This is a genomic window from Tsukamurella serpentis (assembly GCF_054780975.1).
The window spans coordinates 1-57,341 of the sequence record NZ_BAAGVH010000007.1 but is presented as its reverse complement, the minus strand read 5'-3'; the positions used below and the strand labels follow the sequence as shown (position 1 = coordinate 57,341).

At 69.8% G+C, this 57,341-nt stretch carries 51 protein-coding genes (1 of these 51 running past the window's edge); 28 read left to right on the top strand and 23 right to left on the bottom strand.

The features are described 5' to 3' along the window. A protein-coding gene (locus tag ACYVHG_RS14220) for a DUF1990 family protein (protein WP_461168128.1) crosses the window boundary here: on the bottom strand, positions 1–270 show its 5' portion. It extends 258 nt beyond the left edge of the window; 270 of the gene's 528 nt are visible here — the first part of the coding sequence; its start codon is at positions 268–270; the stop codon falls past the left edge of the window. 99 nt (positions 271–369) lie between these two features. Here ACYVHG_RS14220 and ACYVHG_RS14215 point away from each other — a divergent pair, with 99 nt between their 5' ends. Genes ACYVHG_RS14215 through recD form a run of 5 tightly spaced genes read left to right on the top strand, consistent with a single transcriptional unit; the run spans position 370 to position 10,095 of the window. Further along, a complete protein-coding gene (locus ACYVHG_RS14215; RefSeq protein WP_461168127.1) occupies positions 370–801 on the top strand; it encodes a type II toxin-antitoxin system Rv0910 family toxin in 432 nt (143 codons plus the stop codon). A 25-nt stretch (positions 802–826) separates the two neighbouring features. Then, positions 827–1,630, top strand: coding sequence for an HAD family hydrolase (locus ACYVHG_RS14210; protein ID WP_461168126.1), 804 nt, complete (start codon positions 827–829; stop codon positions 1,628–1,630). A 31-nt stretch (positions 1,631–1,661) separates the two neighbouring features. Next, on the top strand, positions 1,662–4,952 hold the full coding sequence (gene recC / locus ACYVHG_RS14205) for an exodeoxyribonuclease V subunit gamma (RefSeq protein ID WP_461168125.1): 3,291 nt from the start codon (positions 1,662–1,664) through the stop codon (positions 4,950–4,952). Then, positions 4,952–8,293: a UvrD-helicase domain-containing protein gene (locus tag ACYVHG_RS14200; protein ID WP_461168124.1), complete on the top strand. Its 3,342-nt coding sequence runs from the start codon at positions 4,952–4,954 to the stop codon at positions 8,291–8,293. The genes recC and ACYVHG_RS14200 overlap by 1 nt, the downstream gene beginning before the upstream one ends. Next, positions 8,290–10,095 carry an exodeoxyribonuclease V subunit alpha gene (gene recD, locus ACYVHG_RS14195; RefSeq protein ID WP_461168123.1) on the top strand — a complete coding sequence of 602 codons (1,806 nt, stop codon included), beginning with the start codon at positions 8,290–8,292 and terminating at the stop codon, positions 10,093–10,095. The genes ACYVHG_RS14200 and recD overlap by 4 nt, the downstream gene beginning before the upstream one ends. Positions 10,096–10,098: 3 nt before the next feature. Here recD and ACYVHG_RS14190 read toward each other — a convergent pair whose 3' ends face one another. After that, positions 10,099–10,389, bottom strand: a complete 291-nt coding sequence (locus ACYVHG_RS14190; RefSeq protein WP_461168122.1) for a YiaA/YiaB family inner membrane protein — start codon at positions 10,387–10,389, stop codon at positions 10,099–10,101. A 144-nt stretch (positions 10,390–10,533) separates the two neighbouring features. Here ACYVHG_RS14190 and ACYVHG_RS14185 point away from each other — a divergent pair, with 144 nt between their 5' ends. From ACYVHG_RS14185 to ACYVHG_RS14175, 3 genes are read left to right on the top strand one after another with little or no spacing between them, the layout of a single operon-like run. Continuing rightward, positions 10,534–11,076 (top strand): hypothetical protein, encoded by a 543-nt coding sequence (locus ACYVHG_RS14185; RefSeq protein WP_461168121.1) that lies wholly within the window; start codon positions 10,534–10,536, stop codon positions 11,074–11,076. Between the two features lie 43 nt (positions 11,077–11,119). Next, complete coding sequence (locus ACYVHG_RS14180) at positions 11,120–12,514, top strand: flotillin family protein (RefSeq protein ID WP_461168120.1); 1,395 nt, start codon at positions 11,120–11,122, stop codon at positions 12,512–12,514. Positions 12,515–12,526: 12 nt separating this feature from the next. After that, a complete protein-coding gene (locus ACYVHG_RS14175) occupies positions 12,527–12,946 on the top strand; it encodes a MarR family winged helix-turn-helix transcriptional regulator (RefSeq protein ID WP_461168119.1) in 420 nt (139 codons plus the stop codon). Between the two features lie 16 nt (positions 12,947–12,962). On the opposite strand, the gene ACYVHG_RS14170 is transcribed toward ACYVHG_RS14175, so the two are convergent. Then, a complete protein-coding gene (locus ACYVHG_RS14170; protein WP_461168118.1) occupies positions 12,963–13,406 on the bottom strand; it encodes a flavodoxin domain-containing protein in 444 nt (147 codons plus the stop codon). Between the two features lie 77 nt (positions 13,407–13,483). On the opposite strand from ACYVHG_RS14170, the gene ACYVHG_RS14165 reads away from it, so the two are divergent. Then, a complete protein-coding gene (locus ACYVHG_RS14165) occupies positions 13,484–14,275 on the top strand; it encodes an alpha/beta fold hydrolase (protein WP_461168117.1) in 792 nt (263 codons plus the stop codon). Here ACYVHG_RS14165 and ACYVHG_RS14160 read toward each other — a convergent pair. Together ACYVHG_RS14160 and ACYVHG_RS14155 are read right to left on the bottom strand one after the other, a co-directional pair. Continuing rightward, on the bottom strand, positions 14,228–15,139 hold the full coding sequence (locus tag ACYVHG_RS14160; protein ID WP_461168187.1) for an exodeoxyribonuclease III: 912 nt from the start codon (positions 15,137–15,139) through the stop codon (positions 14,228–14,230). The two genes, ACYVHG_RS14165 and ACYVHG_RS14160, sit on opposite strands and share 48 nt — an antisense overlap. Then, positions 15,136–16,302 (bottom strand): zinc-binding dehydrogenase, encoded by a 1,167-nt coding sequence (locus ACYVHG_RS14155; RefSeq protein ID WP_461168116.1) that lies wholly within the window; start codon positions 16,300–16,302, stop codon positions 15,136–15,138. The genes ACYVHG_RS14160 and ACYVHG_RS14155 overlap by 4 nt, the downstream gene beginning before the upstream one ends. An 89-nt stretch (positions 16,303–16,391) precedes the next feature. Here ACYVHG_RS14155 and ACYVHG_RS14150 point away from each other — a divergent pair, with 89 nt between their 5' ends. Further along, a complete protein-coding gene (locus ACYVHG_RS14150) occupies positions 16,392–16,847 on the top strand; it encodes an SRPBCC family protein (protein ID WP_461168115.1) in 456 nt (151 codons plus the stop codon). Continuing rightward, positions 16,844–18,100, top strand: coding sequence for an APC family permease (locus tag ACYVHG_RS14145; RefSeq protein ID WP_461168114.1), 1,257 nt, complete (start codon positions 16,844–16,846; stop codon positions 18,098–18,100). The genes ACYVHG_RS14150 and ACYVHG_RS14145 overlap by 4 nt, the downstream gene beginning before the upstream one ends. A 60-nt stretch (positions 18,101–18,160) precedes the next feature. Here ACYVHG_RS14145 and ACYVHG_RS14140 read toward each other — a convergent pair whose 3' ends face one another. The 7 genes from ACYVHG_RS14140 to ACYVHG_RS14110 are packed head-to-tail and all read right to left on the bottom strand — an operon-like array spanning position 18,161 to position 25,725. Continuing rightward, complete coding sequence (locus ACYVHG_RS14140) at positions 18,161–18,727, bottom strand: YdcF family protein (RefSeq protein WP_461168113.1); 567 nt, start codon at positions 18,725–18,727, stop codon at positions 18,161–18,163. Further along, a complete protein-coding gene (locus ACYVHG_RS14135; RefSeq protein ID WP_461168112.1) occupies positions 18,712–20,328 on the bottom strand; it encodes an alpha/beta hydrolase in 1,617 nt (538 codons plus the stop codon). The genes ACYVHG_RS14140 and ACYVHG_RS14135 overlap by 16 nt, the downstream gene beginning before the upstream one ends. Next, positions 20,315–21,340 carry a CgeB family protein gene (locus ACYVHG_RS14130; RefSeq protein WP_461168111.1) on the bottom strand — a complete coding sequence of 342 codons (1,026 nt, stop codon included), beginning with the start codon at positions 21,338–21,340 and terminating at the stop codon, positions 20,315–20,317. Before ACYVHG_RS14130 ends, ACYVHG_RS14135 begins: the two co-directional genes overlap by 14 nt. Beyond that, a complete protein-coding gene (locus ACYVHG_RS14125) occupies positions 21,337–22,560 on the bottom strand; it encodes a lipopolysaccharide biosynthesis protein (RefSeq protein ID WP_461168110.1) in 1,224 nt (407 codons plus the stop codon). Before ACYVHG_RS14125 ends, ACYVHG_RS14130 begins: the two co-directional genes overlap by 4 nt. Next, the gene (locus ACYVHG_RS14120) at positions 22,557–23,714 is read right to left on the bottom strand and encodes a glycosyltransferase family 4 protein (protein ID WP_461168109.1); all 1,158 of its coding nucleotides are present in this window, start codon (positions 23,712–23,714) and stop codon (positions 22,557–22,559) included. The genes ACYVHG_RS14125 and ACYVHG_RS14120 overlap by 4 nt, the downstream gene beginning before the upstream one ends. Continuing rightward, positions 23,711–24,754, bottom strand: coding sequence for a glycosyltransferase family 4 protein (locus ACYVHG_RS14115; protein ID WP_461168186.1), 1,044 nt, complete (start codon positions 24,752–24,754; stop codon positions 23,711–23,713). Before ACYVHG_RS14115 ends, ACYVHG_RS14120 begins: the two co-directional genes overlap by 4 nt. Positions 24,755–24,771: 17 nt before the next feature. Then, positions 24,772–25,725: an amino acid--[acyl-carrier-protein] ligase gene (locus ACYVHG_RS14110; RefSeq protein WP_461168108.1), complete on the bottom strand. Its 954-nt coding sequence runs from the start codon at positions 25,723–25,725 to the stop codon at positions 24,772–24,774. 132 nt (positions 25,726–25,857) lie between these two features. Between ACYVHG_RS14110 and ACYVHG_RS14105 the strand changes: the two genes are divergently transcribed. Genes ACYVHG_RS14105 through acpS form a run of 3 tightly spaced genes read left to right on the top strand, consistent with a single transcriptional unit; the run spans position 25,858 to position 27,574 of the window. Continuing rightward, positions 25,858–26,100: an acyl carrier protein gene (locus ACYVHG_RS14105; protein ID WP_461168107.1), complete on the top strand. Its 243-nt coding sequence runs from the start codon at positions 25,858–25,860 to the stop codon at positions 26,098–26,100. Next, positions 26,097–27,212, top strand: a complete 1,116-nt coding sequence (locus ACYVHG_RS14100; protein ID WP_461168106.1) for a glycosyltransferase — start codon at positions 26,097–26,099, stop codon at positions 27,210–27,212. Before ACYVHG_RS14105 ends, ACYVHG_RS14100 begins: the two co-directional genes overlap by 4 nt. Beyond that, positions 27,209–27,574, top strand: a complete 366-nt coding sequence (gene acpS / locus ACYVHG_RS14095; protein ID WP_461168105.1) for a holo-ACP synthase — start codon at positions 27,209–27,211, stop codon at positions 27,572–27,574. Before ACYVHG_RS14100 ends, acpS begins: the two co-directional genes overlap by 4 nt. 22 nt (positions 27,575–27,596) lie before the next feature. Here acpS and ACYVHG_RS14090 read toward each other — a convergent pair whose 3' ends face one another. After that, complete coding sequence (locus ACYVHG_RS14090) at positions 27,597–28,967, bottom strand: sugar transferase (protein ID WP_461168104.1); 1,371 nt, start codon at positions 28,965–28,967, stop codon at positions 27,597–27,599. Between the two features lie 124 nt (positions 28,968–29,091). Between ACYVHG_RS14090 and ACYVHG_RS14085 the strand changes: the two genes are divergently transcribed. Next, entirely contained in the window at positions 29,092–30,525 is a 1,434-nt protein-coding gene (locus tag ACYVHG_RS14085; RefSeq protein WP_461168103.1) for a condensation domain-containing protein, read from the top strand. 48 nt (positions 30,526–30,573) lie between these two features. Then, the gene (locus tag ACYVHG_RS14080) at positions 30,574–31,425 is read left to right on the top strand and encodes a class I SAM-dependent methyltransferase (protein WP_461168102.1); all 852 of its coding nucleotides are present in this window, start codon (positions 30,574–30,576) and stop codon (positions 31,423–31,425) included. A gap of 18 nt (positions 31,426–31,443) precedes the next feature. Here ACYVHG_RS14080 and ACYVHG_RS14075 read toward each other — a convergent pair whose 3' ends face one another. The 4 genes from ACYVHG_RS14075 to ACYVHG_RS14060 all read right to left on the bottom strand — a co-directional run bounded on the left by ACYVHG_RS14075 (position 31,444) and on the right by ACYVHG_RS14060 (position 36,706). Further along, positions 31,444–32,064 (bottom strand): LGFP repeat-containing protein, encoded by a 621-nt coding sequence (locus ACYVHG_RS14075; protein ID WP_461168101.1) that lies wholly within the window; start codon positions 32,062–32,064, stop codon positions 31,444–31,446. Positions 32,065–32,127: 63 nt separating this feature from the next. Then, the gene (locus ACYVHG_RS14070) at positions 32,128–32,895 is read right to left on the bottom strand and encodes a thioesterase family protein (RefSeq protein ID WP_461168100.1); all 768 of its coding nucleotides are present in this window, start codon (positions 32,893–32,895) and stop codon (positions 32,128–32,130) included. Between the two features lie 144 nt (positions 32,896–33,039). Next, positions 33,040–35,250: a catalase/peroxidase HPI gene (katG, locus tag ACYVHG_RS14065; RefSeq protein WP_461168099.1), complete on the bottom strand. Its 2,211-nt coding sequence runs from the start codon at positions 35,248–35,250 to the stop codon at positions 33,040–33,042. A gap of 178 nt (positions 35,251–35,428) precedes the next feature. Continuing rightward, the gene (locus ACYVHG_RS14060) at positions 35,429–36,706 is read right to left on the bottom strand and encodes a serine hydrolase domain-containing protein (RefSeq protein WP_461168098.1); all 1,278 of its coding nucleotides are present in this window, start codon (positions 36,704–36,706) and stop codon (positions 35,429–35,431) included. A 28-nt stretch (positions 36,707–36,734) separates the two neighbouring features. Here ACYVHG_RS14060 and ACYVHG_RS14055 point away from each other — a divergent pair, with 28 nt between their 5' ends. After that, a complete protein-coding gene (locus ACYVHG_RS14055; protein ID WP_461168097.1) occupies positions 36,735–37,433 on the top strand; it encodes a lysoplasmalogenase family protein in 699 nt (232 codons plus the stop codon). A gap of 10 nt (positions 37,434–37,443) precedes the next feature. Here ACYVHG_RS14055 and ACYVHG_RS14050 read toward each other — a convergent pair whose 3' ends face one another. Further along, a complete protein-coding gene (locus tag ACYVHG_RS14050; RefSeq protein WP_461168096.1) occupies positions 37,444–38,397 on the bottom strand; it encodes a DUF808 domain-containing protein in 954 nt (317 codons plus the stop codon). A gap of 202 nt (positions 38,398–38,599) precedes the next feature. Here ACYVHG_RS14050 and ACYVHG_RS14045 point away from each other — a divergent pair, with 202 nt between their 5' ends. Then, on the top strand, positions 38,600–40,837 hold the full coding sequence (locus ACYVHG_RS14045; protein WP_461168095.1) for an NADP-dependent isocitrate dehydrogenase: 2,238 nt from the start codon (positions 38,600–38,602) through the stop codon (positions 40,835–40,837). A gap of 9 nt (positions 40,838–40,846) precedes the next feature. Here ACYVHG_RS14045 and ACYVHG_RS14040 read toward each other — a convergent pair whose 3' ends face one another. Next, positions 40,847–42,307, bottom strand: a complete 1,461-nt coding sequence (locus ACYVHG_RS14040) for an MFS transporter (RefSeq protein WP_461168094.1) — start codon at positions 42,305–42,307, stop codon at positions 40,847–40,849. Positions 42,308–42,406: 99 nt separating this feature from the next. Between ACYVHG_RS14040 and ACYVHG_RS14035 the strand changes: the two genes are divergently transcribed. Continuing rightward, on the top strand, positions 42,407–44,020 hold the full coding sequence (locus ACYVHG_RS14035) for a 5-oxoprolinase subunit B/C family protein (protein WP_461168093.1): 1,614 nt from the start codon (positions 42,407–42,409) through the stop codon (positions 44,018–44,020). On the opposite strand, the gene ACYVHG_RS14030 is transcribed toward ACYVHG_RS14035, so the two are convergent. From ACYVHG_RS14030 to ACYVHG_RS14020, 3 genes are read right to left on the bottom strand one after another with little or no spacing between them, the layout of a single operon-like run. Beyond that, entirely contained in the window at positions 44,010–44,879 is an 870-nt protein-coding gene (locus ACYVHG_RS14030; RefSeq protein WP_461168092.1) for an oxygenase MpaB family protein, read from the bottom strand. The two genes, ACYVHG_RS14035 and ACYVHG_RS14030, sit on opposite strands and share 11 nt — an antisense overlap. A gap of 60 nt (positions 44,880–44,939) precedes the next feature. Next, positions 44,940–45,605: an ABC transporter ATP-binding protein gene (locus tag ACYVHG_RS14025; protein ID WP_461168091.1), complete on the bottom strand. Its 666-nt coding sequence runs from the start codon at positions 45,603–45,605 to the stop codon at positions 44,940–44,942. Then, positions 45,602–46,636, bottom strand: coding sequence for an ABC transporter permease (locus ACYVHG_RS14020; RefSeq protein WP_461168090.1), 1,035 nt, complete (start codon positions 46,634–46,636; stop codon positions 45,602–45,604). Before ACYVHG_RS14020 ends, ACYVHG_RS14025 begins: the two co-directional genes overlap by 4 nt. Positions 46,637–46,857: 221 nt before the next feature. Here ACYVHG_RS14020 and ACYVHG_RS14015 point away from each other — a divergent pair, with 221 nt between their 5' ends. Together ACYVHG_RS14015 and ACYVHG_RS14010 are read left to right on the top strand one after the other, a co-directional pair. Continuing rightward, positions 46,858–48,057: a sensor histidine kinase gene (locus ACYVHG_RS14015; protein WP_461168089.1), complete on the top strand. Its 1,200-nt coding sequence runs from the start codon at positions 46,858–46,860 to the stop codon at positions 48,055–48,057. Then, positions 48,054–48,689, top strand: coding sequence for a response regulator (locus tag ACYVHG_RS14010; RefSeq protein ID WP_461168088.1), 636 nt, complete (start codon positions 48,054–48,056; stop codon positions 48,687–48,689). Before ACYVHG_RS14015 ends, ACYVHG_RS14010 begins: the two co-directional genes overlap by 4 nt. Before the next feature lie 12 nt (positions 48,690–48,701). Here the strand turns inward: ACYVHG_RS14010 and ACYVHG_RS14005 are convergent, their stop codons facing one another. Further along, positions 48,702–50,123 carry a glycosyltransferase family 2 protein gene (locus tag ACYVHG_RS14005; protein ID WP_461168087.1) on the bottom strand — a complete coding sequence of 474 codons (1,422 nt, stop codon included), beginning with the start codon at positions 50,121–50,123 and terminating at the stop codon, positions 48,702–48,704. A 219-nt stretch (positions 50,124–50,342) separates the two neighbouring features. On the opposite strand from ACYVHG_RS14005, the gene ACYVHG_RS14000 reads away from it, so the two are divergent. The 7 genes from ACYVHG_RS14000 (at position 50,343) to ACYVHG_RS13970 (ending at position 57,165) form a co-directional block, all read left to right on the top strand. Continuing rightward, complete coding sequence (locus ACYVHG_RS14000; protein WP_461168086.1) at positions 50,343–50,726, top strand: ArsR/SmtB family transcription factor; 384 nt, start codon at positions 50,343–50,345, stop codon at positions 50,724–50,726. Continuing rightward, on the top strand, positions 50,723–51,841 hold the full coding sequence (gene arsB, locus ACYVHG_RS13995) for an ACR3 family arsenite efflux transporter (RefSeq protein ID WP_461168085.1): 1,119 nt from the start codon (positions 50,723–50,725) through the stop codon (positions 51,839–51,841). Before ACYVHG_RS14000 ends, arsB begins: the two co-directional genes overlap by 4 nt. Next, on the top strand, positions 51,841–52,284 hold the full coding sequence (locus tag ACYVHG_RS13990; protein ID WP_461168084.1) for an arsenate-mycothiol transferase ArsC: 444 nt from the start codon (positions 51,841–51,843) through the stop codon (positions 52,282–52,284). Before arsB ends, ACYVHG_RS13990 begins: the two co-directional genes overlap by 1 nt. Before the next feature lie 412 nt (positions 52,285–52,696). After that, complete coding sequence (locus tag ACYVHG_RS13985; protein ID WP_461168083.1) at positions 52,697–53,149, top strand: hypothetical protein; 453 nt, start codon at positions 52,697–52,699, stop codon at positions 53,147–53,149. A gap of 163 nt (positions 53,150–53,312) precedes the next feature. Next, entirely contained in the window at positions 53,313–54,419 is a 1,107-nt protein-coding gene (locus ACYVHG_RS13980) for a CBASS cGAMP-activated phospholipase (protein ID WP_461168082.1), read from the top strand. Continuing rightward, positions 54,419–55,414: an SMODS domain-containing nucleotidyltransferase gene (locus tag ACYVHG_RS13975; RefSeq protein WP_461168081.1), complete on the top strand. Its 996-nt coding sequence runs from the start codon at positions 54,419–54,421 to the stop codon at positions 55,412–55,414. The genes ACYVHG_RS13980 and ACYVHG_RS13975 overlap by 1 nt, the downstream gene beginning before the upstream one ends. Continuing rightward, a complete protein-coding gene (locus ACYVHG_RS13970) occupies positions 55,411–57,165 on the top strand; it encodes a ThiF family adenylyltransferase (RefSeq protein ID WP_461168080.1) in 1,755 nt (584 codons plus the stop codon). The genes ACYVHG_RS13975 and ACYVHG_RS13970 overlap by 4 nt, the downstream gene beginning before the upstream one ends. Positions 57,166–57,341: the final 176 nt, after the last annotated feature.

Genomic DNA, 57,341 nt, shown 5'->3' with positions numbered 1-57,341 from the left:
GGGCACCCGGATCGGTCCGAGGAACCAGGCCCGGATCAGCAGGATCGTTCCGGGGCGGGCGGTGGCGGTGCTGGACCGTACTCGCAGTCCGGCGCCGCGCTGCATGCCGTACGCCAGGATCCTGCTGCGGGCCTCGGCGAACGCGGCCGGGCCGGTACCGATCACCTTCTCCGCGCGGAAGACGTGCGCGTCGGCGGGTGGGGTGCCGCGGGTGGCACCGACCTCCGAATACGTGAACGGGGTGCCCACCAGCGCCGCGAAGTCAGTCATGACAACCGACGTTACGCGTCCGCCCCGCAGAGCAGCTTCGCACGCTAGGGTTCGAGATGATCATCCGCACATGAAGGTCACCGAGGCGAAGGAGAGAGTGTGGCGAAGGTGGAGAAGACCGTCGAACTGGCGGCCGCCCCCGATGAGGTCTGGTCCAAGGCGGCCGATCTGAATCTCCTGCAGGACTGGGTGACACTGCACGACGGCTACCGCAGCGACGTCCCCGAGGAGCTGGCGGTGGGCACGACCTTCAGCTCGGTGGTCAAGGTCAAGGGCATGCGCAACCGGGTCGATTGGACCGTGGCGAGCTACCAGCCGCCGCGTGATCTGGTGCTCGACGGCAAGGGTGTGGCGGGCACCAAGTACAAGTTGACGGTCTCGATCACCCCGTCCGGTACCGGATCGAAGATCGTGCTGCGCGTGGACCTCGGCGGCCCGCCGCTGTTCGGTCCGGTCGGCGCGACGGTCGCCCGCTCGCTCAAGGGTGAGATCGGCGAATCCCTGGACCGGCTCGCGGGGCTGGTCGGCTGACCCGACTGATGGGAGGGGCGCACAGGTGGAGTTCACCGATCTGGTCGGAACCGCGGTACGCAGCGGGCTGGACTGGGGAACCGGCGCCTTCGCCCGTCTGCGACAGCGATCGGGTGTCGACGGTCCCCGGCCCTGCGAGGGCCTGATCCTCGATGTCGACGACACCCTGATCGACACCGCCTCCGCGATCGCGGTGGCCTCCCGCTCGGCTGCACTCGAGGTGTGGCCGGATTCGACGACCGCAGCCCGCGAGCGGTTCGCCGAGCACTTCCGGGCCGATCCGCAGTCGGTCTTCGCCCAGTACACCGAAGGCCGGCTCCGGTTCCACGAGATGCGCAAGGCGCGGATCGCGGCGGCCGCCGACGATGCCGGACTGATCTGGGAGGCACGGCGCTACCGCCGCTTCTGCAGCGGCTACGACCCCACCTTCGCGGCGGCGCAGCGCCTGTACCCGGATGCACTCACCGCGGTCCAGGCGGCGCAGCGGTGGGGCATCACGGTGGTGCTGCTGACCAACTCGTCCAATCCCGCCACCCGGATGAAACTCCAGGTGCTGGGGGTGGCCGACAAGTTCGAACGGGTGGTCACCACCGACACCCTGGGGATCGGCAAGCCCGATCCGCGGGTGTACCGGCACGCCTGCGAGCTGGCCGGGGCGGCGCCCGCCGCGTGCATCGCCGTCGGCGACGACTACCGCAACGACGTCGCCGCGGCCCGGGAGGCAGGATTGCGGGCGCTGTGGCTCGACCGCTCCGGCTCCGGCAGCGGATCGCCGCCGGCGATCCGCTCGCTGGCGGAGCTGCCTGCGGCCCTGACCCACGCGGTCTGAGTAGTCAGTGGCCTGTGTTAGAACTGCGGCCATGCTCACAGTGCACCGCTCCGAGCGAGCAGAGGCCCTCCTCGAAGGTCTCGCCGAGGTGCTCGCCGTGCCGGCCGGGGATCCGTTCGCCACGGAGGTGATCGCGGTCCCGGCCCGCGGCGTGGAGCGGTGGATCACCCAGGGGCTGGCCTCGCATCTCGGGGTGGCCGCCAACATCTCGTTCCCCAGTCCGGCGGCCCTGATCGCCGATGCCGTCTCCGCGGCCACCGGGATAGCGCCGGAGGACGATCCCTGGCGCGGTGAGTCCCTGGTCTGGCTGGTGTTGACCGCGATCGACGAGCTCGCCTTCGAACCGGCCGGCGCGGTACTGGCCCGGCACCTGGGCGTGGTCCGGCCGGGTGGCTGGGAGCAGCAGCCGGGGCACCGTCCTCGTCGTCGCTACCCGACCGCCGAGTTGCTCGCCGGGCTGCTGCGCTCCTACGGTGCGAACCGCCCCGGGATGCTCGTCGACTGGGCGGCCGGTCGCGACACCGACGGTCTCGGAGGGGCGCTCGACGAGGATCTGGCCTGGCAGGCCGAACTGCTGCGCCGCGTGCGCGCCCTCGCCGGGGTACCCGGTCCCGCCGAGCGGCTCACGGACGCCGTCGCCGCCCTGCGTGCCGATCCGGCGCTCAGCGATCTGCCCGAACGACTCTCCGTGTACGGTCCCACCCGGATCCCCGCCGACCAGGCGATGGTGCTGTCCGCTCTGGCCGCCGGGCGGGAGGTGCACCTGTGGTTGCCGCACCCGAGCCCGGTGCTGTGGACCCGGGACGGGGGCCCCGAACCGATCGCACCGTCCGCACCGAGCCCGCGCCTCGCCGGGTTCGCCGCGGCCAACCCGCTGCTGGCGTCTCTGGGGCGCGAGTCACGGGAACTGCAGGCCCGGGTCGCGCCGATCGCCGACACCGACGTCCATCACCCGCCGCGGCGGCCCGGCGCGACGGTGCTCGGCCGGCTGCAGGCAGCGATCGCCGAGGACGTCCCGCTCTCGGGATCCCTGGAGGTGGACGGTTCCGTCGAGTTCCACGCCTGCCACGGTGCGGCACGCATGGTCGAGGTGCTGCGTGAGCGGCTGGTCCGGTTGTTCGAGGACGATCCCTCCCTCGCCCCGCGCGAGGTCCTCGTCACCTGTCCGGACATCGAGACCTACGCCCCGCTGATCCGGTCGGCCTTCGGCGCAGCCGAAACCGACGACTCCGACGGCCACCCCGCGCGCCGGCTCCGGGTCCGCCTGGCCGACAGATCCCTGCGGTTCACCAATCCGCTGCTCGACGCCCTGGTGACGGTGCTGGAGATCGCCGATGGCCGGGCCACCGTCGCCGAGGTCCTCGACCTCGCCGCGACCGAGCCGGTGCGCCGGCGGTTCCGGTTCTCCGACTCGGACATCGAACGGCTCCGCGAGTGGGCGGGCCCGTCCGGCGCCCGCTGGGGCCTGGACGCCGGTGCCCGCGAACGTTTCGGGCTCAGCGGCTTCCCGCAGAACACACTGGCCACGGCCCTGGACCGGATCGTCCTCGGGGTGGTCGCCGACGAGACCGACGGTGACTGGCTCGGTCTGGGGCTACCCCTCGACGACGTCGATTCCACCGACATCGACCTGGTCGGCAGGTTCGGGGACTTCCTCGACGTCCTCACCACCGCCGCCGCCACCGGACGTGCGCGCCGGCCTGCCGGCGAGTGGGCCCACTGCCTGCAGGAACTCCTCGACCGGATCGGCGCGGTGCCGCCGAGCGAGGCCTGGCAGCTCACTCAGGCCGGGCGCGAACTGGCCGGTGCCCTGCGCGGCGGTGCGGACCGCGATCTCACCCTGTCCGAGGTGCGTTCGATGCTCGGGTCCCGGCTCGCCGCCAAACCCACGCGCGCCAACTTCCGCACCGGAGAACTGACGGTGTGCACCCTGGTACCCATGCGGTCGGTCCCGCATCGCGTGGTGGTGCTGTTGGGGCTCGATGACGAGATCTTCCCCCGCGGCACCCGCTACTCCGGTGACGACGTACTCGGACGCACGCCCTGCGTCGGGGAGCGCGATCCACGCGCCGAGGACCGTCAACTGTTCCTCGACGCCGTCACCAGTGCCTCCGACCGGCTCCTGGTCTTCTACACCGGGGCGGATCCGGTCAAGGGGACCAGGCGGCCGCCGGCGGTCCCGGTCGCCGAACTGCGCGACGCCGCGAAGGCGCTGCTCGCCGATCCGCAGGCTCGCGGACTCGAATTCGAGCACCCCCTCCAGCCCTTCGATCCCCGCAACTTCGATCCGGACCACTTCGGGTTGGGGGTGCCCTTCTCCTACGATCCGGCCGCGCACGCCGGCGCCGAGGCATCCACCAGGGCGCCGAAGCCGGCCCCGCCGCTGCTGGCGGCGCCGCTCGCGGCCGCGGTGGAGGATGTCGATCTCGACGCGCTGATCAGGTTCTGCGAGCATCCGGTTCGTGGTTTCCTGCGGCAACGGCTCGGATTCACCGTGCCCGATCAGGACGACGAGCTCGCCGAAGCCCTGACCATCGCCCCCGACGGGCTGCAGAAGTGGGACATCGGGGAGCGGATGCTCGCGGCCACCCTCGCAGGCGTGTCCCGGGAGAGGTTCGCCGCGGCCGAGGTGCGCCGGGGAACGTTGCCGCCGTTCGCGCTCGGCGGGGCGGTCCTCGACGGCATCGCCGGAGGCGTGGCCGAGCTCGCGCGGGTCGCCGGGCCCCTGATGGTGGGGCCGTCGGACACCGTCGACGTCTCCGTGGACCTGGGCGAGGGCCGCCGGCTGGCCGGATCGGTCCCCGCGGTGCGGCCGGACGGGATTGTGCGGGCCTCGTACAGCAGACTGGCACCGAAACACCGCATGGCGGCGTGGGTGGCCCTGCTCGCGCTGGGCGCCGCCGGTTTCGAGGATCGCACCGCGCTCGCGATCGGGCGCGCCCGGTTCCGCGGTGTGCTCACCTCGAAACTCTCGGTGCCGGCGGATCCGGTGGCGCAGCTGCGGGTCCTGGTCGACCTGCGCGACCGGGGCCTGACCGAACCGCTGCCCCTGTTCCCGTCCGCGTCGGCGGTGTACGCCGAACGCGGATTGGCCGGTGAGACCGCACAGCGGGCGCTGGAGATCGCTCGCACCGAGTTCGACGGCGCCTTCGGCGACGGGAAGGACCGGTCCGTCCGGTACGCGCTGGGGGAGCGCGCCTTCGACGACGCCCTGGGGCCGCCCCACGGCGACGAGACCGGGTTCTCCCGCGCCGGAACCCGGCTGGGTGCGCTCGCGGCCCGGTTGTGGGTTCCCCTGCTCACCCATGAGGAGCTGTCCTGATGCCCCGCGAATCCGTCCTCCCCGTCACAGGTTTCGAGCTCACCGGACCGCTGCCGTCCGGCGGCACCACGGTGCTGGAGGCGAGCGCGGGCACCGGTAAGACGTACGCCATCGTCGGCCTGCTCACCCGGTACGTCGCCGAGGGCGTCGCCGAGCTCGGCGAGATGCTGCTGATCACGTTCTCCCGCGCCGCGACCCAGGAACTGCGCGAACGCGCGCGGTCCCGCCTGATGTCCGCGGAGCAGGCGCTGCGCGATCCGCAGTCCGCCCGCACCGGTGCGGACGAACTGCTGCGGCATCTGGCCACCGGCGACGAACAGGAGGTCGCGGCCCGGCACCGTCGGCTGGTACTGGCGCTGTCGGACTTCGACGCAGCCACCATCACCACCACGCACGGCTTCTGTCAGCGGATGCTCGACGCACTCGGACTGGCGGGCGATCTGGAACCGGGGGTCCAATTCGTCGAGGACGTCTCCGATCTCATCCAGGAGGTCGCCGAGGACGCCTACCTGGCCATGTTCGCGGGCCGGCCCGATCCGCCGTTCCCACTGGCCACCGCCCACCTGTACGCGCGGACCGTGGTCGCCAATCCTCGCGCGCGGATCACCCCGGCCGACGCCGCTGCGGGCTCGGACGTGGCGCTGCGGGTGCAGTTCGCCCACGCCGTCCGCCGTGAGGTGGACCGCCGCAAACGCGCCGGGCGGCTGCGTGACTTCGACGACCTCCAGGGCCTGTTGCGTGAGGCTCTGACCGATCCGGTTCACGGTGCCCGGGCCTGCGCTCGCCTGCAGCAGATGTACTCCGTGGTGCTGGTGGACGAGTTCCAGGACACCGATCCGGTGCAGTGGGACATCCTGCGCGCCGCCTTCCACGGCGCCCGCACCCTGGTACTGGTGGGCGATCCGAAGCAGGCCATCTACGCCTTCCGGGGCGCCGAGGTCTACAGCTACCTGGAAGCGTCGAGGGCCGCCACCACCCACCGGGCCCTGGACGTCAACCGCCGCTCCGACGGACCGCTGGTCAGCGCACTGCAACACCTCTACGGGGATGTCGCGCTGGGCGACACCCGGATCGTGGCCGGCCCGGTCCGCGCGCACCGGGCCACCTCCCGGCTCGACGGCGCACCGCTGCGGCTGCGGTACCTCGGTAGCAACGGCGTCGGCCCGAAGACCCAATCCGGTGTGCCGCGGGTGCCCGGTGTGCGCACCGCAGTGCTCGGTGACGTCGCCGCCGACATCGTGCGGACGCTGGCCGCGGCCGAGGTGCTCGACGCCGACGACGGCCCCCGGACAGTGGAGCCGAAGGACATCGCGGTGCTGGTGCGCAAGAACGAGCACATCGGTCTCCTACAGACCTTGCTACAGGCACACGGCGTCGCCGCGGTCGCGGCCGGTGGTTCGAGCGTGTTCAGCACCTCCGCCGCCACCGACTGGCTGCGGGTCCTGCAGGCACTGGAGAATCCCGGCCGCAGCGACCGCGCCCGGCTCGCGGCGCTGACGCCCTTGATGGAGTACACCGCCGCTGACCTCGACCAGCGCGGGGACGAGCTGGTCTCGGAGATCAGCGGCCGGCTGCGCACTCTCGCCGGGATCTTCGCGCGTTCCGGTTTCGCCGCGATGTTCGACGCGCTCGCCGGCCGATCGCGCTTCGACGAGCGCATGCTCGGCCAGGTGGGCGGCGAGCGCACCCTCACCGATCTGCGGCACGTCGCCGAACTCGTGCAGCACGCGACCGTCACCCTGGGGCTGGGACCGGGCGCAGCCACCCGGTGGCTGGCCGAGCGGATCGCCGATCCGGGACTCGGCGGCACCGCCGACCCGGCGCGCCGACTCGCCACCGATGTCGCGGCCGTCCAACTGATGACGGTACACGCCAGCAAGGGGCTGCAGTTCCCGGTGGTGTACCTGCCCTTCGCGTGGGACTCGTTCGGCGGCTTCGGTGACCGCGACACCTTCACCTTCCACGAGGACGGCGAGCGACTGGTGGACGTCGGCGGCAAGGACGCCCAGGGTTACCCCACGCGGCTCGCGGCGGCCCGCGCCGAGGACGCCGCGGAGGAACTGCGCCTGCTGTACGTGGGGGCGACTCGGGCACAGTCGCGTCTGGTGCTGTGGTGGGCGCCGAGCACCACGACCAAGGGCTCGCCACTGCACCGCCTGCTGTTCTCGGAGGTCGGCGGCGGCCGGGTACCCGCGGAGTCGGCTCCGCTCCCGGCCGACGGTGACGTCGGCGCACGGCTGCGGGAATGGGCGGGCCCGATCGCCGGATCGGTGTCGATCGAACCGGTCGACCTCGACCCGGGGGAGTTGCCGCAGTGGCGCCCCCGCGACGACGACTTCCCGATCCTGGAGCTGGGCCGTGCGCACCGGCGGATCGATCCGACCTGGCGGCGCACCAGCTACTCGGCGCTGGTCGCCGATGCCGCCCACGGCCCCGCCGAACAGACCGCGGACACCGGCAGTGAGCCGGAGGACGCCGGTGTCGCCGACGAGCCGCTCGACGAACCGATCGGCGACCGGACACCCGCCTCGGTCACGACGCAGGCACCGCCGAGCCTGATGAACGGACTCTCCGGTGGTGCGGTCTTCGGCACACTGGTCCACGAGATCCTGGAGAACGTCGACACCGGCGCCCCGGACCTCGACGCCGAGGTCCTCGCCCGGTGCCGTGAGGCCGCCGAGTACGGCGCCACCGCGGACGATCCGGAGGAGGTGGCCACGGCCCTGCTCGCGGTGCTGCGTACCCCGATGGGCGCCGGCACTCTCTCCGGCCTCACCCTCGCCGAGATCGCCCCCGGCGATCACCTCGCGGAACTCGAATTCGAACTGCCCCTTGCTGATGAGCGCTCGGCGACCCTCGCGACGATCGCAGACCTGCTCGCCGCACACCTCCCCGACGACGATCCACTCGCCCCGTACGCACAGCGGCTGCGGGAGATCCCGGGCGCCGCACTGCGCGGGTACCTCACCGGCAGTATCGATTCGGTCCTGCGGATCCGGCGAGACGAGGAACAGACGTACACGGTCGTCGACTACAAGACCAACCGCCTCGCCCGCGGTGACCTCACCACCGCCGACTACACCCCCGAGGCGATGGCGCGGGAGATGATCTCCTCGCACTACGTGCTGCAGGCGCTGCTGTACTCGGTGGCCTTGCACCGCTTCCTCCTGTGGAAGCTCCCCGGGTACTCCCCGCAGGCGAACCTCGGTGTGGTGCAGTACCACTTCGTACGCGCCATGATCGGGCCGCACACGCCGCCGGGGGCGGGCGTCTTCGAATGGCATCCGCCCGCCGACCTGGTGGTCGCGGTGTCCGAGGCACTCGCGGGAGGACGCCCATGACCGCCCCCACCCTGCTGGAGACCTTCACCGGCGCCGGCGTCCTCGCTTCCGCCGACGTGCGGGTGGCCACCACCTTGGGCCGGCTCGGCGGGGAACCGGACGAGTCGGTGCTGTTGGCCGCGGCGCTGGCCACCCGTGCCGTGCGACTCGGATCGGTCTGCCTGGAACTGTCCCGGCTACGTGACGTCGCGGTCGACGGTGACGGCGAGATCGACGTCGACGCGCTGCCCTGGCCCGAGGAGGACGCACTGCGGGGGGCACTGCGGCGAAGTCCGCTGGTGGTGGGTGCACAGACCGGCCCACTGCGGCCGCTGCGGCTGGTCGACGACGAACTGCTGTACCTGGACCGCTATCACCGACAGGAACAGACCGTGCGCTCGGTGCTCGACGCCCGCGCGGGCGCCGTGTCCGGAGTGGACATCGCCCGGTTGCGGGAGGGGCTGCGCACCCGGTTCGGCGAGCCCGGGCCGGATCGTCAGCGGCTCGCGGCCGCGGTCTCGGTGCTCGGGCAGACCACCGTGCTGGCCGGCGGTCCCGGCACCGGGAAGACCTACACCGTGGCGCGGATCCTGGCGCTGCTGTTCGATCAACACGGTCCGGGGCTGCGGGTGGGGCTGGCCGCGCCCACGGGACGGGCAGCGGCGCAGCTCGCAGGTGAGGTCCGCGCCCAGGGAACGGCACTGGGACTTCCCGGTGACCTGCAGGCCCAGACCATTCACCGCATGTTGGGCTTCAAACCGGGGAACGCCAGCCGGTTCCGGCACGACGCAGGCAATCACCTTCCGTACGACGTGGTGGTGGTCGACGAGACCTCGATGGTCTCGCTGACCATCATGTGCCGCTTGCTGGAGGCGTTGCGCCCCGACGCCAGGCTGATCCTGGTGGGCGATCCCGATCAGTTGGCGTCGGTGGACGCCGGTGCCGTCCTCGCCGATCTGGTGGTCCGGGGTGTGACCTGTGAGCCTTCGCCCGAGTTCGAAGCACTGCTCGCCGAGGAGGCGGACCGGACCGGTGGTGAGGAGGAGGTGCTGGTGCCACAGGAGCTCGCCGATGCCCGCCGCGGGGTGATCCGGTTACGCCGGGGCCGCCGGTTCACCGGCGCGCTCGGTGAACTCGCCGATGCGGTGCGCCGGGGTGATGCCGACCGGGTGATCGAGCTCGCCCGCGCCGGAGGTGACGGCGCCATCGAGTGGTGTGATCCGGATGATCTCGACGGGCTGCGAGCGGACGTCGCAGCGGCCGGAGCGGCGACCGCATCGGTGGCTCGGGAGGGGCTGGCGGCGGAGGCTGCGGCCGGCGTGCAGCGGCACCGGGTGCTGTGTGCGCACTCAGAGGGCCCGTCCGGGGTGACCCGGTGGGCGCAACTCGCCGAGGAATGGTCCGGCGTGCGCGGCGGATCCGGTTGGTACGCGGGACAACCACTGCTCGTGACCGCCAACGACTACGACGCGAAGGTGTACAACGGTGACGTCGGGGTGGTGATCGCCCACGACGGCGACCCGACCGACCTGCGCGCGGCCTTCGCCCGCGGCTCCGAGGTGGCGCTGCTGTACCCGAACCAGTTGGTCGCGGTGCGCACGGTGTACGCGATGACGATCCACCGCAGCCAGGGCAGCCAGTACGAGGCGGTGTCGGTGGTGATCCCACCCGCGGATTCGCGGCTGTTGACCCGCGAGCTGCTCTACACCGCGATCACCCGCGCCCGGCACCGGGTCCGGTTGATCGGTGCGGAGGACGCGATCCGAGCCGGCGTCGAGCGACGGGTGCTCCGGGCCAGTGGCCTCCGCGGCGGCGGGGGCTGACGCTCAGCCCACACTCCGCAGCGGATCGTGCTCGGCCATCAGCCGGTCCAGCCGGGCTTCGTCCACCCGGACCCGGATGCTGTTGGCCTCCTGCTGATCCCGGATGACCTTGGCGAGGTTGAAGCAACTGGTGATGAGGAACAGGGTGCCCAGGATCAGGAAGCCGCGCTGCCACGGATCCATCGGTAGGTAGAAGGCACCGATCAGCAGCGCGCTGGACGAGACGCCGAAGGCGATCGCGGACTGGACGAAGAAGGCGGTGGTGGGTTTGGGGGAGGGTGTCGTATCGGTCATGCCGATAACGATGCCCCGGCGGCGGCGGAACCGGATGCGTAGTTCTACCTGTTCGGGGTGAGTACTTCACGCGCGGTCCACCACCGTTCATACGTAATGTTCGCTATACTGCAATCGGGAGATCCGAGCGCATAGGAGGCGCCCGTGGTTACCGTTTTCGCAGTCTGTGCAGTAGTCGGTGTTCTGGTGCTGATCGCCTCACTCGTATTGGGGGACGTGGAGATCGGCGGCGCCGAGATCGGCGGTCCGCACACCGACGTCGGCCTGCCCTGGTTGAGCGCGCCCGCCCTCGCCGCCGGTCTCGGGGTGTTCGGAGTGGTCGGCTGGCCGCTGTCCGCCAGCGGCCTGATGATGCCCGTCGTCGTCGTGATCGCCGCGATCGCCGCCGTCGCGGCGTACGCCCTGCTCATGCTCGTCCTGCGCGCGATGCGCAGGGCACAGACCGGGACCGTCGCCGGATTGCGTGCCGCGGTCGGCACCATCGGTGAGCTGACCATGGGGATACCGGCCGGTGGTTGGGGCCGGGTGAGCTACATCGATTCGGAATCGGTGCGCGCCACCACGACCGCGATCCTGGTCGACCGGGAGGCCACCGCCCGCGACGGCGATCAGGTGCTGATCGTCGACGTCGAGGCGGGCCGGCTGGTGGTGCAGCCGCTCGACACCGGTGAGCGCCCGCGATCCTGACGCCGCACTGAAGCCATCTACAAGAGAATAGGGAGACAACGAGATGACCGTATCGATCCTGATCGCGGCGGGTGCCGCAGTGGTCGTGATCCTTCTCGCGGTGTGGATCTTCTTCCACAACTACATCAAGTCGCCACCGGACCAGGTGGCGATCTTCACCGGCCGCGGAGAGATGAAGGTGGTGCGCGGCGGCGCCCGGTTCAAGGTCCCCGGCCTGGAACGCGTCGATTACATGCCACTGCGCCCGTTCGAGGTGCGGATCGCGCTGAGCAACGCCCGCAGCATCGACGGTGTGCCGGTGGAACTGCAGGCGGTGGGGCTGGTCCGGATCGGCACCACCGACGAGATGACCCGCACCGCCGCACAGCGGTTCCTCACCGCGAACATGGCCGAGCTGGAGAACCAGATCAACGAGATCCTGGCCGGCAGCCTTCGCGGAATCGCGGCCACCATGACCGTCGAACACCTCAACAGCAACCGCGAGGCACTGGCCCGTGGGGTGGTCGAGGAGGCGGGGGGAGACCTCGCGCGGATCGGCATGGAGGTCGACATCCTCAAGATCGCCGGCATCGAGGACCGCAACGGCTACCTCGAATCGCTGGGCCAGAAGCGGATCGCCGAGGTCAAGCGCGACGCCGATATCGGTAAGGCCGAGGCGGAACGCGACTCGCTGATCCGGTCCGCCGACGCCCGCCGGGCCGGTGAGATCGCCCAGACCGAGGCGGAGACCGCCATCGCCGAGGCCCAGCAGGGCCGGGACGTGCGCATCGCACAGCTGCGCGCGCAGACCGAGGCACAGAACGCCGAGGCCGACCAGGCCGGCCCACTCGCCAAGGCGAAGGCGGAGAAGGCCGTCGGCATCGCCCTGGAACAGGCCGAGGCCGCCCGCGTCGAAGCCCGCACCGAGGTGGAGGTCAAGCGCCGGGCGCAGGCCGAGGCCGCACTACAGGCCGATGTGATCGCCCCCGCCGAAGCGGCCCGTCAGGCCTCGGTGGCGCGCGCCGAGGGTGAACGCCAGGCCGCAATCCTCACCGCCGAGGCGCACGCCGAATCGATCCGCCTCGAGGGGGAGTCACAGGCACAGGCCCGCAAGTCCGCGGCCGCGGCGCTGGAAGCCGAACTGCGTGCCGACGCAGCCGGTAAGCAGGCCCAGGCGGAGGCCTTCAACCGCTACAACGGCGAAGCCGTGCGGCTGTTGCTGGTGCCGCAGGTGCTGGCCACCATCGAGGGAGCGGTCCGGGCGCAGTCCGAGGCCACTGCTGCGATCGACAGCATCAACATCATCGGCGGCGGTCACGACGATCCCACCGGCGGGCTACTGGGGATCTCCGGGCAGTCCATCGCCTCGGTGATCGCGGCGCTGCGCGCCCAGGGAGTGGACCTGTCGGCGCTGCTCGACAGTGCTGCGGATAAGCCGACCGTACCCGGTGGCGAGTAAGGCGGGCGACGGATGCGACCCGGCGACGCAGAGGCGCTGCGCCTGGCGGTGGGGCTGCTCTCCGAACGATTGCGGAGACTGCCCGCCGCGGGGCTGCGCGGTGGCGAGTTGTTCGTGCTCGGCACCGTCGAAGCGCTCGGGGCGGAGGCCTTCCCGACGGCGATCGGTGAACGGCTGCAGATGAAGCGGTCGAACGTCTCGGCGGCGCTGGCGGACCTGCGCCGGCTCGGTTACATCGTGGACGACAACGATCTCGTCGACGGCAGGCGCCGACCCGTCGCCCTCACCGAACGCGGCCGGGACGCCCTGCATGCGCGGGACGCGGCGGCTGATCAATGGCTGATCGTCACCGGTGGGCAGCAGCTCACCGGTGACGACACGCAGGTACTACGGGCTGCGATACCGCTGCTCCTGCGCCTGGCCGGCAGCTGAGCGGCACCGGTTCGGCTCAGATCTGGCCGACGATGCCCTTCGCCCATTCCACGGCCTTGGCCTCGACGTCGTCGGTGCCCGAGTTGTCGTGCTCGAAACGCTCACCCACCTGGGTCGCGCCCAGGCCGGTGAGATGACCGACGATGGTCTTGCCCGCGGCGTTGTAGGTGTCGACGTAGATCGAGTCACCGAGGCCGAAGACGGCGAACCGCAGACCGGTGAGGTCGGGGGAGGACGCCAGCAGGTCGTCGAAGAACTCGGTGGACCCGGCGGGCAACTCGCCCTCACCGTAGGTCGCGCAGGAGAAGACGTGGAAGTCGGCGGGATCGAGGGCGTCGATCTCGCCGTCCATCATGTCGTGCACCTCGACCGGGCCGGCCTCGGCGAACACGTCGGACATGACGTTCGCGGCGCCCTCGGCAGTGCCGGTCGAGGAGCCGTAGAAGATGTGAACAGACATGGCGAGCAGTGTAACCAAACGGACATGTGTCCCGTGAGCGGCACCGCCCCCTTCGACCGGGTCCTAGGCTTGCCGTCATGCCGCACGCGACCGCATCCGACGGTGCCCGACTCGCCTACCAGGTGCACCCGGCGGTGCCCGGGGCCGACGGCCCGGCGCTGCTGCTGATCGCCGGCCAGGCTCTGCCCGGCATGTCCTGGGACCCGGTGGTCGAGGCCTTTCGCGGCACCGGACCGGTGATCACCTTCGATCACCGGGGTCTCGGCGACAGCGACGACGTCTTCCCCCGCGGTTGGAGCACCCGTGACTGCGCCGCGGACGCGGTCGCCGTGCACGACGCCGCCCGGGCCGGCGGGCACTGCGGGGACCGGGTGGACGTCTACGGATTCTCCATGGGCGGGCGCGCCGCGCAGTGGCTGGCGGCCGAGCACCCCGACCGGGTGCGCCGGCTGATCCTCGGTGCCACCACCGTCGGTGACGCCCACGGGGTGCCGCGCCCGATGGAGGCGCTGCGGATCCTGGTCCGCTCGGACCGGCGGGCTCTGCTGGAGTTGTTCTTCACCCCGGACTGGCTGCTCGCCAACCCGGACACCGCCGACGCCATCACCGCACGGCCCCGCTCACTCCCTGCTCAGCGTGCGCACTTCGCCGCCAGCACCGACCACGACGGCCACACCGCGCTACCGGCGATCACCGCCCCGACGCTGGTGCTGCACGGCGCTGACGACCGACTGTGCCCGGCGCAGAACGCGCACATCCTGGCCGATCGGATCACCGGCGCGCGGCTGCGGGTGTACCCGGGTATCCGGCACGGCTACCACCTACAGCATCCGCAGGCCACCGTCGACGCGCTCGGCTTCCTGTCCTGAGAGCTCGTCCAGGTCGTACTCCACCACGACCGGAGCGTGATCGGAGAGCCGATGCTCCGGGGACGCCTCCTTGTCCACGGTGACCGATCGTGCGGTCCGGGCCAGCCGGGGGGTCGCCAGGTGATGGTCGATCCGCCAGCCGACGTCCTTGGTGAACGACTCCCCGGCCCAACTCCACCAGGACAGCGGACCGGGCCGGTCGCCGTGCAGCGCGCGGACCACGTCCACCAGGCGCCGAGGACCCAGCTGGGAGTCGAGCCACTGCCGCTCCTCGGGCAGGAAGCCCTCCATCTTCCGGGCGGCCCGCCAGTTCGTCACGTCGTGCGGTAGGTGCGCCAGATTCAGGTCCCCGAGCAGTAGGAACTCGCGTCCGGCGGCGAGGGCAGCGCGCCGGTTGCGGTCCAGTTCCCGGGCGAAGCCGTCCAGGAAACGCATCTTGCGGGCGTGTTTGGCGCCACCGTCGGGCTGCTCACGCATGTTGCCCGGCCGCTGCAGGTCCGCCGGCAGTCCGCCCTTGGGAAGGTAGAGACAGGCCACCGTCAGCGGCACGCCGGCGAGATCGGCCTCGATGTAGCGACCCTCGTGGGCGTACGCACCGAGCCCGCGGGCCCGTGGCGGGTGCGACGACCAGGTGCGCACCGCCGACGGGGCCCGCCGGGTCAGCAGCGCGACGCCGTTGCGTCCGGGGATGCGGCCGTGGTCGGCGGCCACGTGGAAACCGTCGACCACACCGAGCGAGTCCGGGTTGCAGCGCAACTCCTGCAGCGCCAGGACGTCCAGGCCCCGGCCCGCCAGCCAGTCGTCGAAGCCGCGCCGGCGCGCCGCCCGGATCCCGTTGACGTTGAACGACGCGACGGTTGTCAGGGTGCGCTCGCCGTACTCGACGGGTCGATGAGGATCTTCGCGTGCACCTCGGGATCGCCCAGGGCGTCGAACGCGGCGTCCACCCCCGCCAATCCGACGGTGCCGGTGATCAGCGGTTTCACATCGACCTTCCCCCTGGCCATCATGTGCAGGGTGTCGTGGAACTCGCTCGGGTCGTAGCCGAAGACGAACCGCAGGTCGATCTCCTTGTTGCCGGCCATGGCGGGGAGGAAGGAGTCCCGTTCCATGCACACGCCGACCACAACGATCCGGGAACGCAGCGGCGCGGTTGTGGTGAGCTGATCGATCACGCCGGGCACGCCGACGCACTCGAACACCACCGGACCCGCCGGTGTCTGACCGAGTCGCTCGGCCAGTCGCATGATCCGCCACCACGGAACCGGGCCGGGAACCCGGGCCAGCTTCGTCATCGAATCCACGCCGAGGGTGAGCAGATCCGAGACCGAGCGCATCTCGTGGCGGTCGGGCGGATAGGCGTCCCACGGCTGCTGCTGTGCCGGATCGACCACGATGTGCGCACCCATCGTTCGCGCCAGCTCCCGCCGCGCGGCGGAGAAGTCACTGGCCACGATCCGTTTGACCCCGGACGCTTTGAGCATCGCGATGACTGCCAGACCGATCGGGCCGCAGCCGATCACCACCGCGGTGCGGCCCCGGGGGATCTCCGCGCGGCGTACCGCGTGCCAGGCGACCGCCATCGGCTCGGTGAGCGCGGCCTCCTCGTCGGAGAGCGAGTCCGGGACGGGCATCGCCATGGCCTCCTGCACCAGCACCTGTTCGGCGTACGATCCCGGCGCCCGCTCGGACAGGCCCACCAGTTGCGGCTCGTTGCCGACCTTGATGGTGGGCAGTGCCACCACCCGGGTCCCCACGGGCCAGCGCTTGCGACATCCCGGACCGTACTCGGCGACGGTGCCCACGAACTCGTGCCCGAGGACCACCTGCTGATCCATCCGCATGAAGTCGGAGTAACCGGCTTCGACGGCCATATCGGCGACCAGGTCGGCGTGGTGCCGCGCGTGCAGATCGGACCCGCAGATCCCGGTGCGGGTGACGTCGAGCAGGACCTGACCGCGAGCCGGGCTCGGAGCCGGCAACTCGGCGACGGACAGGCGACCCTCGGTACAAACGACTGCCTTCATGCGCTCGACAATAGCCATCGTCGACCCACTCGCGGGACCCGATCGCCGGTGAACCGGCGCGGACGCTCCGGACCTGGTTCGATGAGGTGGTGAGTGCATCGGAGCAGGCCCGCATCGTCGTCGCATCCCGGGAGGTCGCGGCGTCACCGGAGACGATCTTCGAACTGATCGCCGACCCGGCCCGGCAACCCGAGTGGGACGGCAACGACAACCTCGACTCCGCCGCCGGCGGGCAGCGGGTCCGCGCCGCGGGGGACGTCTTTCGTACCCACCTGACCAGCGACAAGGTCCGGGAGAACCAGGTCACCGAGTTCACCGAGGGACGCCTGATCGCCTGGCTGCCGGCGCCGGTCGGCGAACGGCCCCCCGGGCATCTGTGGCGCTGGGAACTCGAACCGCTCCCCGACGGCGGTACCCGGGTCACGCACACCTACGACTGGACGCGGTTGCGCGACGAGAAGCGCCTGCCCCGGGCGCGCGCGACCACCGCGGACCGCCTGGCCGCATCGCTGGAACGGCTCGCGGCGCTGGCCGAGACCCGGTGAGCGCGCCCGAACTGCGCCGCAGTCTGGGACTGGGCGATGCGGTCGCCGTCGGACTCTCGGCGATGATCGGTGCCGGCGTCTTCGCCGCCCTCGGCCCCGCGGCGGCCGCCGCCGGTTCGGCGCTGCTGGCGGGGCTGGCGATCGCGGCGCTGATCGCCTATTGCAATGCCAGCAGTTCCGCACGGCTCGCTGCGGTGTACCCCCAGTCCGGCGGCACCTACGTCTACGGCCGCGAGCGGCTCGGCCCGTTCTGGGGGCACCTGGCCGGGTGGAGTTTCGTGGTCGGCAAGTCCGCCTCGTGCGCGGCGATGGCGCTGACGGTGGGCCACTACGCCTGGCCGCAGTACGCGAACGCCGTCGCGGTGGCCGCGGTGATCGCGCTGACCGCCCTGAACGTGCTGGGTGTGGAGCGTTCGGCCCGAGTCGCGAAGATCGCCGCGGCTCTGGTGGTTGCGGTGCTCGTCGCTCTCGTGGTGGCGGCCCTGACCTCCGCTGCGGCCTCCCACGTGGCCGACGGTGGTGTCTTCGGCGGTGGTGTCGCGGGTGGCAGCGGTGGGGTGTTCGGGGTCCTGCAGGCGGCGGGTCTGCTGTTCTTCGCCTTCGCCGGCTACGCGCGGATCGCCACCCTGGGGGAGGAGGTGCGTGAGCCGCAGCGGACTCTGCCGCGCGCGATCTTCATCGCACTCGCGATCACCCTGGTGGTGTACCTGTTGGTCGCGGTCTCGCTGCTGGCGGTGCTGGGGGTGTCGGGCCTGGCCGGTGCACCGGCGCCGGTGGCCGATGCGGCCCGGGCGATCGGATTCCCGGTGCCGGTGATCACCGTCGCCGCCTGTATCGCCGCTCTGGGGTCCCTGCTCGCGTTGGTGCTGGGCGTCTCGCGCACCACGCTCGCGATGGCCCGCGACGGTCATCTGCCGCGGGCGCTCGCGGTGATCGATGAACGGCGCCGGGTGCCGGTGCGGGCGGAACTCGCGGTCGGCGTGGTGGTCGCGGTCGCGGCGGCGATGGTCGACCTGCGTGCGGCGATCGGTTTCTCGTCGTTCGCGGTGCTGGTGTACTACGCGGTCGCCAATGCCTCGGCGTGGACGCTCAGAGCGTCGTGGTCCGGCCGGGTGGTCCCCGCGGTCGGCCTGGCTGGATGCCTGCTGGTCGCGCTCTCGCTACCGACCGGTTCGGTCGCGGTGGGCGTGATGGTGCTCGCGGTCGGTGCGCTCGCGTACAGCGTGACGAGGGCACCCGACCCGGGCGCCTGACCCGTGCACCCAGACTCGCGGCCGGCATCACCTCCGGCCGGCGGAGGGTGCACGGGTGCGCTAGCAGCCGTTCTGGTACAGGGCCTTGACCCAGCCGGCGCTCTGGTAGCCCCAGCCCAGGACGGTGTCGACGGTGCTGCGCCGTTCCGGGAAGTCCATCATCTGCAGTTCCGCGCCGTAGCAGCGGCGAACGATGAATCTGGCGCGTTGCAGGTGCGCGGTGGTGGTCACCACGATGATGTCCTTCCAGCCGCGCGACTTCGCCAGGCGACGGATCTCCTGCGCCTCACCGCGGGTGCTCCACGGAACGGGCAGGAAGCAACTGACCTCCACCCGGTCGATCGCGCGGGAACACAGCTCGCGCATCCGCTGATCGGTCGGGCCCACCGAGTTCGAGATCACCACCTGAGCGGCCAGACCCTGCTGCGCCAGTTCCAGACCGTATTCGAAACGGTCGTAGGGGTTGCCGCCGAGCACCACGATCGCATCCGCGGGATGTGGATTGGCGATCGGCGGCTGCACGTACATCCGGTCGATGCCCAGGCCGAACAGCGCGACCAGGGCAGTCATCACGGCCGCCGCGATCGACCTGCGCGCAGGAATCAGGGAGATCACGTTGGTGTACACCACTTCAGTATCGCGGATGAGATTGTCGCTCGGACAACCGGGTCGTAGCCGCTGTGGTCACCGGATTGAATCCGGACGGTACGGAAGGCACCGCGAGGGTGCTCGCGCAGCATCCGGAGCAGCCCCTCCGGGCCGCGCTGCGCGTCGAACCAGTTCGCGTCCTCCGGGGCCAGGATCACCGTGGTGTCGGCACCGGCCTCCAGGAGCGGGCGCAGCAGGACCTCCGGAACCTGGGTGATTCCCCGTCGTCCCAGCCGGCGCCACGCCGGATACGGCAGCCGTCGGCGCGCCAGGTCCTTGGCGCGCCCGCGCGCACTGCTGGTGAACGCCGGATCGGTACGAGGGATACCCAGATCGGCGGCGGTGACCAGACGCTGTTTGAGACGCCAGGAGTACAACACCGTGTTCACCAGCACCGCTGAATCGGCGCCCACGTGGTGTGCGGCGTGCGCGGCGTACCACGCCCCGGAGCAGATTCCCGCGGTCAGCAGTGGTCCCGAGCACGTCCGGGCCGCGGCCACCGCGTCCGGAACACCGGTGTCCGGGAACAGGGGCACCACTTCGCCGGCGGCGACCGGGCCGGACTCGCCCGATCCACGCCGGTCGAATCGCAGGGCGCTACCACCGGCGGCGGCGACCTTGCGTGCCAGTTCCACCCAGGCCCGGTTCGGCCCGTGCCGCGAGTCGTTCGCGGTGGCGCACAGCAGTACCGACCGGACGGCGGGCTGCTGATCGCCGGTTTCGGTGCCGTGGGCCGGCAGCGTCCGGATGGCACGCGCACCGTCGATCTCCTCGATCCGCTCCCGGACCGCACCGATCCGCGCCTCGGTGCGGACCACGGGTACCGGTGCCACCGGCTCTCGCCGCGGCACGGCATCGCCGAGCCAGGCGGCGATCGCGGTGATCGCGTCGTCCGGTATCCGCACCAGATGCGACCGTGGCTGGAGGAAGTCGGTCATCCCGGTGATCTCGATCCGTTCCGCCGCCGGAAAGCCGTCCGGCGCGTCCGGTGGAGCGGCCACCAGCATCCGTCGGGCGCTGAGCGTGCCGGCGCGCAACCGCGACAGGGCGATGATCGCCTCCCGGTCGATGTCCAGTCCCACCCAGGCGCGTGGCCCCGGATCCGTGTGCGGGCGTTCGAGGCCCGCCACGCGCGCGAGCGCCTGCTGCGATCGGACGAAGGCGCTACCGCGGAGCACCGGGTCCCACAGCACCAGCGCCGGGGGCGTCAATTCCGCCGCGGCCGCGAGCAGAGCCCCGGCCCGGACCGCGACCACCGCGGGGTCACCGGCCCCGAGTGCGGCGAGGTAGTCGTGGGCGTGTCGTACCGACTCGATCCAGTCGGCCACCGCACCGGGCAGCCCGGAGGGTACCGACGAGTCGCCGGTGCCGTAGTAGTCGAACCGCAGCACGGCCAGCCCGCGTGCCGTCAGCAGATCGGCGAGCCTGCGTAGGCCGCGTTGCGCGTCGTACTGCTTCTTCGCCAGTGGCGGTACCAGCAGTACCGCACCGCGGGCGGTGCCCTCGGACGGTAGGTGCAGCGCCCCGTACACCGGGCGGTCCTCGGGGCCGAAGTAGGTGCGCAGTTCAGTCGAGGGCATCGATGATCTCCCTCGCCCGGTCGGTGTAGGTGTGCCGGCCGCCGGTGATCGCGGCGTGGCCGGCCGCCGCGATCGAAGCCGCCCACCGAGGTTCGGCGACGACCCGCGCGACGATCTCGTCGATCTCGCGCGGATCGTCGTACAGCAGAGCCTGCGTGCCGTCGTCGAGCAGCGCGCGGTGCTCGGCGGTGCGGGGACCGACGAACAGCCCTCCGGCGGCAGGCACCTCGAAGGTGCGACAGGTGTGCGTGTCCCGGTTGTCGGAGTTGAGCAGGACCAGGTTCGCATCGATCGCCGCGATGGAAGCCGAGAGGGCGAGTCCGTACCGGGCGCCGTGCACCGCCGCGCCCGACCTCCAGGCGGCGGGTAGTCGCCGCCAGCCCGGTCCGGCCAGGTAGAAGTCGCGGCCGAGGCGGCGGGCGAGGCCGGTGACCAGCTCGGTGCGGTCCGGGCGCGCGTTGCCGACGAAACCCGCCGCATAGCGTCTGGGCCGTCGCGGCCGGACGGGGCGGTGCCAGGACGGATCGTAAGCGCTGAGCACGAACACCGGGCGGGCGCCGCGGCGCTCGAGTTCGGCGACGTTGTGCGCCTTGGTGGTCACGATCGCGTCCCAGCCCGATTCCGCGGCCAGGTAGGCGGTGGTGGTGTTCACCGGATTGGAGACGTCGTCGGCGCAGTAGTGCACGTGGCGTGCGGCCGGTACTTCGAGCAGTCGCTGCTGGTCGAGGTGCACGGTGGTGAAACAGAGCAGGAGATCGGGCCGTGCGGCGGCCGCCGCCGCGTCGATCCGGCGGTGCACCGCTTCGACGGTGCCGGGCTCCCGCGCTCCGGTGGACTTGGCGTACCACCAGGCACGGGTGCCGCGGCGGGGCAGCGTCACCTCGGTGGTGTCGACCACCGTCACCCGGTGTCCGGCCCGCCGGAAGCCGTCCGCCAGGGAGCGGGCATTGCTGCCGTACCACTGGTCACCGGCGAACAGGACCGTCGATCCGGCGCGATCAGCGGGCTTCACGCGATCGCCTCCAGACGGCGCACCCGGGCCACGGAGAAGATCGCGGCGCAGCTCTGCGCGGCTACGATGCCGATCACCGCGGTCAGTGCGCTGCGGGTGCCCAGCGCCACCACCAGAGCTGTCAGGATCACGGCCGCGCCGGTCGCCGCCGCGAGGAGAACACCCCGGGAGTCGCCGCGCACCGGGAGTACGGCGGTGGCGATGAACGAGGCGACGGCCAGGCCCGGCAGCGCCCAGGCCTGCACCTGCATCAGGCCGATCGCTCCGGTGAAAGACGGACCGAAGATCATCGGGACCAGCCAGGGCGCCAGCGCCGTGGTCGCAGCGGCACAGGCGGATCCGCCGAGTGCAACCAGGACGACGCCCCGCCGGGCGGCTGTCCAGAAACCGTCGTCGGTGCGTCGTGCCAACCGCGGAAGCAGGCTCAGGCCCACGGCGTCGAGCAGTGCGCCGACCGCCTGCACGGTGCGGTCACCGGCACTGAACAGGCCCAGCGACCGGGTGGAGAGAGCGGGGGCGAACAGCGACGCCGCACCGGGGCCGTAGGTCGCCGACAGCAGGCGCGCGGCGAACACCGGGCCGCCGGTGCGGAGCAGGTCGGAGGGTGGACGGGGCGCCGACGGTGGGCCGTAATCGCGCACCGTCCGCACCCACGACCAGATCACCGCGAGGGTGGATCCCGCCAGCAGGCAGAGCATCGCGGTCTCCGGTGCCCGGAATCGGGGCAGTGCCGCGATCAGCAGTAGCAGGTACACCAGTCGCCCGGCCGCCTGCTGCAGGACCACTGCACCGAACCGCTGGGCGCCGAGCAGAACCCAGTCGTCGCCGCACGCACTCGCCGAACCTACGAGCAGGCCGAGGGCGGCGATCTCCACCACCCGGGGCACCGGACCCAGTACCGCCACCGCGAACACCACTGCAGCGAGGGCGAGCGTGGCACCGCGCAGGCCGGCGTAGTCACCGCGCAGCCGGGCCAGCGAGACCGAATCCACCGCGCCCGGCACCCGGGCCGCGACGAACGGCGTGAGTCCCAGGTCCGTGCACAGTGCACCCAGGAAGTACCCGGACATGCCCACCGCCAGCAGGCCCATGCCGGCCGGGCCGAGCAGGCGTGCGCACAGGGGCAGTGTGATCAGGGTGACCGCGTACTGCCCGTACCGTCCGGCCGCCACGAGCGCGACATCGCGGGCCACGCCCGCCGCGCCGTCGAGCCTGTTCACCGGCGCCGCCGAGGCTCGTCCGCCTCCCGGCCGACCCGGGCGAGCAGCGAGTCGGCGATCGCCGCCGAGGTTCGCAGGTCGAGGTCCCGCGCGCGTTCCCGGGCGGCGTCGCCGAGCCGCTCGCGCAGCTCCCAGTCCTCGACCAGGGTGTCCAGGGCGACGGCGAGCCGGTCCGCGCGACGGGGCGGCACCAGCACACCGTCGGCACCGTCGATGATGAGTTCGGTCGGGCCGCCCGCGCCCGCGGCCACCACCACCCGGCCGGCGGCCATCGCCTCGGCGACCACCTGCCCGAAGGGCTCGGTCAACCGCGAGTAGTGCACCACGATGTCGGCGTCGGCGGCCTCGGACAGCGGATCGTCGACGTGACCGGTGAACGCCACCCGATCTCCGAGGCCCAGCCGCACGGCGAGGTCCTCGAGCTGGTCGAGGTACTCATCCTCGCCGAAGTGAGTGCCGCCCACGAATCGCACCGCGGGGGTGGCGCGCATCTGCGCCAGGGCCCGTAGCACCAGGTCCTGCCCCTTCCACGGGGAGATCCGGCCGATCATGGCGATCCGCACGTCCTGCGGGGCGCGCTGCGGTGCGGGCCGGGGAACGGCGGTCAGATCGACCCCGGGCGGGCACACCGCCGACGGTCTGCCGCCGGTGGCGACGGTGCGCAGAGTGCCGTGCGAATTGGCCAGGAATCCGGAGGCGGCGACGCGGCCGAGCAGTCGCAGCGGCCACCGCTTCCCGCCGAAGTACTCGGCGGAGAGCCGGTCGTGCACCTGCCAGACCAGCGGAATACCCGCCCTGCGGGCGGCGATCGTCCCCACCAGCAGCGTCTTGGTCGATTCCGCGACCAGGACGCCCGCGTCGTGGGCACGCAGGACCGCGGCGAGCCGGAGCCCGTCGACCAGCAGTCCGGCGGCAGCGCGCAGCACGGTGATCGGACCGGATCCGCGGCGCACCGAGGCCGCGCCCGACGGGGTCACGGTGACCGGGACCTTTCGCTGGTGCAGGATCTGCACCAGCGGCCCGGGTTCGAGTAGCACCACCGAGACCGGGACGCCGCGCTCGCGCAGTTGAGCGGCGAGCCGGGCGAAGGCCAGTTCGGCGCCCGATGGTGCCGCGGTGTGGCCGAGGAAGATCACCGGCCGCCGCGCGCTCATCGGGCGAGCTCCCGGTACAGGTGGGCGTGCCGGGCCGCCGCGACGTTCCAGGAGAAGGTCTCGGCGTGGGCACGGCAGGCCCGCACGGACGGGCGGTCACCGTCGAGCGCGGTTCCGAGCCGGTGCGCGAGTGCCTGCGCGTCGCCGGCCGGTACGATCAGGTCGCTCGTGAGACCGCGCACCGTTTCCGGGAGGCCACCGCAGTCGGTGACGACCGGGGCGCGCCCGGCGGCCAGGGACTCCAGTGCGACCAGGCCGAACCCTTCCCAGGCCCGGGACGGCACGACGGTCACCGTCGCCGCCGCGTAACGCTGGGCCAGTTCGGCGTCGTCGACGACCCCGAGCAGGCTCACGCTCTCGCTGATACCCAGCCCGGCCGCGCGCTCGGCGAGGTCCCGCGCCTGGGATCCGTCTCCGACGATCTGCAGCCGGGCGTCACGATGACGGGCCAGCACCGCGGGCCAGGCGTCGAGGAGCACGTCGATGCCCATCCGGCGTTCCAGTCTGCGCACACAGAGAACGGTCGGGGGACCGTCGCCGAGCGGGGACGGCGACAGCCGGTGCAGATCCACGCCGGGTGGGATGACGGAGATCGTCGTCCGGTCGGCGCCGTAGCGTTCGGTGAGGAGGCCGGCGAAGGCGTGGGAGAGAGTGACGAACCGGTCGCTGCCGCGGTAGCGGGCGCGCTCGACGAGCGCCTTGACGATGACGGACATCCGGCTCTCACCGGCCGCGGCGCTCTCTCCGGCCCAGGGGCCGTGGAAGTGGGTGACCAGAGAGGCGCTGCGCGGCGCCGGACCGAACAGTGCGAAATGCCGGTCGAGCACCGCGATTCCGGCGGGCACGGTGCGGCGGGAGGCGCGTACCCGGGCCCGGGTGGAGCCGTGGCCGGCGCCCCAGCTGCTCCCGGCCGGTGGGGGGGCGCCGAATGCGCAGGCGCTGACGGCCAGATCGGCCCGTGCCTGCAAGGCCGAGAAAAGTTCAGCGAAGTAACGGTTGAGTCCACCCGGTTCCGTACGCGGCCACTGCGCTCCGGTCAGGTGGACCCGAACCCCGGTCACAGTTGCGCGTTCACCACGTCGGGCCAGCCGTCTCGCTCGAGCCCGTGGGTCGCCAGCAGCGCCAACGCGATCCGCTCCACGCCGAAGCCGGTGCACGCGCTGTGCGCCGGCGTTCCGTCCACGGTGGATACCTCGTACTTCACGCCGAAGTGGTCCCGATGGTAGTTCGCCGAGGCGAGTGCCACTCCGGGGAACCGCTCGCCGTAGAGGTGCACCACCAGCTCGGTCTTCAGGCCCTCCGAGGACTGGCCGGCGGCCAGCATGCGACCGGCCCGGCCGAAGAACGGATCGATCGCCGGCATGCTGGTCACGGCCAGCCCCAGTCCGCTCAGCAATGTGGACGCCCGCGCCGCCCAGCTGTCCCGGTGCGCGACCGCCGCCCGGTCCGAGCCCATCCGCACGATCTCCCGCATCCGGAAGGACTGCATCCGGGCCGGATCCACCGACGGCTCGCGGCGGAAGCAGTAGCCCGCCACGTCCACCCAGGCGCCGTCGCGGGGCAGTCGACCGGTCAGCATGGGGTACACCGAGTGACACGCCGACGGCACCAGGGCGACGTCACTGGTGCGGAAGTGCCCGCCCCAGTCGTGGCCGGCATCGCGACCGGCGAGCATCAGGCGATGCTCTGCGTCACCACCGGCGTAGGTCGACACCGCAGCGCTGAGCTGTGGGAATGAGACCACGTAGTCGGTCCGGTCCAGGTTCTCCCGGGGAGTCACCGGAGGGAAGGCGACGACGGTGGCCGCACCCCCGTGTACCTCGTCGATGGTGGCGCCGATCAGTGCGTCGACGGACCGGACCAGGGATTCGAAATGCGCGCCGCGGCCGTAGACACCGTCGGCCCCGGTGGGGATGAGGTGCCCGGCGTCGAACAACGACTCGCGGAATCGGAGATGCCGGCTGTGCAGGTCGGTGGCGTCGACCGCGGCCGCCGTCACGGACTCGATCATGCCTGCTCGTTTCGCCGGATCGGAACTGCGATTGTCGCGATAGATTACCAGGCTAGGGTGAACTGCGGAGGCGCACAGCACGCGACCGCAAAACCCAGGTGGGGCCGGGCGAGGGAGACCGAGGAGCACGTGATGGAGGAGGCGATCCGGGGGATCGTGGCACGTCAGGGGCGGTTGACGGTGCCGATCGAGGAGCTCGCCGGCGACGACGATCTCTACACCGCGGGACTCACGTCACATGCAGCCGTCAACGTCATGTTGGCTATCGAGGACCGGTTCGCGATCGAATTCCCGGACTCGCTGATATCGAAGGCCACCTTCGCCACGATCGATTCGCTGGTGACAGCGGTGCAGTCTCTGGCCGGCAGCCCGTGACCCGGATCGCGATCGTGCACGAGCGGTGGACCGAGCACGGCGGCTCCGAGAACGTGGTGAGCGCTCTCGCCGAGACCTGGCCCGACGCCCGGCTGCACCTGGCCTTCGCCGACCCGCGCTGCGTGCCGCCCGCACTCCGGGAACGGTTCACCGTGACCGGGCTGGACCGGCTGCACCGAATCACCGGACGCCGTTCGCACGTCCCGCTGCTGGCGCTGGCTCCGGGGGCCTGGCGCCGGCATCGCCCTGAGCCGGGCCCGCGCGCAGTGGTCATCAGCCACCACGCCGGGGCCGTCGCCGCGGCCCGGGGGTGGGCGGGCGCCGGTGTCGCGCCGATCGCCTACGTGCATTCACCGGCCCGCTGGGCCTGGGATCCGGCGTTCCGAAGCGGGGAGAGTGGGACCGCCGTCGGGCGGCTCGCACTGCGCGCCCTCGCCGCGCAGGCACGGGCGGTCGAGACCGAGGCGGTCCCGCATCTGCGGGCGGTGGTGGCCAACTCCACCGCCGTCGCGGAACGGATCGCGCGCTGGTGGGGGGTGTCGGCGCGGGTGGTGGCACCGCCGGTGGACGTCGACAGGTTCACGCCGGGTGCGGCTGGCGCACCGGGCGACTACTTCCTGGCGGCGGGCCGGCTCGTGCCCTATCGGCGCATCGATCTCGCGGTCCGGGCCGCGCAGCGCGCCGGGGTGCGGCTGGTGATCGCGGGGGAGGGGCGGCACCGCGCCGCTCTGGAACGGATCGCCGGGCCGGAGACCGTCTTCCTGGGGCGGGTCAGCGATGCGCGGATGGTGCAGCTGCAACGCGCGGCCCGGGCGACGCTGATGCCCGGCGAGGAGGACTTCGGCATCGTTCCGGTCGAGGCGATGGCGGCGGGGACCGCGGTGATCGCGCGCGCCGCCGGGGGTGCTCTCGATACGGTGGTCCCAGGAGTGTCCGGACAGTTGCTGCCCGACGACGCCGACGATGCCTTCATCGGCGCCCTGGCAGAGGCGATGCGGGCGTTCCGGCCGGAGGACTTCGATCCACGCGCCTTGCGGGCGCACGCCTCGTCGTTCTCCGTGGAGGCCTTTCGGAGTCGGATGCGCGCAGTCGTCGAGGAGGTGATCCGATGAACCGGATCGGTATCGACATGGTCGATATCCGGGACGTGGAGGACTCACTGGACCGCTTCGGGGAGCGATTCGTCTCCCGCGTGTTCACCGACGCCGAGGTGCGTGACTGCGCCGGTGACGTGCGCCGGCTGGCGGGCCGGGTGGCGGCCAAGGAGGCGGCGGTCAAGGCGCTGCGCCCGGGCCCCGAGGACGGTCACCCGCCGCGGCAGATCGAGGTCCGTACCACCGAGGACGGTCCGGAGCTGGTGCTGCACGGAGAGTTCGGCGCATGGGCCCGGGAGCGGGGCTGGATGTACGCGCAGGTCTCACTCTCGCACACCGACTGTCACGCGGTGGCAGTGGTGCTGGTCGAGATGCGCTGAACCGGCGCCGGGCGATCGGCTCTCAGCGACCGCCCTTACCGAGGATCACCGTACCCACCGACATCAGCACGATCTTCACATCGAGCCACAGGCTCCAGTTCTCGATGTAGTAGTTGTCGTAGGAGGCGCGATCCTTGATGTCGGTGTCACCTCGAAGGCCGTGAATGGCCGCCCATCCGGTCAGCCCCACCCCCACGCGGTGGCGCGACTGGTAGGCCGGAATCTCGGCGCCGAAGCGGTCCGCGAAGTGCGGGCGCTCCGGACGGGGCCCGACCACGGACATGTCCCCGCGCACCACGTTCCACAGCTGCGGCAGTTCGTCGATCGAATGCCGTCGCAGCAGCCGGCCGATCCGGGTGATCCGCAGCGACTCATCGGTCCAGTCCCGATCGGACTGCTCGTCCGGGACCGGCCGCATGGTGCGGAACTTGTACAGCGAGAACAGCCTGCCGTCCTGACCGACGCGGGTCTGCCGGAACAGCACCGGGGCCCCCGGCTCCTGGATCTTGATCGCCGCGGCAACCACCACCAGCACCGGTGCCAGCAGGATCAGCGCGAGGACCGCCGTGGTCAGCGAGGTGACCCGCTTGATCCGCCAGTGACTCGATCGCAGTGCCAATCTGCGCACCAGCACCAGGGGGGTGGTGTGGATGCGGTCCATATCGCGGTCCTGGTGCACGAACTCGTACAACCGCGGGACCACGAAGATCTCGCAGTCCAGTTCGTCGCACTCGCGCAGCGGCTCGATCAGGGTGGAGTCGCGGTCGCGGGAGAAGGCCACGATCACCGTCGCGATCTGCCGCTCCTGGATCAGGGCCGCGAGGTCCCGTCGGCGCGGAATCACCTCCACCGTCAGCGACGGTGCGTCCACCGGATCGTCGTCCATCACCAGTACCGGACGCAGCCCGTACGCGGGGAACTCGAACATCGAGGTCACCAGTTCGCCCGCGACCTTCCCGCCGCCGATGACCAGTGTGCGCGCGCCGCGTTGCGGGTGTCGCATCCGGTGCCGGCGGACCGTCCAGTAGTAGGCCACCCGCACGCCGAGCAGCATGGCCCAGCACCACAGTGCATGGACCATCTGCGTGTAGTCGCCGTGCCAGATGAACACGACCGCCAGCGGAGTGAGCATCCACCCCGCGATGAGCAGCTGCGGCGCCGAGTCCAGGGCACTGAGGGTGATCCGCGTCCGGTACAGGCCGAGCAGGTAGAACAGGCCCACGGTGATGGTCGCGTACGACAGCATCAGGGTGATGTGCCGGGCCGGAATGTCGTGCATGTCGTGGCTGAGCGCGGCGAACACGGTGACCACCAGGTAGTCGATCAGTGCCAGGACCCACGAATGGCGGCGCATACGCCGGCCACGGCCGGTGTCGCCTCCGTTCATGCTCATGTGGTGTTCGGGTCCCTTCGGTGTCGGACGCGCATCGAGCCCGCGCTAACCGGAATATAGGACACGCCCCCGTTGCTCTGGTGAACCGGACGGCTGTCGGCCCCCGCGGCGTAGGGTTGCGCGGGTGCGGCCCCTGCCTTCTCAACTCGCGATGCTGCGGCTGGCGGGTCAACTGCCGGGGACCGCGGCACTGGACCTGATGGCGGCGTGGAGCCTGTCGGTGCCGGTCGATGAGGCGCTGCTGTTGCGCGCGGTGGAGGACACCGTTGCCGAGACTCAGGCCTGTTCCATCGGCGCGATGCGCACCGCGGCGGGCACCGTCGAACTCCGCACCGCCGATCCCGCACCGGTCCACGTGCGGCACTTCGATACCGACGAACAGTTCCGCGACCACCTCGACGGGCCGCCGCTACCGCTGGACGGTTCGGCGTTGTTCCGGGCCATGATCGCGAAGGTCGGACCGACGCAGCGGGTTGTGCTGCACGCGCACCACGCGGTGCTGGACGGATACGGGGTGACCCTGGTGTTCCGCCGGATCCACCAGCGCTACACCGCCGCGCTCGGGGGCTCACCACTGCCGCTGCGCCGGCTCGGAGACCTCGACGAGGTCGCGGCGGGCGCGGCGACCCTGCGCGCACCCGATCTCGCGTTCTGGGGCAGGGCCATCGACGGGGTGGCGGCGCTCGGCGAGGAGATCTCGTTCGGTCCGGCGCCCGCCCGGCCCGCCGAACGCCCCCTTCGGCACCGGATCGTGGTCGATGTGGGCGATTCACTCGCGCGTGCGGCGTGGCCGAGCGAGGCCGCGGCGACGGTGGCCGCGTACACCGTCGGTCATTTGGGGACGCGCACCGCCCGGATCGGCGTGGTCGCGGCCCTGCGGCGCACACCGGCCGAGCGGACCACCCCGATGCAGTGGATGGCGGCGCTGCCCACGCGGGTGGACATCAGTGCGGACACCACTCCTGCCCGGGCGGGGGAACAGGTGCGCCATTGGCTGGACGAGGCGGCGTTACGGGTCGCGGCGGGTGAGCGTCCCGAGCAACTGATGACCGACGTACCCGCGGCGTGGCGCACCGGGCGGCTGTACGGGCCGACCGTCAACGTGCTGCCCTATGCGGGCTCGACACCGTGGTCACTGGACGTGCTGGCGTGGGGGCCGGTCACCGACTGCCTGATCAACATCCTCCGCCGTCGCGACGGCGAGCTCACCGTCGACGGTGCCTTCCACCCCGACCTGTACAGCCCGCAGCAGGCGGCCGAGCACATCGACGCGATCGGCGAGCTGCTCGCGGCCGCGCTGCCCCGGCCGGACAGACCGTTCGACAGGGTGGCACCGCGGCCGGTCGATCCCGACCGGATCGCCGTACCCGGCGGATGGGTGGTCCCGGACCGGATCAGGTCTGCGTTGTCCGGAGCCGGATTCGCCGCCGACGAGATCGAACTGCACACCGGCCCGGGGATGACGGTGGTGGTGCACACGCAGGATTCCGAGCGGCTGTCGGCGGCCCGCGATGTGGTTCCCCCGGGAGTCCGGGTCCGCCTGGGCGGAATCCGCTGACAGCGGCAAGGATTGCCGGGACCGCGCGCCGCGGGCACGCTGGACGGCATGGCGCATCATGAACACACCGGCGTGGACTGGACGGCGTTGGCGGACGATATCGAGGCAGAGGGAACCGTCCTGCTGCCGTACGTCCACGCCGCACTGGACTTCGTCGATGCGCAGTGGCCGGATCTGCGGCCACAGCGCATCCTGGACGTCGGCGCCGGCGCAGGTGTGATGTCGGCGGCGCTGGCCGGGCACTACCGGGACGCACAGGTGGTGGCGGTGGACGGCGCCGTGGGACTGCTGCACCGGGCGCGAACGCGCGGCGACGCCACCGGGACACCGGTGGGGATTCTCCGGGCGGATCTGCCGGACGATCTGGAGGTCCTGCCGACCGCGGATCTCATCTGGACCGCGCAGACCATGCATCACCTGGGGGATCAGCGGGCCGCGATCGCGGCGCTCGCACAGCGGCTCAACCCTGGTGGGCTCCTCGCGGTCGCGGAGGGCGGGCTGCCCACGCGGTTCCTGCCGCGGGACATCGGCATCGGCCGGCCGGGGCTGGCTGAGCGGCTCGATCAGGCGCACTCCGACGGATTCACGCGGATGCGCTCGGACCTGCACGGCACCGTCGAGATGCCGGAGGACTGGCCGGGTATGTTGCGCTCGGCCGGACTGGTGGACGTGACGGCCCGGACGTTCCTGGTGGATCGTCCGGCGCCGCTCGACGACGCCTCCCGCCGCGCGGTGACGTCCATGCTGGCCCGTCACCTCGCGGCTGCGGACCGTCTCGATCCCGGCGATGCCGCGGTGCTGCGCCGGCTCACCGATCCGTCGGACCCGCACAGCGCAATGCGCCGCCCCGATGTCTTCGTGCTCGCTGCGCGAACGGTGTACATCGGGACGGCGCGGTGACCGGTGGTGCCCGTCCGGTTAGGAGACGGTGGCGACCCCGTCGCGGAAGGTGATCGTTCCGTTCTGGAAGGTCTGCTTGATGGCGCCGTTCTCGGACGTCTCATCGCTGGTCGGGTAGCCGAGCTTGCCGCTCTCGTGGCCGGCCGCGCCCCACTTCTCACCGATCACGCCGTGCACGATGTGCGCGCCGCTGCCCTGCGACCAGTAGATGGTGCCGCCCTTGAGGGTCAGGTACTTGCCCTTACCGTCGGGGAGCGGGGAGACCGGGCCCATCGGAGCACCGAGGTGGCCCTTCTCGTAGCCGTACTTGGCGTACTCGGCGATGATCGGCGCGTCGGTCAGGGTGACCTCCTTGCCGCCCGGGGTGGAGATCGTGGTCGACGGCACGGCGGCCTTCGACTCCGAGCCCGCTGCGCCCGAACCTGCCGAACCCGACTCCGCAGCGGCACCCGAACCCGGGGCGCCGGTGATCTTCGAGGCGGCGCTACCGGCGGCCTCGGTGGCCTTACCGGCGGCCGAGCCCGCAGCGGCGGTCGCGTTGCTCGCGGCGTCCTTCGCCTCACCACATGCGGTGAGGCTGACCGTGAGCGCGACAGCGGCGAGCGCAGCACCGAGCAGGCGAGTCTTCTGAGTATTCATTTCGAAATCCTTTCGACAGGCGAATTGAACGCTCGAAAATGTAACCACACTTGAGAGCGGATTTCAGCGAGGTCGGACGGTTTGTATCTGATTGACCGTCCCGACCGGCCCTAAAGTGTCGTGAATGACCGATTCAGTGAGTCCGGTTCCGTTCGGGCCGGTTGATACCCGGGTGTCGAATCCGACCGCCTCGCCGACGGGGTCGCGGAACAGGTGGGCGGTCAGGTCCAGGTTGGGGAAGGCCACCTGCTGCGGATCGGCGCGCACGGTCGCGCCGTTGGCGATGTCGAAGAAGCGGGCGGCGCGGGCGATCGGACCACAGGGCTCGTCCAGCAGTGGGATCTGCGAGCGCACCCAGTACGCGGCCCGTCCTGGGCGCATCTGACTACGCTTGACCTGCGTGGACGCGATGAATCCGCCTGGCCACACGGTGCTCGGATCCCACGGTGGCAGCTGATCCTCAGGTGGGATCGGATCGAACTCGGTGCCTTCGAGCGCTGCGGTGTCGCGCTGGTCCAGCAGCCATGCCCGCAGGATCAGCGCGGGCCGGCCGTCGTGCCTCAGGCGCGCCTCGACCAGCTCGATGGTCCGGCCCGGGCGCATGGTGGAGACCTGCACGTCGACGGTGTCCATCGGGAGCGTGCCCAGGATGTCGTAGGACAGGCGCGCCAGGCGCAGACCGTCGTCGCGCCGGGCATCGCGGTCCTGCTCGACGGCGTGCGCCAGCAGCGCCATCGGTGGTGCGATGTGCTGTTCCGCGGTGTTCCAGCCACCCGAGACGTGTTCGGTGGGCCGGAACTCGGTGGCGGAGACTCTCTCGAAGTAGGGCATGCGCGAGAGGGTACGCCCGTCACCGGCTGTAATCGTAGATCGGGTTATATCTCGTTAACCCACAAGTTAATGAATGGTCCGACGGTCGCGCCCCGTGCACCGACGGGTGCACGGGGCGCGGACTCGCAGCGAATACCGTCTCGGTTACTTCACGTCGAACCGGTCGTTATTGGACACCTTGGTCCACGCGGCCACGAAATCGTCCACGAACTTCTGCTTCGCGTCGTCGGTCGCGTACACCTCGGCGAGCGAACGCAGGATCGAGTTCGAACCGAAGACGAGGTCCGCGCGGGTAGCGGTCCACTTCTTCTCGCCGGTAGCCCGATCGGTGCCCACGTAGGTGCTGTCGTCGTCCGAGGACGGTGCCCACTGAGTGGACATGTCCAGCAGGTTCACGAACCAGTCGTTGGTCAGGGTGCCCGGGCGGTCGGTGAACACGCCGTCGGGCGAGTCGCCGAAGTTGTTGCCCAGCACGCGCAGACCGCCGAGCAGCACCGTCATCTCCGGAGCGGTGAGGCCGAGCTGCTGGGCCTTGTCCACCAGGAGGTACTCCGCGGGCAGCGGGGCGCCCTTGGCGACGTAGTTGCGGAAGGCGTCCCACTTGGGTTCGAGCACCGCGAAGGACTCGACATCGGTGAGCTCCTGGGTGGTGTCGGCGCGGCCCGGGGTGAACGGCACGCTCACCCGGACGCCCGCCGCGCTCGCCGCCTGCTCCACCCCGAGGTTGCCCGCCAGGACCACCACGTCGGCGAAGGACACCGGGTTGCCGGGACCGTCGTTGTGGGCCTGGACGACGCCCTCCAGGGCGCGGACGGCCTGTGCCAGCTCGTCCGGCTCGTTGACCTCCCAGCCGATCTGCGGCTGCAGACGCAGGCGGCCACCGTTGGCGCCGCCGCGCTTGTCCGAGTCGCGGTACGACGAGTGCGCCGCCCACGCGGTCTTCACCAACTGCGTGGCGGTCAGGCCGGTGCCGGCGATCCGCTCCTTGATGGCGGCGGCCTCGGCCTCGTCGATCGGTGCGGATGCGGGTGCCGGGATCGGGTCCTGCCACAGCTCCTCACGCTGCGGTACCAGCGGTCCGACGTAGCGCGAGGTGGGGCCCATATCGCGGTGGAGCAGTTTGAACCAGGCCTTGGCGAACTCCTCGGCCAGTTCCTCGGGGTGATCGAGCCAGCGCTTGGTGATCTCGCCGTAGATCGGGTCGAAACGCATCGACAGGTCGGTGGTGAGCATCGACGGATGCGTCTTCCCGGTGCCGAACGCCTCGGGCACCGAGTTGGCCCAGCCGCCGTCCTTGGGCATCCACTGGTGCGCGCCGGCGGGGCTCTTGGTGAGCTCCCACTCGTTGCCGTAGAGGATCTCCAGGAAGCTGTTGTCCCACTTGGTGGGGGTGTGGGTCCAGATCACCTCGAGACCGCTGGTGACCGCATCCTTACCGACGCCGGTGCCGTTGCCGCCCTTCCATCCGAGCAGCTGCTGCTCGATCGGCGAGCCCTCGGGATCGGGGCCGTTCTCCACCGGGCCCGCTCCGTGGGTCTTGCCGAAGGTGTGCCCGCCGACGATCAGTGCCGCCGTCTCGATGTCGTTCATCGCCATCCGGCCGAAGGTCTCACGGATGTCGTCCGCGGCGGCCATGAAATCCGGAACACCTTCCGGGCCTTCGGGGTTGACGTAGATCAGGCCCATGTGCGTGGCGCCGAGCGGCTTGTCCAGGTCGCGGTTGCCGGAGAACCGGCCGTCCGAGCCCAGCCAGGTGTGCTCGGGTCCCCAGTACACATCGCGCGGCTCCCAGAGGTCCGGGCGTCCGAAGGCGAAGCCGGCGGTCTGGAAACCCATGTCCTCCAGGGCCACGTTGCCGGCGAACAGGATCAGATCCGCCCAGGACAGCTTGCGGCCGTACTTCTGCTTCAGCGGCCACAGCAGGCGGCGCGCCTTGTCCAGGCTGGCGTTGTCCGGCCAGCTGTTGAGGGGGGCGAAGCGCTGCATGCCCTCGCCGCCACCGCCGCGACCGTCCTCGGTGCGGTAGGTGCCGGCGGAGTGCCAGGACATGCGCACGAACAGCGGGCCGTAGTGTCCGAAGTCCGCCGGCCACCAGTCCTGCGAGTCGCGCATCAGGGCGATCAGGTCGTTCTTGAGTTCAGCGACGTCGATGGTGGCGACCTCGGCGGCGTAATCGAAGCCGTCGCCCATCGGATCACCCTCGGCCGGGTTGAAGGCGAGCAGCTTGAGGTTGATCTTGTCCGGCCACCAGTCGCGGTTGCTACCACCGGCCACCGGCGGGCGCAGCGAACCGTGTGCGACCGGGCAGCCTCCGGACGTCTCGGTTTGCGGGAAGGGGGTCTGTTCCTCGGACACGGTGTTCCTCTCGAAGCGGATGTGATTCGGCTGTGGACAGCTCGGCGTCCCGATGGGCTGTCGGGCCGCTCAGCAACCACCATACGTCCGGATCCCGACAGAATCCAGCTTTTCTGGAATTATTCAAGATTGCACGGAAAGTAGAGGTGAGATGCCCTATCGAACCGGTAGGAACGCCCTATTGACAGGGCGGTTCGGCGAACTCGCGGGCGATCGCGTCGAGCAGAGCGCCGTACCGCCCGGCCTCCGGATGACCACCCGGTTTGCCGCTGGAGACCACCGCGACCGACAGTGCTCGAGCGGGGTCGGCCCACATCGCGATCTCGGTCATCCCGGTGTGCCCGAAGGCCCGTGGAGCGTCCCGCCCGAACGGACCGAAACGCTGCGACCCGAGCATGTACCCGGTGCCCCAGCGCAGCGGCCGGCCACCGGTGGCGAAGTCCGGGCGCAATCGCCGGGCCTGCCGGGTGGCGGCGTCGAGCGTTGCCGGATCGAGTACGCGAACCCCGTCGAGCTCTCCGCCGCGACGCAACATCTCGGCGAACCGGGACAGTTCCGCGGCGGTCGAGACCAGGTTCGACGACGGCACCACTCCGGTGAGGAACCGCGGTGAGTTGGCCATCGGCACGATCTGCTGCATCGTTCCGCCCACCACCGCGCGGAAGGCCGCCTCGATCGCCGGTGGTGCGGGGGTGCCGGTGGCGTAACTCAGGCCCACCCGGTCCAGATCGGCCTCATCGACCCCGAAGTTGGTCCACCGCATCTCCAGCGGCCGCAGGATCTCGGTGGCGGTGATCTCACGGATCGAGCGTCCCGTCGCCGCGAGGACCAGCTCGCGCACCAGTGGTCCCCAGGTCAGCGCGTGATAGAAGTGCAGCCGCCCGGGGGAGTAGACCGGTTTGATCGCGGCCAGCATCGCGCGGGTGTACTCGCTGTCCTCCGAGCGCCGCAGATCCGGCTTCGGACCGTTGTTCACCGGGATTCCGGCGCTGTGGGTCAGGACGTGGCGCACCGTGATCCGGTCCTTGCCGAAGGAGGCGAACTCGGGCAGGTAGTCCGCCACCCGTGCATCCATCTGCAGGTCGCCGCGCTCGATCAAGCGGTGCAGCACCGTCACCGCGACCGCCTTCGCGGTGGAGAAGGTGCAGAACGGGGTGTCGACGGTGACCGGAACCGGATCCGGTGCATCGTCCTGATCGGAGGGCAGGCCCGGGCCGTTCCCGCGGGCGTGACCGATCGCGCGGTTGAGCACCACCGCCCCGCCGCGCCGCACGCACACCTGGATCGCCGGCTGCATACCGGCCGCGTACCACCAGCGTGCGGCCAGCCATACCCGTTCCACCGCGCGCCGGTCCGCACCGGCGTGGTCCTCGGGACCGATGTCGGAGACCGCGTCCAGGTCTGCGGGCACGCGGATGCGCCCCTCGCCGGCCGCAGGGATGGTGTCGGAGCTCACGTCACGAGCCTACGGATAGATTGGCCCGATGATCTCCACCAGCACCGCCCTGCGCCTCGGCTACGGCGCGTTCGCCACGATCGACAGCACGTTGTCGGCCTCGTCGAAACCGCAGTGGCACCGCGCCCGGCGGTGGACCAAGCCTCTGCTGATGCCCCTCCTGGCGGCGTCACTGGCCACCGACCGGCGGGCCCGGACCTCTCCACTGGCCCGCACCGTCCTGGTCGGGCAGGCCGCGGGCTGGGCGGGGGACATCGCGCTCCTCGGTGACGAGCCATCCGATTTCGCCGTCGGGGCGAGCGCCTTCGCCGCCGGACACGCGGCCTACATCGCCGGTCTGCTGGCACAGCGGCAGCGCCCCGCGAACCCCGCCGGGCCCGCGGCTGTCGCCGCCCTGTGGGCGGTCGGTGCGCCCCGGACCCTGCTCGCCGCTCGCCGCAGCGCACCCGTGCTGGCTCCGCTGCTCGGCGGGTACTCCGCGATCCTGGCCGGAACCGCAGCGGCGGCCACCGTGCTCGGCCCCGAGGTCCCGGCCGCGGCGCGCCGCTCGACCCTGACCGGGGCGGGACTGTTCCTGCTCAGCGATTCGCTCCTCGGGCTGCGCAAGTTCGTGCTCAGCAGCCCGCCGGCCTGGCTCGAAGGTGCGGTGATGGCGAGTTACTGCGCGGCGCAGTACCTGATCGCCGACGGTGCCGCCCGCTCCGGAGAGGCCCCCGCAGGGGCGTGATCGACCGCGGTTAGTGCGCCGCGGGGGAGCGGCGCAGCTTCGTGATCAGATGCACGATCAGGACCGCGATCGCGCCCACCGCGAGCCCGAAGACCGCGGACGAGAACGTGTTGGCCAGCCAGCCCAGTACGGGCCCGATCGCGGGAACGGCGTCGTGCGCCAGCACCTCGAGGTGGTGCACGAACCGGTACGGAGCCTTGACTCCGAGCTCGGACAGCCCGACCAGGAGGATGTGCCCGCCCACCCAGCACATCGCCACGATGCCCACGGTGGCCAGGGTGGCCAGCACCTTCGGCATCGCCTTGACCATCGCGGTGCCCACCTTGCGGCTGAACTCGGAGGGGCGAGCGGCGAGAGCGAGCCCCACGTCGTCCATCTTGACGATCGCCGCGACCACTCCGTAGACCAGTGCGGTGATCGCTACGGCCACCACGATCAGGATCATCGCCCGCGCCCACAGCACCTCGGCGGCCACCTCGTTCAGCGCGATCACCATGATCTCGGCCGAGAGGATGAAGTCGGTTCGGATCGCGCCGCTGACCACGGTGTCCTCGTCGACCACGTTCTCGGTGGACGACGACGGCTCGGCGACGCCGCCGTCCCCGTGCCCGCTGAGCTTCTCCCAGATCTTCTCCGCGCCCTCGAAGCACAGATAGGTCCCGCCGAGCATCAGGATCGGGGTCAGCGCCCGCGGTGCCAAGGCGCTCAGGAGCAGGATGGCCGGAAGGATGAAGATCAGCTTGTTGCGCAGGGAGCCCTTGGCGATCCGCGCGACGATGCTCAGCTCGCGCTCGGGTTTGATGCCCTGCACGTACCGCGGGGTGACGGCGGTGTCGTCGACCACCACACCGGCCGCTTTGACACTGGCGCGGCCCGCGGCCGCGGCCACGTCATCGACCGACGCCGCGGCCAACCGGGCCAGAGCGGCGATGTCGTCGAGAAGGGCCGCCAGTCCTGCGCTCATGTTCCGAGCCTAACGGTCACCGGCCGTCCTATCGCGGCGACGCGCACCGTCGCACGTGGAGAGCGCCGGCGTCGCGTTTGCCGGAGTACCGCCGCACAGCCCGGGCGGAGGAGGAGGATAATGGAGGAACCGTTACATGGAGATTCGAAGAGCGTTCACAAAAGAGCCGACCGACCAAGAGATTCGGGAGAAGCAAACACACATGAGTGCGCAGCAGCAGACCATCATCTACACGCTGACCGACGAGGCCCCACTACTGGCCACCGCGTCGTTCCTGCCGATCATCCGGGCCTTCGCGGGCCCCGCCGGGATCGACGTCGAGACCAGCGACATCTCGGTCGCGGCGCGCATTCTGGCGGCCTTCCCCGAGCGTCTGACCGACGAGCAGAAGGTTCCCGACAACCTCGCCTCGCTCGGTGAGCTCACCCTGGATCCGTCCGCCAACATCATCAAGCTCCCGAACATCAGCGCCTCGGTCCCGCAGCTCCTGGCGGCGATCAGTGAGCTCCAGGACAAGGGCTACGACATCCCGGACCTGCCCTCCGAGCCGAAGAACGACGAGGAGCGCGACATCGCCACGCGCTACTCGACCATTCTCGGCAGCGCGGTGAACCCGGTGCTGCGGCAGGGCAACTCCGACCGTCGTGCACCGCGCGCGGTCAAGGAGTACGCCCGCAAGAACCCGCACAGCATGGGCGAATGGTCGATGGCCTCGCGCAGCCACGTCGCGCACATGAAGCACGGCGACTTCTACCACGGTGAGCAGTCCGTGACCATCGACCGCGACCGCGACGTGCGGATGGAGCTGGTCACCGAGGACGGCCGTGCGCACGTGCTCAAGCCGAGCGTCACGCTGGGCGCAGGCGACGTCATGGACTCGATGTTCATGAGCAAGAAGGCGCTGCTCGAGTTCTACGAGGAGCAGATGCAGGACGCCTACGAGACCGGCGTGATGTTCTCGCTGCACGTCAAGGCCACCATGATGAAGGTCTCGCACCCCATCGTCTTCGGTCACGCGGTGAAGGTGTTCTACCGTGACGCCTTCGCCAAGCATCACGAGCTGTTCGACGAGCTCGGGGTGAACGTCAACAACGGTCTCGGCGATCTGTACGACAAGATCGCCACCCTCCCGGCGTCCAAGCACGAGGAGATCGTCAAGGACCTGCACGCCTGCCACGAGCACCGTCCGGAGCTGGCGATGGTCGACTCCGCCCGCGGCATCTCCAACTTCCACTCCCCGTCCGACGTGATCGTCGACGCCTCGATGCCCGCGATGATCCGCGCCGGCGGCAAGATGTACGGCGCCGACGGCCGCACCAAGGACACCAAGGCGGTGATGCCCGAGTCCACCTTCGCGCGCATCTACCAGGAGATCATCAACTTCTGTAAGACCAACGGCGCGTTCGATCCCCGCACCATGGGCACCGTCCCCAACGTGGGGCTGATGGCCCAGAAGGCCGAGGAGTACGGCTCCCACGACAAGACCTTCGAGGTACCCGAGGCCGGGACCGCGAACATCGTGGACAACGCCACCGGCGAGGTGCTGCTCTCCCAGCAGGTCGAGGAGGGCGACATCTGGCGGATGTGCACCGTCAAGGACGCCCCGATCCGGGATTGGGTGAAGCTCGCCGTCAACCGGGCCCGCAACTCCGGCACCCCGGTGCTGTTCTGGCTCGATCCGTACCGCCCGCACGAGAACGAGCTGATCAAGGCCGTCAAGGCCGAGCTGGAGAAGTACGACACCGAGGGCCTCGACATCCAGGTGATGTCGCAGGTGCGCGCCATGCGCTACACCCTCGAGCGGGCGATGCGCGGTCTCGACACCATCGCCGCGACCGGCAACATCCTGCGCGACTACCTCACCGACCTGTTCCCGATCCTGGAACTCGGAACCTCCGCGAAGATGCTCTCCATCGTCCCGCTGATGGCCGGTGGCGGCATGTACGAGACCGGCGCGGGCGGCAGCGCGCCCAAGCACGTCAAGCAGCTCATCGAGGAGAACCACCTGCGGTGGGACTCGCTCGGCGAGTTCCTGGCGCTGGCCGTCAGCTTCGAGGACCTCGGTCGCAAGAACGACAACCAGCACGCCAAGACGCTGGCGACCACTCTGGACGCCGCCACCGGCAAGCTGCTGGAGAACAACAAGGCTCCCTCGCGCAGCACCGGCGAGCTCGACAACCGCGGCAGCCAGTTCTACCTCGCGATGTACTGGGCGCAGGAACTGGCGAACCAGTCCGAGGACGCCGAACTCGCGGCGACGTTCGCGCCACTGGCGAAGTCGCTCGCCGAGCACGAGGAGACGATCGTCGAAGAACTGCGCACGGTCCAGGGAGAGCCGGCCGATATCGGCGGCTACTACTGGCCGGACCGCGAGAAGATGGCCGCAGTGATGCGTCCGAGCGCCACTTTCAACGCCGATCTGGACAGCATCACCGGCTGACCGGACCTCTCACCGCACCGGGCGGGCACTGTCGAGATCGGTTCGACGGTGCCCGCCCGTGTTCCGCGGGATGGCCAGCGAGCACAGCACCGCCAGCGCGCACACCGCGAGGCTGATCAGGATCGTCAGCTCGTAGGCCTGGGCGGACGGGGTCCGCACCGGGCCGTGCGCGGTCACCGTGACCACGCTCGCCCCGGTGAGCACCATCGCCACGACCGCCGTCGCCATCGAGGTCCCCACCGACCGCATGAGGGCGTTGACGCCGTTCGCCTCACCGGTCTGCGAGAGCGGCACCACCGACATGATCAACGCGGGCATCGCCGAGTAGGCGATGCCGAGACCGGCGCCCACCAGGGCACTCGCCCCGAGGACCCACTGCCAGGTGAGCGGCCACGGCCCGCCCAGAGCGGTCCACAGCACCAGGTAGCCGCAGCCGATCACCACCACGCCGACCGCCAGCGACACCCGTGCGCCACGCCGGTCGGTGATCCACGAACTGACATAGGAGAATCCGAACATCACCAGCCCGCTGGGCATGAGTACCAGGCTGGCCGGAATCATCGCCAGTCCCAGGCCCGACGGTGCCTGGACGGGTGCCATGAGCAATTGGATCGGCATCATCTGCATGGCGTAGAAGACGAAGCCAGTGGCCACCGAGGCGATGTTGGTCAGCAGGATCGGCCGACTGACCAGTGCGTCGACGTCGATCAGGGCATTGGGGGTGCGGCGCTCGTACCGCCACCACAGCACTGCGGACACGACGAACCCGGCGAACATCGCCAGCGTCAGCGGATCCGTCCAGCCCCATGCGGAGGCCTTCGACAGCGGCAACAGGATGAACACCAGTACCACCGTCAACCCCACCGTGCCGACCGCATCGAACCTGCCGCCGGCCTCGAACGGACCCTCCGGCACGATCCGCAGGATCGACACGGCACAGGCGACCGCCGCCGCCGCGCAGACCCAGAACAGCGCGTGCCAGCTCACGATCTGGGCGATGGTGGCCGCGAAGGGCAGTCCGAGAGCCCCGCCGACGCCGAGTGAGGCACTCATCGCGCCCACCGCTCCGCCGAGGTGCCGGGCCGGGACGATGTCGCGCAGGATGCTGATTCCCACCGCGATCGCACCGATCCCGAGCCCCTGCAGCCCCCGGCCGATCAGGAACGGCGGGAGCGAACTCGACAGAGCGCACACCGTGGAACCCGCGGCCACGGCGGCCATGTTGCTCACCAGGATCCGTCGCTTGCCGAACATGTCACCGAGGCGGCCCGCGATCGGAGTCCCCACGGCTCCGACCAGCAAGGTGATCGTCAGCGCCCAGGACGAGTTGCTCGGTGTGCTCGCGAGCAGCGCGGGCAGATCCGGGATCAGCGGCACGATGATGGTCTGCATCAGGGCGACGACGATCCCGGCGGCGCACAGGACCGCCACGGCGAGGCGGGAGTACGAGTCGGACACGGTCTCGGACACCAGCGGTCCTTCACGGTCGGCAGTGGGCTGATAGAAACTCTAACAATCCGGGGCCGGTACCGTTATCCGCATCGAAGCCGCAGCTGCGACGGACGGGAGGTGGAGGTGTTCCAGGCTCGTCCCGGTACAGGTGTGGCGATGGTCGGCGCTCGCGCGGTCCGGGTCACCGTCGACCCCGGACGAGTGGAGGCGCTACGGGCGCTCCTGGCGCACGAACCCCTACCGGGCCAGCGCGAGCTGATCGCCGGCGGTGATTCGGTGACCGTCCGCTTCGACCTGCCCGGTTCGGCCTCCGACGCGGCGCTGGCGCTGCGCGATCTCACGCCGCCGCCTCCAGCCGGCGCCGACGGCCCCCTGGTACCGATCGAGGTGGTCTACGACGGTGAGGATCTGGCGGCGGTCGCGCAGCACCTGGGCACCGATCCGGCCGGCGTGGTGCGGATGCACACCGAGCAGCACTGGTACGTCGGCTTCGTCGGATTCGCTCCCGGTTTCGCGTACCTGCGCCCGGATCGTCCCGGCCCACCGGTTCCGCGCCGTGCGACTCCGCGGGTGCGGGTACCACCCGGATCAGTCGCACTGGCGGGGGAGTTCAGCGCCGTCTACCCGCGGACCTCGCCCGGTGGCTGGCAGCTGATCGGCCGTACCGACACCGAACTGTGGGACCTCGACCGTGACCCGCCTGCACTGCTCGGCCCCGGCAGCCGGGTGCGTTTCACTGCGGTGCGCGAACGCATCACCGTCGCGGGCGAACCGGCGCCGGCACCCGCATCGCGTCCCCTGACGGCCGCGCCGCCGCAGTCACCGGCGGTCCGGGCGGAGCTGGGCCTGCAGATCGCCGATCCGGGACTGCGGTCGCTGATCGAGGACTCGGGCCGGCCCGGCCTGGCGGCGCAGGGCGTCACCCGTTCGGGTGCGGCGGACCGGTCCGCACTGCTGAGGGCGAACCGGCTGGTGGGCAATCCCACGGGCGCGGCGGGAATCGAGAGTCTCGCCGGCGGAATCGAACTCATCGCGCGCGGAGATCAGGTACTGGCGGTCACCGGTGCACGGGCACCTCTCGTTCTCGAGAGTCCCGACGGCCGGTGGCGCGAGATCGAGCCCGATACGCCGTTCGCACTGCTCGACGGTGACCATCTGATCGTCGGGAGTCCCACCGCGGGTCTGCGGACGGTGGTCGCGGTCCGCGGTGGCATCGACGGCCCCGTCGTACTCGGAAGCCGTAGCAGCGATACGCTCGCCCGCCTCGGTCCGCCCGCGTTGCAGACCGGGGACGTACTGCCGGTCGGGCCGGCGCCGCGCGGCGCGGTCGGCGCCCCTGAGCCTGCACCGCCGCTACCCGATGGGTCCGAGTGCACCGTCGATGTTGTCCGAGGACCCGACCTCGGCCTCCTCCCGGACGACAGTTGGCGGCGGCTGCTCGAGACCGCGTGGACGGTCTCACCCGACAGCGACCGGGTGGGGGTGCGGCTGACCGGACCCCCGCTCGCCGGCTACCCGGGTGAGGTGCTCAGCCGTGCACTGATCCCGGGCGCGGTGCAATTGCCGCCGTCCGGGCAGCCGATCGTCTTCGGTGTCGACCACCCGACGACCGGTGGTTATCCGCTGATCGGGGTGATCGCCGAGCACCATCTCGATCTACTCGCGCAGGTCCCGATAGGGACGGTCGTGCGGTTGCGGGAGGTGAGCGAGGGCGGAGCGGTCAGCGCGTGACCGACCCCTGCCCGACCGGGCAACCGGTGGGGAAGGTGCCCATCTGTTCCACCGTGAAGCCGCGCGGGTAGGTCTTGATCCGCGGCATGTCGTAGACGTGCTGGGGTTCGCGCCGCGCTGGCATCTTCGCGACCACCGCGGCCCGCAGTTTCAGCGCGGACACGGCGAGGAACCGCACGACCGGGCTCGGACGGCGGTAGTGGAAGGCGCGCAGCAGCGGCTCGTCCATCACCGCACGGCTGAACAGGTCGAGCAGCGGTGCCAGCGGCGGGGGGTAGAAGGACGCCAGCAGTTCCCTGGTGGCATCGGCCACCATCCGGCCGCCCTGGTCGTAGGCGAAGTACCGGCTCTCGTAGTCGTCCATCAGGGTCGCGAAACCCAGGTAGTCCTGCGGGATCGCGCGGATGCCCATGTGCTTGCCCAGTTCTCGGTAGTACAGCACCGATGCGCGCAGTTCCGGCGCCGTCAGCTTCCGCCAGCCGTAGCAGTCGATCCACCGCTTCGGCACCACGACGAAGGTTGACAGCACGTACAGCATGTCGTCGTTGGAGATGTCGTAGGAGCGGTGCATCTGGTTGATCCGCCGGACCGCGGCCCGCCCCTCCGGGTGATCGAGCCCGTTGAGCAGGGGGACCTCCAACAGGAGTGCGGTGTCGTCGTATCGCTTCTGGGGCCGCTGCTCGAACTCCCCGGTGCGGTGCAGCAGGCCGCCGATGCTGGGCACCGCGTAGGTGCGGAACAGCGCGAAGCTCAGTGCCTGGTTGAAGTCCCACGGGAAGTCCAGTGTGGTCAGATCGCGGTAGATCCGCAGGTAGTCCACCTCCGGGTCGAGGTTCGTGTTCCTCGGTGCCTTCGCCATCGGTCCTCCTAAGTGAGTCAGTGTTCACTGTAGGGCGGGTAGATGGAGATGTGCAACGGGTCACACCAGTGCGCCGTCGCGGACCTCCACCACCCGGTCCGCCGCGGTCGTTTGCGACCGGTCGTGCGTGACCAGCACCGTCGCCGTCGCCTGCTGGTGCGTCAGACGGGTGATCAGGTCGATGATCGCCGCACCGCGTTCATGGTCGAGCGAACTGGTGGGCTCGTCCACCAGCAGCACCGTCGGCTCGTTCATCAGTGCGCGCGCGATGTTCACCCGCTGTCGCTGACCGCCGGAGAGCTGGTGCGGGCGGCGCTGAGCCAGCGCGCCCAGCCCGACGGTGTCGAGCAGTTCCATCGCCCGGCTGCGGGCGTTGCGCGGCTTGTGACCCCGGATCTGCGCCATCACCTCCAGCTGCTCCACAGCGGTGAGCGAGGCCAGCAGGTTCGCCTGCTGGAAGACGATGCCGATGTGGCCGCGCCGCAGCTCCGCGAGCTCCCCGCGGGTCATGCCGGCGGTGGCGATGCCGTCGATGCTGACGGTGCCGTGATCGGGCCGTATCAGGGTGGCCGCGACCGCGAGCAGGCTCGACTTGCCGGAGCCCGACGGTCCGACGACGGCGGTCAGCGTGCCCGCGGGAGCTTCCAGACGGACGTTGTCGAGGGCGGTCAGGCGGCCGTCACCGTCCGGGTAGGTGAGGGTGACATCGGTCAGAGTGAGGGTCATCGTGCGCTCCCGAGTGCGGTCAGAGGGTCGACGGAGGTGATGCGGCGGATCGACAGCGCCGCGCCGAGCGCGCCGAGCGCGATCATCACCGCGGCGGGCAGGATCAGGGTCGACGGTGTCAGCAGGAACGGCACCGACGTCCCGCTGACCAGCGCGCCCGCTGCGGTGGCCAGTGCGGTCCCGAGCAGGGTGCCGCCGATCAACAGCACCAGCGCCTGCCCCAGGGCGTCGATGAGCAGGCTCGCCGTCGATGCGCCGAGCGCCTTCAGAATGGCGATGTCGTCGCTGCGCTGGATGGTCCACACGGTGAAGAAGGCTCCGATCACGAGCGCGGAGATCGCGAACAGGAAGCCACGCATGAGCTGCAGGGACCCGTTCTCAGAGGTGTACGAGCCGATCGCCGAGAGCGACTGCTTCGGGGTGGCGGTCGTGGTGCCGGCCGACCGGTTCGTCGCGGCGAGATCGGCGTCGGAGCTGACGTTCAGGGCGATCACCGTGGCCGTGGGGCCACCGTCGCCCGACGGTGGCGCGATCGACCGCCATGCGCTCAGGGACGTCCAGATCACCGGGGTGTGACTGAACGAGGCGTCCCCCGAGACGGCTGCGACGTCGAAATCCTGACCGGCGATGGTGACTCGCCGGCCCGGCGTCACGTCGAGATCCTCGGCGGCCTGGGTGGAGAGCACCACCGCCGAGTCGGAGATGGTGTCGCTGCGCGGTGCCAGTGCACTACCGGGCTCGACTCCGAAGGCGGAGATACCCGCGCTGCGGTCGCCGGCCTCGGCCTTGGTGGTGGTGATCCCCAAGGGCTGTGCGTTCGTGACGCCGCGGGCCTGCGACCACGCCTTCCACTGCGTCTCGGTGACGGTGGAGTTGGAGAAGGAGAGGTCCTGTCCGCCGGACGGTGCCTGGAAGGCCAGCTGATCGGCGGGCAGGCCCTCGATCGCCGAGATGTTCTGCTGACTCAGTCCACCGGTCAGACCGGACAGCAACCCCACCAGCAGGGTGATCAGGACGACGACCGAACCCATCAGGGCGAATCGTCCCTTCGCGAATCTGAGATCCCGCAATGCCACGAACACGGTGTGTGCCTGTCCTTCCCGGCGTTCCATCAGTACCGGTCCACTGTGCGTCGCGGCTCAGCGCGTGCGCGTCGTGCGCAGGGAATGACTTGGCGCGCCGAACGGGGTGCGCCGGTTTCCAACTTTCGATGCAGGGAACCCGCCCGCTGCGGCCGTATCGTGGAGGCACTGTGAACGAGCACTCGGCCGTGTCCACCCCGGCTCCGCGGGTTCTGCGGTGGTGCGTGCATCTGCTGGTGGCCGCACTGCTGGCGCTCGCGGCGACCCGGGCAGTGGTCGATGCGCGAGCGGCGGCGGGGTGGATCGTGGCCGCCGCGGTGGTGTTCGGCTTCGTGTACGCGGTCGGGGGAGCGTCCGCGGGGGAGCGTGGGTCCCGGCGTGCTACGGCGACGTGGCTCGGGGCGCTCGCCGCTGCGTGGCTGCTGCTGCTGGCGCTGACGCCCGACGCGGTGTGGCTGGCCTTCGGCCTCCAATTGCTGCAACTGCACCTGCTCTCGCGCCGCACCGGTGTGGTGGCCGTGGGGCTGACGATGATCGCCGCGATCGCCGGTTTCGCAGCCCACCAGCAGTCGTTCGGTCCCGCCATGGCGATCGGGCCGGCGCTGGGAGCGGCGGTCGCCGTGGCGGTGGTGTGGGGGTATCAGGAGCTCTATCGGGAGAGTGAACAGCGGCGCAGGCTGATCGACGAGCTCACCACCACCCGGGCGGATCTCGCTGCGGCGCAGCACACCGCCGGGGTGCTTGCCGAACGCGACCGCCTGGCACGGGAGATCCACGATACGCTGGCGCAGGGCCTGTCCAGCATCCAGTTGCTCCTGCACGCCGCAGAACGAGCCCTTCCCGGTGCTCCGGAGACCGCGACGGACCACATCGCGGCGGCCCGCCAGGCGGCCGGTGACAACCTCGACGAGGCCCGACGGTTCGTGGCCGCCCTCGCTCCGCCGGCGCTCGACGGTACGACGTTGGCCGGTGCGCTCGAACGGTTGTGCCGCACCACCGGCGTGCGGCACCGCCTGACCGCGCGGTTCAGTCTCCGAGGCGAACCGATCGGCCTGGCCACGGCGCAGGAGGTGGCGCTGTTGCGGGTCGCCCAGTCGGCGCTGTCGAACACCGTTCAGTACGCGTACGCCGAGAACGTGGCAGTGGTTCTTCGCTACGGCGCCGACGACGTCGCGTTGTCGGTGACCGACGACGGCATCGGATTCGACGCTGCGGCGGTGCCCGGACCGGGCCCAGGAACCGGGGGGTTCGGTATACCCGCGATGTACGCCCGCGCCCACGATCTCGGCGGAGAACTCACCGTCGAGACCGCTCCGGGTGACGGTACCGCCGTGACCCTGCGCCTGCCGCTGACCGAGGGGACCGCATGACCGACACCCCGATCCGCCTGCTGATCGCCGACGATCACCCGATCGTCCGGGCCGGGCTGCGTGCGGTCCTGCAGACCGAACCGGACATCGAGGTCCGCGCCGAGGCGGCGACCGCGGAAGCGGCCGTCGAACGCGCCGCGGACGGCGATCTCGATGTGATCCTGATGGATCTGCAGTTCGGGCCGGGGATGGGCGGCGCCGAGGCGACTGCACTGATCACCGGGCGGCCGAGCGCTCCCCGGGTGCTGATCGTGACCACCTACGATTCCGACGCCGATACGCTACCCGCGATCGAAGCCGGCGCCACCGGCTACCTCCTGAAAGACGCTCCGCCCGAGGACTTGGTGGCCGCGATCCGCACTGCTGCGGCCGGCCGCACCACCCTGGCTCCGGCGGTCGCCGATCGGTTGGTGAGCCGGCTTCGGGTACCGGGTACCGCGCTCACCCGCCGCGAGTCGGAGGTGCTCACACTGGTGGCCGACGGGCTCTCCAACCTCGCTGTGGCACAGCGGTTGCACCTGACCGAGGGCACGGTGAAGTCGCACCTGGTCCGGATCTACGCGAAGCTCGGTGTCGAATCCCGGACCGCGGCGGTCGCCAGCGCGATCGATCAGGGGATCATTCGTCGTTGACGTCCGATCTGGTCAGGCGTTGACCGGCCGGGATTCGAGCGCCTCGTACAGGTGCGGCTTTGCGTGGCGTCCCGGTTGCGGTGAGAGCAACAGAGCGCAGTCGTCCGGTGCGGTGGCCGCAGCGGCATCCCGGCAGTCCTCGTCGAGCTCGAAATCACCGTAACGCCACAGGAACAGGTCGATGTTCAGGAGCTTGACCACGGCTGCGACCAAGCCCAGCACTACCAGGATCGCGCACACGTGCCACTGCACGGATCCGGCCACCGCGCCCACGGCTGCGAGCAGAACCAGGATGCACAGGGCTGCGGTCGCGGCGCTGCTCGCGACGGTGGTCCGGATCCGGCGGCGATCCGAGTTCTCGACGCGGTCCCACCGGGTGGGGGAGCGTGCGATGAACTCGGCCAGGGCGCGGGCGAATGTGAGCTTGAGGTACAGATCGTAGATCAGTTCTGGAATCACCGTGCACGCCAGGAGCACGGCTTTCGGTCCACCCCGGCGGACCGTCCAGATGCGTTCGGCGACAGCGAGCAGGCCCAGCCAGAACCATACCCAGGACCACGGGAAGGCTCCGGTGGTCAGGGTCGCGCCGAGCAGGATCAGGAGGAAGAACGGGACGAACGCGACGGCCACATTGATCGCGATCTGCTTCGCGAGGTAGGGAAGGATCACCCGGTTCGGGAAGTAGCGGTGCAGGTCCTGCAGTGCGCCTCGCTGCCATCGGAGGCGCTGCAGGTGCAGATCGTGCCAGGAGGGCATCACCTCGGTCTCCAGAGTGCACTCCCGTGGCGAGGCGCACGCGTATCCACGGTCCTTGATCGCCAGGGTCAGCTCGTTGTCCTCAGTCAGTGACGTGCTCAGGTAGGTCGAGACACCGTCGGGACGTCGGGCGGCGACCGCACGCAGCGCTTCGACGCGGAAGACTCCGCCGGTCCCGGTGATCACGTCGGCGCGGGCGTGCCGGCGGGAGATGTCCTGCGCGTGCCGCCAGTATTCGTTGTGCTGGAACTGTTCGATCAGGGAACGGGGCTCGTCGATGCCCAGGAAGACCGCGCCCACGGCGCCGACGCGCAGCCCGTTCGACGTGGGGTTGGACATTCGGTGCAGGGCGTGTTCGAGGAACTTCGGGTGCAGGCGGGTGTCCGCGTCGACCACGGTGACCAGGTCATCGGGGTCGAGGCCGGGGAGCAGTGACGCCAGGGCCTGGTTCAGGGCGCCGGCCTTGCGATCGGTGTTGTCGCTGACCCGGAAGACCTCTACGCCGTGGCCGAGGGCGATCGCCTCGGTGCGGTCGGTGCAGCGGTCCGCGCCCACGATGATCCGGGTGAACTCAACGCTCTGGGCGATCATCGCGTCGAGGGCTGTGCTGATCTTGTGCTCTTCGTTGTGCGCCGGTACCAGGGCGACGCATTGAACTGTTGTTGCTGGTTGCGGCATGAGGGGGCTTCCTCGTCGATGCAGAGGATCTGCAGTACAGACACCTCCAGATTTGGTATTGCAATAGCATAAGGTGATTGCACACTGCACGCGACTTGGGTGGGTGTAATCGTCGACACAGGCGGGGCCGAGGTGGGGCTGCGTGCTGCCGCCGCCGACGGGGTTGCGCGCGCCGACGGCACGGTTGCGCGCGGGATCGACAGATGACAATATCGATGCATGTCGAAATCAGGCTTGTTCACCGTGGTGACGGAGCAGTGTTCGCCGTTGGTCCGAGAGCCGTTGTCGCAGGGGCAGTGCTCCGACCTCGCGGCGCTGTTCAAGGCGCTCGCCGATCCTGTCCGGCTACGGCTGTTCAGTCTGGTGGCCAGTCGTGAGGGTGGTGAGGCGTGCGTGTGCGACATCTCCCCGTCGGTCGAAGTCACCCAGCCGACGATCTCGCACCACCTCAAGGTGCTCAAGGACGCCGGTCTGCTCGAATCCGAGCGCCGTGCATCGTGGGTGTACTACCGCGTCGTCCCCGGTGTCTTGTCCTCGCTCGCCGGGATCCTGGAGTCCGGCGAACCCGCCGCCGGTGCCGTCTCGGGGGAGGTGCGTTCGTGAGCAGCTCGGCGGCGACCGACGCGCCCGCGCCGATCGTCGGCAAGTTGTCCACCCTGGACCGGTTCCTACCGCTGTGGATCGGATTCGCGATGGCGGTCGGTCTGCTGCTGGGCCAGACGATTCCGGGGCTGGGTGGCGTTCTCGAGCAGATCCAGGTCGACGGTGTCTCCCTGCCGATCGCGGTGGGTCTGCTGATCATGATGTACCCGGTGCTGGCGAAGGTGCGCTACGACCGGCTCGCCACCGTCACCGGTGACCGAAAGCTGCTGCTCGGTTCGCTCGTGCTGAACTGGGTGCTCGGTCCGGCGCTGATGTTCGCGTTGGCCTGGGTGTTCCTGCCGGACCTTCCCGAGTACCGCACCGGCCTGATCATCGTGGGCCTGGCGCGCTGCATCGCGATGGTGATCATCTGGAACGACCTGGCCTGCGGCGACCGCGAGGCCGCCGCAGTGCTGGTCGCGCTGAACTCGGTGTTCCAGGTGGTCATGTTCGCCGTCTTGGGCTGGTTCTACCTGTCGATCCTGCCGGGCTGGCTCGGGTTCGAACAGACCACGATCAGCACGTCACCGTGGCAGATCGCCAAATCGGTGCTGATCTTCCTCGGCATCCCACTGCTCGCCGGTTATCTCTCCCGAAGGATCGGGGAGCGGACCAAGGGGAGGGGCTGGTACGAGGCGCGTTTCCTGCCCAAGGTCGGGCCGTGGGCGTTGTACGGCCTGTTGTTCACGATCGTCGTGCTGTTCGCTCTGCAGGGCGAGCAGATCGCCTCGCGGCCGTGGGACGTCGCCCGGATCGCGCTGCCGCTGCTGGTGTACTTCGCCGTGATGTGGGGTGGGGGCTACCTGCTCGGCGCGATGATGGGGCTCGGCTACGAACGCACCACGACGCTGGCGTTCACTGCGGCGGGGAACAACTTCGAGCTGGCGATCGCCGTCGCGATCGCGACCTACGGAGCCACCTCCGGGCAGGCTCTCGCCGGTGTCGTGGGGCCGTTGATCGAGGTTCCGGTGCTCGTCGCCCTGGTGTACGTCTCGCTGGCCCTGCGGCGACGCTTCCCGCTCACGCCGCCGTCCAGTACCGCGACTCCCACTGACCCGTCCAGGAGTGTGAACTGATGCCCGACAACCGAACAGGCACGCCGAGCGTGCTTTTCGTGTGCGTGAAGAACGGCGGAAAGTCCCAGATGGCGGCCGCCTTGATGCGTCGTGCCGCCGGCGATGCGGTCACGGTGTATTCGGCCGGCACCAAGCCGGGGGCGGCGGTCAACGGCCTGTCGGCCGATTCGCTGGCCGAGATCGGTATCGACATCACTGCTGAGGTGCCCAAGCCGATCGATCCCGATGTACTCGCCGGCGTGGACCTGGTGGTGACTCTGGGGCGGGAGGCCGTCGTGGAACCGCCGGCCGGGGTTCGCCTGGTCAACTGGGACACCGACGAACCCTCCGAGCGCGGCATCGACGGAATCGAGCGGATGCGCCTGGTGCGCGACGACATCGATGCCCGCGTGGAGGAGCTCATGCAGGAGTTCACCACCGCTCCACGTAATGACATAATGTAGATTATCGGTAGCGCACACTGGGTGCGCCCGGGATCATCGCCAACTGGGTGTTCTGTCTATTCTCAATCTTTGTGACGCATCCTCAGGTGAGTTGACGCAGCCGTCCGGTCTCTCTCGACTTGTTGACGTATCCGGTGGGCGATTCTCAGATTGGTGACGTAGCCACCGGCGTGCCCGCGCGGCTGCGAGCGCCGTCTGATCTATGTTCGGTACATGCAGGCGCTGCCGGCCCGGACTTCTCCAGTTGGGTGCGCGCCTGGCGCAACCCACGATTCTGTCACAGTGACGTATTTGCAGACTGGCGGCGGTTCTTCTGTCTGCACTTCATTGACAAGTTTGGCGGATTCGGGCGCGTGCGGTTTGCAGCGTTTTCGACGCCCTCGGTCATACAAGGGGCAGCGGAACTTCACCGGTGAGTGGCTATCCATTACTAGTTGGCCGACGACCCGACATCCGCGCGGCTCACTATCGTCACCGCCGCCTGGAAGGGCGATTCGGTCGCCAAGCTACGGAGACCGCGTTCATCGCCGCCTCCCACATCATCACCGACTGGGCCGAAATGAACAACCTCATTCTTCCTACCTCTGAGGACCTCGACGCCTGCCCGGCTACCGGCGTCGCGTCACCTCGCGAAAAGTGGGCGACCCGCGCCAGCGCGCATCGGTACCCCTCGACGGTGGAACTCACGGCGTTGTTCGTCGACCCGACCTGGACGGAACAAGCTCTCTCCGCACGGTCCTGGGACCAGCTGCGCCCAACCTTCGCACATTTGGTCAGCGCCCGCTATCAACCTGAGGGAATGCGCGATCCGCTACAGCGCTGGCGTAGCGACGTCCGCGATCAGCGTCTGCTGCTGGCCCGCTGAGCGCCATGGTACTTGGGGGTGTTTTCGGTGGGTGTTCGGACCAGAGATCTGCTGCCGTTCGGCACCTCCACGTACATGCCCGGGGCACGTCGGGCATCAACCCGCAGTGTCGCGCGAACGAAACAAGCGAAGACTTGTCAGTGCAGGGCCGTAGAATAGTTACATGGATGTGGTTCCTCGAAATGCCGCCGATCTCGGAGCCGAGATGCCGTCGCTCGGACAGGTACATGTGCCCAAAGAACAACTGGACTCAGCGACGAGAACCGCGTCAAGCAACCCGTCCATCGACCGCTTCCAGATACTTGCCCTCGATGGTGGCGGGGCAAAAGCACTGTTCACCGCTCACGTTCTCGCACGGTTGGAACAGGATCTCGAAATAAGCATCAGAGACTCGTTCGACTTGATCGCCGGGACATCCGCGGGCGGGATTGTGGCGCTCGCGCTCGGTGCTGGCGTCACTCCGAGTGAGATTGTCGGACATTACGAAGAGTTGGTCAAGACAGTCTTCCCAGCAGCCCGGCGGCGAGTATGGCGGCGGCCTCGCCAACTCGCTGCGCCCGTCTACGACGCGGACGCGCTTCGAGCCGCGCTGACGGAGGTGCTCGGAGACAAGCTGCTCGGCGACAGTACCAAGCCCCTAATAGTCCCTGCTTGGGACGTGCAAAGGGGTGCCGTGCATGTCTTTAAGACGCCGCACCACGCGCGGCTCACTAGGGATTGGCGCGTCCCAATGGTGGACGTTGGGATGGCGACCTCAGCGGCACCGGTCTATTTCCCGGCCGCGCAGGTCGATGGGCACCGCCTAATCGACGGTGGCGTGTGGGCGAACAACCCTTCCGTTGTCGCCATAGCCGAGGCCGTGAGCATGTTCGGAGCACCTTTGAGCGCGATCAGGGTGCTCAATGTGGGCACAATCGACCAGGTCACGAACCACCCGAAGCGCCTCGACCGCGGCGGGCTGCTGAACTGGGCGAGGCCGATCGCGCCGCTCATCCTCGACGCCGGAAGCCGTGGCGGACAGGGCATCGCCGAACACCTGATCGGCAAGGCGGCGTACACCAGATTCGATGCCAGAGTTCCTGGCGATCTGTACTCGCTCGATTCTGCGGACCCGAGCGATGTCGCCGGACTCGCCGCGTCGGCTAGCCGTGAACTTGGCCCCGTGTACACCGCGCGGTTCGAGGGTCATCGCGCGGCCGAGTACACATCGTTGTTCGGAGGTCGACGCAGCGGCGACCCGACAGGCATTTCGATCACGGAGGTCCCCTAATGAAACTCACTGACTACTTCAATGCCCTACTCAAGGACACCGTCAACCTCGGCCAAGTAAAGCTGGACTTGCTCGACTCTCGCGTAGATGCCGTCTACGGGGTGTTGAAGGCAGATGAGCAGATTGGCCCGCTCATCATCGGCAAGACCCCCCAGGGATCCTGGGCACATAAGACCATCATCAATCCTGTCGGCGGCAACGAGTTCGACGCGGACTTCATGCTCGACATGAGGGAGAACGCGGACTGGTCCGACAACCCGAAGAAGTACATAGAGGAGGTCTACGCGGCGCTGCACCGCCACGGCACCTATGGAAGCATGCCCCACTCCCGCAAGTGCCGCTGCGTTCGACTCGTGTACGCGAACTCCATGCACCTCGACATCGTGCCGCACCTCAACCTCGCCGATGGTCGCGAAGTCATCGTCAACCGCGACGACAACGTCTGGGAGCGGACCGACCCTCAGGGCTTCACGGACTGGATGAAAGACAAGGATGCGCTTGCGAACGGCAACCTCCGCAAGGTCATCCGGCTGATGAAGTACCTGCGTGACCACAAGAACTCCTTCACCGGGACACGGTCGATCCTCCTGACGACACTGCTCGGCGAGCAGGTCACCGAGCTGCGGACGTTGCTCGACCCCGGCTACTACAGCGACGTCCCGACCGCCCTCCTGCACATCGTGCAGGACCTCGACGCCTGGCTTCAGGCGCGCCCGATCAAGCCCTCCGTTCCAGACCCGTCCGGTTCCGGGGTTACCTTCGACCATCGATGGGAACAGTCGACCTACAGCTACTTCCGAGACCGCATCCATGTCCACGCCGCCGAAATCGAAAATGCGTACGAGGAGGAGAACAAGGAGCGCAGTATTGCTCTGTGGCAGGGCATCTTCGGTGACGTTTTCAAGGCGCCGGAGATCGCATCCAGTCGGGCGAAATTCCCGGCAGCAGTTTCTGCGACCACCTCCAGCGTGGGGCGGTCTGGCCGTGCGGGATGAGTCGTCGTAATCGGGCTACGCTCTCGGCCTGGCAGACGCATCTCGTAGACGAGCTGAAGTCACTCGCCAGGGCGCGCCCGAACGACGTGCGGATAGTCGAGCGGCCTCGGCTCGACCCTGACGGTGACGTTACACTACGAATTCGACTGCACACCAAGGATATTCGCCACTCCCCCGGAGGGCTAGAACTTGGCGATGACGAGGAATTCATCGTCAAGATTCGCCCCTCGCCGTTCTTTCCCCCCAGCGCCGAAGTCGACCACACCCGCTTCCTCGGGTTCCCGCACGTCCTCCAAGGGCAGCGTCTCTGCACCTACCTCGACCCGTCCCGTGAATGGCGCCCGGCCGCCGGAATGACGGGGTTCCTCAGTCGACTGTGGGACTGGCTCACTGATGCCGCCGGCGGAGCATTCGATCCGTCCACGGCGATGTACCACGCTGTGGGTGGCGTCCTTCACCGTGCCGACGGCACGCCCACCATCGTCGTCCGCGAATCAGGGCCGCCAAAGCAGCACCAGATCGCCCGACTCGTCGCTCGCTCACTGCACCGTTACGACCTCAGCTACTCGGCAGGAGACGACGGACTTCGCACACCCGTCATCGTGCTCGAGAGCGACCTTCCTTTCGGCGCCGCGTCCACCTTCGCACTGTTCCTGAGGCTCCTGGACGACCCTCACATGGTTCGCCGCGAAGGACGATCACTACAGGTCGCATCACAGTCGGCTGCGTTCCTTACCTCGCTTCTCGCCAGCGCTCAGCGAAACGCCGGCGGCACTGAGCAGTACTTTGTACTTGCCGTGCCCCATCCTGCGGGGGGAGCACATCATCTTCTCGGCGGACGTCTCCCCGCAACTACCGCAGATGTCCTCCGGCTCCTAGCCAAGAAGCACGGCACCGCGGTCAACCTCGATCCCGCGAAGATCAACGCCGACATCCCCATCGAATGGTGCAATGTGTCCGACGAACGGCAAGAAGTCACTACCCGGCGCGACGACAACCGGCCCGTCAACAGCTTCCAAGGAAAGACCGTCCACATCTGGGGCTGCGGCGGACTGGGATCATGGCTGGCCGAGTTCATCGCACGCGCCGGAGCCAACACCATTACCATCTGCGATCCCGGCACCATCACCGGTGGACTCCTCGTCCGACAGAACTTCACCGAAGCCGACATCGGCCAGTCAAAGGCCGACGCCCTCGCCACACGCCTCCGCGCCATCCGCGACGACCTGACTGTCGTCGTAGCAGACGGAATCGTCCCCGATCCCTCCATCTCACTCTCCTCAGACCTCATCATCGACGCCACCGTCAGCCACAGCGTCACCACACATCTAGACGCACTCGCCCGCGAAGCCCGCAAAGGACTCATTGCCCAGGTCGCCACCGACGCTAGAACGGGAACGCTCGGCATCGCGAACATCTGGGCGCCAGGTGCCCCCTGCGTACCGTCCGAGCTAGACAACCAGGCAGGACGCTCAGTATTGGCCGATGGCGGACTGGAGCTGTATCACGCGTTCTGGGAGGACGCAGGCGAAGGCGACGAACTGGTCCCCACCAGAGGATGCTCCGTACCTACGTTCCACGGTTCAGCCGCAGACCTTGCGGCGATCGCCGCGATGCTCGTCAACATGATCGGACTGCATCTCCAGCATGCGGAACGCCCCATCTCGGGAACGCATCTCATCGCCCTTCCGTTCGTGCCTGCTGGTCCACGGCATCGCTTCCTTCCTGTGGTGACCGACAGTCACACGTGACTTAGGCGGCAGTGTTCGATCGTCCTAGCTCTGGCGCGCAGCCTCGGGCGTGGGGCCTTTTCAAAGGACGAGGGTGGATGTGCGTGAGCCGCAGAGCCAACGGTCGATCGAGCGGAGCTTGACCCGGTTTCCCGGACAGTTGACGTGACGGCTTCAGGCTACCGATGAGGCGGCCT

Bases quoted from the DNA above. Each gene is read 5' to 3' on its own strand.
- ACYVHG_RS14055 (WP_461168097.1), top strand. From the start codon at position 36,735: ATGATCTCCACCAGCACCGCCCTGCGCCTCGGCTACGGCGCGTTCGCC.
- ACYVHG_RS14090 (WP_461168104.1), bottom strand. From the start codon at position 28,967: ATGAGCATGAACGGAGGCGACACCGGCCGTGGCCGGCGTATGCGCCGC.
- ACYVHG_RS14135 (WP_461168112.1), bottom strand. From the start codon at position 20,328: ATGCCCTCGACTGAACTGCGCACCTACTTCGGCCCCGAGGACCGCCCG.
- ACYVHG_RS13990 (WP_461168084.1), top strand. From the start codon at position 51,841: ATGCCCGACAACCGAACAGGCACGCCGAGCGTGCTTTTCGTGTGCGTG.
- ACYVHG_RS14075 (WP_461168101.1), bottom strand. From the start codon at position 32,064: ATGAATACTCAGAAGACTCGCCTGCTCGGTGCTGCGCTCGCCGCTGTC.
- ACYVHG_RS13975 (WP_461168081.1), top strand. From the start codon at position 54,419: ATGAAACTCACTGACTACTTCAATGCCCTACTCAAGGACACCGTCAAC.
- ACYVHG_RS14105 (WP_461168107.1), top strand. From the start codon at position 25,858: ATGGAGGAGGCGATCCGGGGGATCGTGGCACGTCAGGGGCGGTTGACG.
- ACYVHG_RS14050 (WP_461168096.1), bottom strand. From the start codon at position 38,397: ATGAGCGCAGGACTGGCGGCCCTTCTCGACGACATCGCCGCTCTGGCC.
- acpS (WP_461168105.1), top strand. From the start codon at position 27,209: ATGAACCGGATCGGTATCGACATGGTCGATATCCGGGACGTGGAGGAC.
- ACYVHG_RS14155 (WP_461168116.1), bottom strand. From the start codon at position 16,302: ATGAAGGCAGTCGTTTGTACCGAGGGTCGCCTGTCCGTCGCCGAGTTG.
- ACYVHG_RS14020 (WP_461168090.1), bottom strand. From the start codon at position 46,636: ATGGGTTCGGTCGTCGTCCTGATCACCCTGCTGGTGGGGTTGCTGTCC.
- ACYVHG_RS14000 (WP_461168086.1), top strand. From the start codon at position 50,343: ATGTCGAAATCAGGCTTGTTCACCGTGGTGACGGAGCAGTGTTCGCCG.
- ACYVHG_RS14170 (WP_461168118.1), bottom strand. From the start codon at position 13,406: ATGTCTGTTCACATCTTCTACGGCTCCTCGACCGGCACTGCCGAGGGC.
- ACYVHG_RS14030 (WP_461168092.1), bottom strand. From the start codon at position 44,879: ATGGCGAAGGCACCGAGGAACACGAACCTCGACCCGGAGGTGGACTAC.
- ACYVHG_RS14190 (WP_461168122.1), bottom strand. From the start codon at position 10,389: ATGACCGATACGACACCCTCCCCCAAACCCACCACCGCCTTCTTCGTC.
- ACYVHG_RS14070 (WP_461168100.1), bottom strand. From the start codon at position 32,895: ATGCCCTACTTCGAGAGAGTCTCCGCCACCGAGTTCCGGCCCACCGAA.
- ACYVHG_RS14025 (WP_461168091.1), bottom strand. From the start codon at position 45,605: ATGACCCTCACTCTGACCGATGTCACCCTCACCTACCCGGACGGTGAC.
- ACYVHG_RS14110 (WP_461168108.1), bottom strand. From the start codon at position 25,725: ATGATCGAGTCCGTGACGGCGGCCGCGGTCGACGCCACCGACCTGCAC.
- ACYVHG_RS14010 (WP_461168088.1), top strand. From the start codon at position 48,054: ATGACCGACACCCCGATCCGCCTGCTGATCGCCGACGATCACCCGATC.
- ACYVHG_RS14080 (WP_461168102.1), top strand. From the start codon at position 30,574: ATGGCGCATCATGAACACACCGGCGTGGACTGGACGGCGTTGGCGGAC.
- ACYVHG_RS14200 (WP_461168124.1), top strand. From the start codon at position 4,952: ATGCCCCGCGAATCCGTCCTCCCCGTCACAGGTTTCGAGCTCACCGGA.
- ACYVHG_RS14165 (WP_461168117.1), top strand. From the start codon at position 13,484: ATGCCGCACGCGACCGCATCCGACGGTGCCCGACTCGCCTACCAGGTG.
- ACYVHG_RS14180 (WP_461168120.1), top strand. From the start codon at position 11,120: ATGACCGTATCGATCCTGATCGCGGCGGGTGCCGCAGTGGTCGTGATC.
- ACYVHG_RS14045 (WP_461168095.1), top strand. From the start codon at position 38,600: ATGAGTGCGCAGCAGCAGACCATCATCTACACGCTGACCGACGAGGCC.
- ACYVHG_RS14175 (WP_461168119.1), top strand. From the start codon at position 12,527: ATGCGACCCGGCGACGCAGAGGCGCTGCGCCTGGCGGTGGGGCTGCTC.
- ACYVHG_RS13970 (WP_461168080.1), top strand. From the start codon at position 55,411: ATGAGTCGTCGTAATCGGGCTACGCTCTCGGCCTGGCAGACGCATCTC.
- ACYVHG_RS14005 (WP_461168087.1), bottom strand. From the start codon at position 50,123: ATGCCGCAACCAGCAACAACAGTTCAATGCGTCGCCCTGGTACCGGCG.
- ACYVHG_RS14120 (WP_461168109.1), bottom strand. From the start codon at position 23,714: ATGAGCGCGCGGCGGCCGGTGATCTTCCTCGGCCACACCGCGGCACCA.
- ACYVHG_RS13980 (WP_461168082.1), top strand. From the start codon at position 53,313: ATGGATGTGGTTCCTCGAAATGCCGCCGATCTCGGAGCCGAGATGCCG.
- recC (WP_461168125.1), top strand. From the start codon at position 1,662: ATGCTCACAGTGCACCGCTCCGAGCGAGCAGAGGCCCTCCTCGAAGGT.
- recD (WP_461168123.1), top strand. From the start codon at position 8,290: ATGACCGCCCCCACCCTGCTGGAGACCTTCACCGGCGCCGGCGTCCTC.